We start from the raw sequence: 57,671 nt of genomic DNA on the forward strand, positions 1-57,671 counted from the left end.
TGTGGCGGTGCTCTTCGGCGATGTCGGCGAGCTCGGCGACGGCGGACTCGGGCACATAGACCATTGCGTTGGTCAGGACGCGGTTCGGGACGAGCTGCTTGGCGTCCTTGGGGTCCTTGGCGAGCTCGAATTTGATGCTGGACGCGGCGGCGACGTGGCCGCCGGCGCGCTCGGCGAGGTCGGTGGGCCAGCCCCGGTCCGCCAGGGAGCGCGTGACCCGCTCGCCGATCCGCCGCGTACGCAGGGCGGCATCACCGATGTGCTCCTCGAAGGCCGCGCGTACCGCTCGCTTCCAGGACTGGCTGCTTACGCGGGTGCGCAGCATGTTGCCGTACTGGACGGTTTTGACGGCGTTGGTGTCGTCGCGGTTGAGATTGGCGAATGGCACGGACTGCAGGACGTGGATGTCGATGAACCGAGCGGCTGCTGCAAGCATGGGTGATCTCTTTTCTCTGAGGGCGTGGTGGAACGGTGCGGCCTGCATGGGCTGCTCGCGGTGCTAGTTGGTGGTGGGTTCGAGGGTTTCTTCCTCGTCGAGCCGGTCGGCGTTGTCCCGGTCTGCCTGGGCCCGCTTGCGGTAGTAGTCCTGCAGCCACCGGCGTGCGATGCGTCCTGAGTGGCGGCGCCAGTGGGCGAGGTCGGACAGCATCTGCGCGAAGTCGACCGGCACGTCAAGCGCCTGCAGGTACGCGATCGACGCGGGCAGGTGGCGGTGCAAGCCGGGCAGACTCTGCCGGGTCAGCAGGTTCAGGCGGGCCTCAGCCGTGCCCTCCCGCATCTGGCTGTCCCGGCCACTGCCGACGGCGATGGCGAACGCCGCACCCAGGCTCGTGCCGGACAGCCGCGCCACAGTGTCCGGCTCCCCCTCCTTCGCGGGCGCGCTGAGGGCGTACTGGTCCGGCGCCTCTGCTGGGACGTGTCCCTCGCCGTCGGGTTCGGCTCGCGCGGGCGCGATGGAAGCCCGCGGCTGGGCAGCGATCATCGCGGCGACCGCGTAGTACGCCCGCTGTACATCCTCCGAGGTGCGGTCCTGTGGCAGCCAGGGAGCCACGAACCGGTGCATCCGCTGCACGGCGTCCAGGTCCTTGCGCAGACCACTGCGTAGTGCCGTCCGCGCGCCCGCGTCCTTGGCACACAGGGCCTCCACCCAGACGACGAACGCCTGCTCGCGCCGTACGGGCTGCGCCGACCGCTGCCGGCGCACCGTCGGCTCCGGCTGGCCTGGGCTGCTGCCGGTCTCCTGTGGTGTCGTGGTCGTCATCCCATCTCTCCCCACATCCTGGTTGTGCCGCGCTGTGTCATGCCGCGTCGGCGCAAGTGCTCAGTCGGTCTACTTCTTCTTTCGGGCGCCGCCGTACAGTTCGATCCGGGCGTCGGAAACCGCCTTGGCGCCCCGCTGTGTGCGGATCACGGTCGCGGTGACCGCCTCGTACGCTTCCTCCGCCACCCGTAGGAAAGCCTTGCGCGCAGCGGCCGCGTCGAGGCCGCCGTCGGGTACGGCGTCGGCCCGGCTCAGCTCGCGGAACCTTCGCCAGAACTCCGCCTCGGCCCGCGGCCAGTACCGTGCTGCCGCTTCGGCGACCCAGGTATCCGGTTTCGCCTTGGCGTCGGTGACGTACGTAGTCCACGCACGCTTGACCGCTCGCTCCAGGCGCCAGCCGAACATCTCCCCGAGCTGCCGGAGCCGGCCGACCGCAGGGGCCGTGTGTGGTGCGTGCTCTTCGACCAGGTGGAACACCGTCGGGGTCGAGGCGTCCACGAACTGGGTGTCCTTCGCCTGGCCCTCCTGATCGAACCCCAGCGCCCGAACACGCAGATGGTCGGACACATCGTGAGCCGTGTGGAACACCTTGGGCCGCTGTGGCTGCGCCGTACCGGAGGGCCGGAGGAGCAGCAGAGCGTCCAGGTCGCGCCACAGTGCCCTGTTCGCATCGGCAGGGCGCGGGTAACGGTTGTTCTGCTGACTGGTCTGCCAGATCAGGAAGTCGTCATCACGGGGAATGCGGCCGCTGCGGTATGCCCAGGTGATGTACGCATCCCGCACCAGTGCACCGTCGCCTTCCGGGACGAGGAGCAACGCGTGCTGGGAACAGGCCGTCAGCCGTGAACACGGACCGGACGGCACCGGCGGCGCGTCATCCGGGTCAGGCAGCCCCTCCCACTCCCAGGGACACTGGTCGGTCTCGCGCCGCACCGTACGCGGCGGGGGTACGAGCCCCGCCAGCAACGTTTCGAACAGGCTCTCCCCCTCCGGGTGGTACGACAGAGCGGTCCGCAGCGGCCCCGCCGTGGCGCTCGCGCTCTTCACCTCACGCACCTCACGGGACGAACATCTTCCCGACGGCCCGAAGTAGTGCCACACCAGCAGATTCAGCACCGCCTCCGGGGCAGTCGGCAGGTCCGGTGCCGCGTCCGTGCCGTGCCGGAACCAGGCGTGGTTGTTGCCCGCCGGCCTGGTCACGATCAGCTTGTTCACCCCGGCGGTGTTGCCCGCATCGCACTGCTCGGCCAGACGCGCATCCTGCATCCACGGGCGGCCGCCCATCGGGTCGTACAGGAAGAACCGCTCCCTGTACTCGTCGAAGTACGCCTTGATCCCCTTCGCAGGAAGCTGTTCCTCCTCCAGGACGTCGATGCGCCGTTCCGCCCAGTCGCCCATCCCGGCCTCGTCCAGGCTGGTCACGCGCGCCGTCAGTGCGTACAGGATCCGCAGCAGCGCCGTGTGCGCCGGCGGGTCGGCGACCGCAAGACCCGCGATGTCCTCGGCCCGCAGCAGAACGTCGCGTAGCCCAAGCCGCTCCGGCAGAGCTTCAGATGCGGCCTGTGCGTCTGGGCGCCAGCGCACCGGGATCCACGGCTCGTCGATGAGACTGTAGGTGCCATCGGGCATGGGAACGTCCGATTCAGTAGGCAACAATGAAGATGAGGGGCCCCGCCGGAGCGGGGGTGAGCCGTTTGGTGCTTGCGGGCTATCGACGGCCGGACCCCCGTGCCCGCGCAAGCGGGTGAGCATGGCCATGGGCATCGCAGTCATGACCAACTCTGCTGCTTTTGGCCCTAGTTGAACGGTAGCGAAGTTTGGTGCTTGAGAAAGTGAGAACGCCCGAGAAGGGGTTCACTTCGCTTCCAACCCCACCTCGGACACGGTGATCGTGTGGTCACCGTGACGGCAGCTCCAGACACCATCGCCTCCAGGCGTCATAGGCAGCAGCACCAAGTCCCGCAGCACGGAGTGCTTGTCCCACCCCTTCGGCGGAGGATGGCCCTCCGCGCCATCACGTAGCCACCGGCCCGGCACGGGCGCCACATGCTCCATGACTTCCTGCAGAGCCTCACGCGACAACACGCCCTCCGGCAACGGCACCCCTCCGGCCTCGTCCAGGGCCACCGTGCCGTCACCCTGCTTGTACACGCACAGCACCCGTCCCGAGTCCGCACCTAGCCGCGTCGTCAGCAGCTCCTCCGTAACTCCGCTCTCCCGGCGGCTCAACCGGTGCAGGTCCCCTTCGACGTCCCCCGGTGCGCAGATCCCGACCAGATCCGCCATATACGCCTCCGCCGACTCCTCGGCCTGCCGCTCGGCGTCCAGACGCTCCAGCTCCCGGCGCGTCGACTCGTGCAGACCGTCAACGAAGTCCTCCGCGTACACCTCGTCAACCAGCCGCTGCACGTCAGCCGGTACGGCGACGCCGCCGCCTTCCCGGGACAGCAGCAGCGACGTACGCTTCAGCAGCCCCGCGTCGTATACCCGACCCCAGGTCACCGGCACCCGGCCACCGGGTCCGGCCAGGGGGTCCAGCACGACCAGCCGCGGTTTGTCCTCGGCCGCCGCCCACGCCGGCCGCCCCGAGGTTCCCCGCTCGTGCCGGCGGCACCGTCCCGCGCGCTGCAGCAACTGAGCCAGTGGCGCAAGGTCACTGATCACCACGTCGAAGTCAAGATCGAGTGACTGCTCCACCACTTGGGTCGCCACCAGGACCGACGTGGGCCGCGGCCATACCGCTTCCCCCTGACCACGAGGTTTTCCGTATGCCGCCTCGCACGCTGCGGTGATCCGCTGCCGCATCCGGGCCTCATACCGCGAGTGCAACAGTCGCAGACCGCCCTCCTGCCCTGCCAGCTCCGGAAAGGCGCGGACCAGGTCACGGAACGTCTGCTGCGCCTCCGCCACCGTCGTACAGCACACCAACGCCGTACCACCTTCCTCCACGACCGACCGAAGCTCCTCACGCAGCGCCTTCCGCCGGCCTCCGCCCCGCACCGGTGCTCCCACACCATCGGCGACGTCCCACGCCACGGGCCGCATCACTACGTCCAGCGTCCGCGCTCGCTCGCTGGCCACCTCACGGGGCACCGACACTTCACCCGTCTCCGCGCTCACGAACAACCAGCCCGGATAACGGGGCTCCACGCCCGCCAAACCGTCAAAACCGGCTCCGCGGCGGTAGGCGTCCACCAGCGAGCCAGCCGTTCGCCCAGTCAACGTGGCCGACAGAAGGACCACTGGAACACCCAGCGCCCCCAGCCACTCCAGCAGCCTCACCAGCAGCTGATGCATCCACGGCCCATACGCGTGCGCCTCGTCGACGACGAAAACCTTCTCCATCAGCCCAAACAGCCGCAACGCGCTGTATCTCAGCGGCAGCACACCCGCCAGCACCTGGTCAATCGTCCCCACACCCAGCGGCGCCAGCAGTCCCCGGTGCCGTCCCCGCAACCAAGCCTCCGCCTCAACCCCCGTCAGCGACCCAGCACTCACCACCCCCTCCCCCACCGCATCAGGTACCGCCACAGCAGGACGCAGCCACGCCATCGAGTGCAGCAGCGTCAACGCCCGATCTCCTTCAAGGGAATGCCCCGCAAAACGCTGAACCCGCGGGAACATCGCATCCGCCGTCGCCATGGTCGGCAGCGCCACATACAGCCCCCGGCACCCTGCGGCCTTCCCCAGCACGGACGCCGCGAATAGCGCTGCCTCGGTCTTCCCGTCCCCCGTCGGCGCCGTCACGAGCAGTAACCCCGGACCGCCGCGCTCGACCAGGCCAGGCAACCGCTCCACCAGGTCAGCCTGCAGCGAATTGGCAGCGAAGGGGAACATCTCCTCGAAAGCGTCCACAGCAAAGCGCGCACGCCCTACTCCCGCTGCAGCCACCACGCCTCTAGCCGCCGTACATGCCCGCCGCCAGTGCGCGTCGACCTCCCCGACCGTCCCCCGCCATCGCGGCGGCGGCATCAACGACTCCACTACCTTCGACTGACTCACCAGCCAGTCCGCCACCACAACCAGCCCCGCCACCACAACCGCCAGCTCCGCCGGCAGTCCCCGCTCAGGCACAGCAGCCGCACCCGTCACCCGCCGCACCTCAGCAAGATGCACACGCCGCTGCTCCGCCCACCCGGCACCACCCAACCCCGGCTGATACGCCTCGGCCTGCACCAACTCCCGCTCGCGCAGTACCTCACCGAAGCACCCGTGATGCCCACCAAGCATTTGCGCCACCTGGTGACCAACAGCCCCTCGTAGCAACTGGCGCCCGTCCTTCAGCCGACGCCCCTCCGGATAACCCGCCTTTGCCAGCAGGTTCGCCAACGACCAATGCGTCGCCATCTCATGACGCAACCCGCTCTCCCGCTCCGCACCCGGCCCCGACTGATAACCAGGCTCGCCCCGCACCACGGCGAACGCTTCCGTGACCTGCGCCTGGAACACTGGCGTGATTTTGCCCAGATCGTGCAGCCCCGCCCAGAACGACACCACCGCCCGCGCCTCCGCCCCCGACAGGCCCAGGGCGTCTGCAACACGAGCCCGCAGCCTCTCGCCCAGCACGCAGTCCCACAACGCCTGGCACACGGCAGCGGTGTCCAGCAAATGACACATCACCGGGTAACGCCGAGACAGTCCCTTGTCCTTGCCCCACAGCCGAGCATCCGGACGGACATCGCTCAGTACGATGTGCTCATGCTTCATCACACCGACAGGCTTAGCACCCGCCACTGACAATGAGGCCCGGACGAGCATGAACCCTTCACCAGACTGCCGCACGGCGAATAGCAAAGAAACGGCAAAGCTCCTCTAGACTCGCAGGTCAGGAAGAGGGTTCTCCGCGCGAGCGGAGGTGGTCCGGAACTTCACCAGGTCGGTCATGGGGTCATCCTGGGTTCTCCGCGCGAGCGGAGGTGGTCCGGTCACGGATGCGGAGGTCGTGGACGCGGCTCAGGGTTCTCCGCGCGAGCGGAGGTGGTCCGGCGAGCGTGAAAATACCCGTGGCCTGAGTGAAGGGTTCTCCGCGCGAGCGGAGGTGGTCCGGTCACAGCAGGTTGGCCCAGTTGCTCTACCTGGGGTTCTCCGCGCGAGCGGAGGTGGTCCGAAGATCGCCTGGCCGCATCCGCGTAGCGCCAGGGGTTCTCCGCGCGAGCGGTGGTGGTCCGCCGCCGACCAAGCCGCAGCCCGCGGCATCTAAGGGTTCTCCGCGCGAGCGGAGGTGGTCCGCGGCCCTCGAGGACGGTGTCCGTCGGCGTGCTGGGTTCTCCGCGCGAGCGGAGGTGGTCCGCGCTACGGCTGCCCGGACTGCGGCGAGCGCTAGGGTTCTCCGCGCGAGCGGAGGTGGTCCGCCCTACTTGCTGCTGCCTCCTGGCCCCATACGGGGTTCTCCGCGCGAGCGGAGGTGGTCCGCCGCCGACACCACCGCAGCCCGCGGCATCTAAGGGTTCTCCGCGCGAGCGGAGGTGGTCCGGTCACGCTCGACGAGGCCGCGGCCGCGCTGATGGGTTCTCCGCGCGAGCGGAGGTGGTCCGAGGCCAAGCTGACGGACACGTCGTCGCGGCGCGGGTTCTCCGGGCGAGCGGAGGTGGTCCGACGGCGGCGACGGGCGACCCGCACCGTGAGTCGGGTTCTCCGCGCGAGCGGAGGTGGTCCGCTGATGACGATCTCGTCGTCGCGAGTGTGGAAGGGTTCTCCGCGCGAGCGGAGGTGGTCCGATCTATGGCTCGTCGCTGGTGACCAGCAGCGGGGGTTCTCCGCGCGAGCGGAGGTGGTCCGGCGGGCGACCGACAGCCACCTATCCCAACGAAGGGTTCTCCGCGCGAGCGGAGGTGGTCCGGCTTCGGGGTCGAACCGTTCGCGGTGCTTGTCGGGTTCTCCGCGCGAGCGGAGGTGGTCCGATCTATGGCTCGTCGCTGGTGACCAGCAGCGGGGGTTCTCCGCGCGAGCGGAGGTGGTCCGGCGGGCGACCGACAGCCACCTATCCCAACGAAGGGTTCTCCGCGCGAGCGGAGGTGGTCCGTTCCGGTTGGCGCCTTCGAGGATCCGGTCGAGGGTTCTCCGCGCGAGCGGAGGTGGTCCGCGGGCGTGTTCCTTCGGGCTCTCTTCTGAGTGGGGTTCTCCGCGCGAGCGGAGGTGGTCCGCTCATCGCGGTCGCCCAGCAGATGGGGCTGAAGGGTTCTCCGCGCGAGCGGAGGTGGTCCGCCCGCCGTCTAACCGGCGGCCGGGACGAGACAGGGTTTTCCGCGCGAGCGGAGGTGGTCCGATCGGCGCCCCGTGGATTCCGGTCGAGACGTAGGGTTCTCCGCGCGAGCGGAGGTGGTCCGGTGTACCCGGCCTTGTACTCTCCTTGACCTTGGGTTCTCCGCGCGAGCGCAGGTGGTCCGTACGGCAGTGAGGTCGGCTTCCCGCACACCACGGGTTCTCCGCGCGAGCGGAGGTGGTCCGCCGGGATGCACCGCAACACGGTCAAGCAGATCGGGTTCTCCGCGCGAGCGGAGGTGGTCCGACCTAGCTGCGCTTGCCTAGGCCGGGCAGCCCGGGTTCTCCGCGCGAGCGGAGTGGTCCGTCAGCGGGTAGCGAGACGCCGTCCGTGCGTGGGGGTTCTCCGCGCGAGCGGAGGTGGTCCGTCGGTGGAACGGTCCGCAGTCATGTCCCTCGCGGGTTCTCCGCGCGAGCGGAGGTGGTCCGTTCGACGGCTACCGGTGCTTGCTGTTCACCCCGGGTTCTCCGCGCGAGCGGAGGTGGTCTCTATGTTCGATTCGCATTGCTCCGTTGGCGGCATCCCTCCAGGCCATCTGTGGGGAGCCAGCGGCGGGCCATCGCACGTGCCGGACCAGTGGGCCGGCACGTCACACGGGGCTGGTGTGCGGGTGGGCTGATGGCGCGGGGGCTTGGGAGGTGTGGCAGCGGGACTTGTCCACACCGTCACGGGAGATGCATCATGCACCACCGTCACCAAGCCCACCGACCCGCTGCCACCCGTTCGCACGGCGCTCTTCGTTCCCCGCTCGGGGAGCTGGAGCAGGCATTCCTCTCTCTCGCCAACAGCGCGAAGCCGCTCACGTTCCCCGCTCACCTGGTGTGTGACGAGCCGGACCGGGCGGCCTGGCCGGTCGACCGGGTTCGCACCCACCTCGCGCACCCGTCCACTCGCGCCGAACTGCGCACAGACATGGCCTGAGATCGTGCATCGCGCCCAGACGCTAGGGGGACCGTGGGCCATGGTCGCCGTGGCCATGACGTTCCTGTGCTGCGACGGATGCTCGCCCGGCTGGTCCGCCCCGCCCACATGGAGCGTGCCGAGGTCGAGCACGAGGCCTTGGCGGCTGTCGCCGCGGCCGGATGGGTTCGGCCCATTCCCCTGCCGCCCGGCGCCCCGACGCCCGGCCCTGGGCGCCCGAGCAGGAAGCCGGACGTACTCGACGTGGCGGGCATGCTTCGCAGCGCTGACGAAGGACGAGAAGGAGCGCCTCTGGCGCGCGCTCGGGCTGCGGCATGACGTGCCGGCCCGCACAACGCGAAATGCTGGCCGAGATCGCTCCCGACCAGCATTTCAGTGGTGTCCGAGGGGGGACTTGAACCCCCACGCCCGATAAAGGGCACTAGCACCTCAAGCTAGCGCGTCTGCCATTCCGCCACCCGGACAAGGTGTCTGCCGTTCGCGGGGTGTTCCCCGCGGCGACATGGATAACTCTACCAGGGGTTCGAGGTGCCCTTCACCCGCATATCCCGTGGTCAGGCGGCCGGGGCGGGCCGTCGGCGGGTCCGCGCCCGCGACACACACGCAGCGTCTCCATGCCCGAACGCAGCGTGAGGATAGCGTGCGGGCGTGAGTTTTGTGCCGGAACACCGCAGGCCCCGGGTGCTGTCCCCGCTGCGGGAGCACCTGCGGGACACCTTCTGGTTCGCGCCGACCGCCGGGCTGGTGTGCGTGATCGTGCTGTGGGGGGCGGCCGCGAGTATCGATGCCGCGATCGTCGACCACCTGAGGGAGCGGCGGGCGTACGACGAGATCGGCGATCTCACCGCGATCGCCGAGGACGCCAAGACCATCGTGACGACGGTCAGCCAGGCGATGATGACGTTCATCGGTGTCGTCTTCAGCATCTCGCTGGTGGCGGTGCAGATGGCCAGCGGGCAGCTCACCCCGCGGGTGGTGCGGATCTTCGTGCGGAGCCGGATCAGCAAGCTGACGTTGACGGTGTTCCTGTCGACGTTCCTGTTCTCGCTGCTGGTGATGACGTCGTACGAGAGCGAGACGGACCCGGAGCGGATCACGGCCGTACCCCTGGTGCAGTCGGTGGTCACGCTGGTGCTGGTGGGGCTGAGCCTGCTGCTGTTCATCGCGTACGTGACGACCACGCTGCGGCTGATGCAGGTCGGGCCGGTCGTGGACCGGATCACCCGGGAGGCGTTGACGGTGCTGCTGCGGCAGTCGGCCGGTGAGCCCGAGGCGGCGGCGCTGCCGCCCGAGACGGGGCGGGTGGTGCACCGGGGCCGGGCCGGGGTGCTGCGCGATGTGGACGTGGCGCGGCTGGTTCGGCTGGCGCGGCGGCAGGACGTGGTGCTCCGGCTGATGCCGCGCATCGGGGACTACGTGGTGCCGGGTACGCCGGTGCTGGCCGTGCACGGCGGTCGGGCGCCGGGATCGGGCGGGGTGTGGTCGGCGATGTCGGCTTCGGTTTCGGTGGGGGTGGACCGGACGTTCCACCAGGACGTGGCGCTCGGGCTGCGGCAGTTGGTGGACATCGCGCTGCGCGCCATGTCGACGGCGGTGAACGATCCGACGACGGCGGTGCAGTGCCTCGACCGGATCGTGCAGTTCCTGGCGGCCGTGGCGCCGCGGCCCCTGGGTACCGTGCTCCACCGCGACCGGCGGGGCGCGGTGCGGCTGGTCCAGGACGTGCCGGGCTGGGACGACCTGGTCGATCTGGGGTTCGCCGAACTGAGGGCGTACGCGGTGGGCAGCGCCCAGGTCACGCGGCGGATGCTGGCCGGCATCGACGACCTGCTGCTGCTCGCGCCCGAGGGGCGGCGCGAGTCGCTGCTGCGCCACCGCGCGCTTCTCGAACAGGCCGTGGAGCGTGCGGTGGCGCAGCCCGCCGACCGGGTGTTCGCGCTGGAGCCCGACCGGCAGGGCATCGGCCGGTCGGGGACTCAGGGCATCAGGCGGTAGTCGGGGAAGTTGCCGGGCAGGCGTTCACCGGGCGGGCCCTGGGTGACGGCCTTGACGAGGAGTTCACCGCCGACGAAGGCACCGCGCCAGGAGGCGCCGAAGCCGCCGAACAGTTCATCGCGGTCGCCACGGGAGCGGGGGACGCCGTGGCCGGTCTTGAAGGCGCGGATCTGGGGGGCCAGCCGGGCGTAGGTGGCGTCGTCGTCGGTGGAGAGGGTGGCGACGAGGGCGCCGTTGGAGGCGTTCATCGCGGCGAGCAGTTCGGCCTCCGTGTCGACGAGGACGATCGTGTCGACCGGGCCGAAGGGCTCGGCGTGGTGGAGCGGGGAGGGCGGGGGCGGGTTCAGGAGGGTGACCGGGGGGAGGTACGCGGAGGTGTCCTGGCCCGGGAGGAAGCGGCCGTCCGCGAGGGAGCCCCGGTGGAGCGGGACGGCGCCCCGGTCGATGGCCTCGGCCACCTGGTCGGCGAGCTCCTTGGCCTTGGCCACGTTGATGAGCGGGCCGAAGTCCAGGGCGGGGAGCGGGTCGTCGGGGTGCTCGACGGCGAGGGGGTGGCCGATGCGGAGGGAGCGGACGGCGGGCAGGTAGACGGCGAGGAAGTCGGCGAACAGGTCCCGCTGGACGACGAAGCGCGGGTAGGCGGTGCAGCGTTGCTTGCCGTAGTCGAAGAGCTTGGGAATGACGGCGGCGAGCGCCGGCCAGTCCGTGTGGTTCCAGACGCCCCAAGTGTTGAGGCCCTCCTGTTCGAGGATGTGCCGTTTGCCGAGATCGGCCATGGCGGTGGCGATCCGGGCTCCGGTGTCGCGGCCGCCGACGAAGGAGACGCAGCCGATCTCGGGGGCACGGACGAGCGGGTCGGAGAGCTCGCCGCCGCTGCCGCTGAGGAGGGTGATCGGGATGCCTTCGCGGGCGGCGAGCGCCGAGGCGAGGGTCAGGCAGGCGAGTCCGCCGTCGGTGGGGGTCTTGGCGATCACCGCGTTGCCGGCCAGTGCCTGGACGAGCATGGCGTGGACCAGGACGGACATCGGGTAGTTCCAGCTCGCGATGTTGGAGACGGGGCCGTCCAGCGGGGCGCGGCCCTCCAGCATGGGTTCGATGCCGTCCACGTACCACCTGATGCCGTCGATGGCCCGGTCGACGTCGGCCCGGGCGAGCCGCCAGGGCTTGCCGATCTCCCAGACGAGGAGGAGGGCGAGCAGGTCCCGGTGCTCGGTGAGGGCGTCGAGCGTGGCGCTGACCCGGGCCCGGCGCTCGGGCAGCGGAATGTGCCGCCAGGCCCGGTGCTCGTCGAGGGCCGCCCGGACGGCCCGGTGCGCGGTGGCCGCGTCGAGGCGCGGCGGGCCGGCGATGGGGCTGCCGTCGACCGGACTGGTGGCGGGAAGGGCGCGGCCGTCGGGCCGCCAGGCCCCGTTCCAGTGGTTGAGGACGCGGTCGTCGTCCCGGAAGGCCTCGGGGGCGGTGGTGAGGCAGCGCCGCCACGCGTCGGACCAGGCGGTGCCGGGTTTGAGCGTGAGGGTGGTGGGGTGAGTGGGGTTGGTGGGGGCGTCGGTGGGGTTGGTGACGTCGTTGGTGGGGTCGGTGAGGTGGGTGGGGTCGTTGGGGGTAGCGGGAGTGGCTGGGGTGGTGGGTGCCATGGAGAGTCTCCGCTCTGGGGGATCGCTGCGCGGGGAGGGGGCGCCGGCACGCGCGCGTAGGACAGGAGGCGCGTAGGACCGGAGGCGCTACGCGGCGGGAGGCGCCCGCACGCGCGCGTGGGCCCTGGCCGGGGGGGTGCAGCGGGGGGGTGTGGCGGGGCGCTTCGGCGGCGGGCGGCCGGGTCAGCCGGGCAGGTGCTTGAGGACCAGGCGGGCCGTTTCGGTCGGAGTGGCACCGACGTGGACGCCGGCGGCTTCGAGGGCCTGCTTCTTCGCCTGGGCGGTGCCGGTGGAGCCGGAGACGATGGCGCCCGCGTGGCCCATGGTCTTGCCTTCCGGGGCGGTGAAGCCGGCGATGTAGGCGATGACGGGTTTGGTGATGTGCGCGGCGATGTGGGCCGCGGCGCGCTCCTCGGCGTCGCCACCGATCTCACCGATGAGGACGATGAGTTCGGTGTCGGGGTCCGCCTCGTACGCGGTGAGGCAGTCGATGTGGGTCGTGCCGATCACCGGGTCGCCGCCGATGCCGACGGCCGAGGAGAAGCCGGTGTCCCGCAGCTCGTGCATGAGCTGGTAGGTGAGCGTGCCGGACTTGGAGACCAGGCCGATGGGTCCGGGTTTGGGGGCGATGTCGGCCGGGATGATGCCGGCGTTGGACTGGCCGGGGCTGATGAGGCCGGGGCAGTTGGGGCCGATGACGCGGGTGCCGCGCCGGTTCGCGTATGCCTGGAAGACGACCGCGTCGTGGACGGGGATGCCCTCGGTGATGACGACCGCGAGGCCGATCCCGGCGTCGGCGGCTTCGGTGACGGCCGCCTTGGCGAACGGGGGCGGTACGAAGACGACGGTGACGTCGGCGCCGGTGGTGGCCATGGCCTCGCGTACGGAGCCGAAGACGGGGACCGTACGGGCGCCGAGGTCGACGGACCGGCCCGCTTTGCGTGGGTTGACGCCGCCGACGATGTCGGTGCCGGCGGCGAGCATGCGGCGGGTGTGCTTCATGCCCTCGGCGCCGGTCATGCCCTGGACGAGGACCTTGCTCTCCTTGGTGAGGAAGACGGCCATGTCGGGTCCCTTCAGGTGGTGGCCAGTTCGGCGGCCCGGCGGGCGGCGGCGTCCATGGTGGTGGCCTGTTCGACGAGGGGGTGGGCCCGGGCGTCGAGGATGGCGCGGCCTCGGGTGGCGTTGTTGCCGTCGAGGCGGACGACGAGCGGTCTGGTGAGGCGGACGCTTTCGAGGGCCTGGACGATGCCGTCGGCGACGGCGTCGCATGCGGTGATGCCGCCGAAGACGTTGACGAGGACGCTGCGTACGTCCGTGTCGGCCAGGATGAGGTTCAGGCCGTCGGCCATGACCTGGGCGGACGCTCCGCCGCCGATGTCGAGGAAGTTGGCGGGGCGGGCGCCGCAGCCGGCGACGACGTCGAGGGTCGACATGACGAGGCCGGCGCCGTTGCCGATGACGCCCACCTGCCCGTCGAGCTTGACGTAGTTGAGGCCCTTGGCGGCCGCGGCCTCCTCCAGGGGGTCGGTGGCCGGGTCGGCCGGGGCGTCGCCCCAGCGGCTCCGGCGGAACCGGGCGTTGTCGTCGAGGGTGACCTTGCCGTCGAGGGCGAGGAGCCGGCCGTCGGTGGTGCGGACGAGCGGGTTGACTTCGACGAGCAGGGCGTCCTCGCCGACGAGGACCTGCCAGAGTCCCTGGAGGATGCCGGCGGCCTCGGCGGGGAGGCGGGCCGAGGCGGCGATCTCGGCGGCCTTGGTGTGGGTGACGCCTTCGGCCGGGTCGACGGGGATGCGGACGACGGCCTCGGGGCGGGTGGCGGCGACCTCCTCGATGTCCATGCCCCCTTCGGCGGAGGCGATGGCGAGGAAGCGGCCGGCGGCGCGGTCGAGGACGTAGCCGATGTAGAACTCGGCGGCGATGTCCACGGGCCGGGCGAGCATGACGCTGCGTACGGTGTGGCCCTTGATGTCCATGCCGAGGATCTGGCGTGTGGTCAGTTCCGCTGCCGCGGGGTCCGCGGCGGGCTTGACCCCGCCCGCCTTGCCGCGGCCGCCGGTCTTCACCTGGGCCTTCACGACCACGCGCCCGCCGAGGAGTTCGGCGGCGCGGCGGGCCTCGCGCGGGTGGTCGACGACGGCCGCGTCGGGCACGGGGATGCCGTGGTCCTTGAAGAGTTCCCTTGCCTGGTGCTCGTACAGGTCCATTGCGGACTCCTGTCGATCGCGTCGATGAAAGTGCCGTACGCCCCCTGGACACCTCCCACCGGATGCGGGATAACAAGGTTCATACAGTATTCGTCGACTGTATGCAATCTGCCTCCCCAGCCCTCAATCCCCTACGAAGGGACAGGACTTCGCCATGCCCGACGACAGCCAGGACCGCAGCCAGGACCGCATCTCCGGTGGACATCTGGTCGCCAAGGCCCTCAAGGCGGAGGGGGTCGACGTCATCTACACGCTCTGCGGCGGCCACATCATCGACATCTACGACGGTTGCGTCGACGAGGGCATCGAGGTCGTCGACGTACGCCACGAGCAGGTGGCCGCCCACGCCGCCGACGGGTACGCCCGCATCACGGGGAAGCCGGGGTGCGCCGTGGTCACCGCCGGGCCCGGCACGACCGACGCGGTGACCGGGGTCGCCAACGCCTTCCGCGCCGAGTCGCCCATGCTGCTGATCGGCGGCCAGGGCGCGCACACCCAGCACAAGATGGGCTCGCTGCAGGACCTGCCGCACGTCGACATGATGACGCCCATCACCAAGTTCGCCGCGACCGTACCGGACACGGCGCGGGCCGCCGACATGGTGTCGATGGCCTTCCGCGAGTGCTACCACGGGGCGCCCGGGCCGTCGTTCCTGGAGATCCCGCGCGATGTGCTGGACGCGACCGTCCCGGTGGACAAGGCGCGCGTGCCCAAGCCCGGCCACTACCGGGCCTCCACGCGAAGCGCCGGCGACCCGGAGGCGGTCGAGAAACTGGCCGACCTGCTGGTGCACGCCGAGAAGCCGGCGATCCTGCTGGGCAGCCAGGTGTGGACGACCCGCGCGACGGACGCGGCCATCGAACTCGTCCGCGCCCTGAACATCCCCGCGTACATGAACGGCGCCGGGCGCGGCACGCTGCCGCCCGGCGACCCGCACCACTTCCAGCTCTCGCGGCGTTACGCCTTCTCCAACGCCGACGTCATCGTCATCGTGGGAACGCCGTTCGACTTCCGGATGGGATACGGCAAGCGGCTTTCGCCGGACGCGACGGTGGTGCAGATCGACCTGGACTACCGGACGGTGGGCAAGAACCGGGACATCGACCTGGGGATCGTCGGCGACCCCGGGCTGATCCTCGCCGCCGCCGGCCAGGCGGCGTCCGGCCGGCTCAACGGCGGCGCCGTGCGGCGCAAGGCCTGGCTGGAGGAGCTGCGGGCCGCCGAGCAGACCGCCCTGGAGAAGCGGCTGCCGCAGCTCAGGTCCGACGCCTCCCCCATCCACCCGTACCGGCTGGTCAGCGAGATCAACGACTTCCTCACCGAGGACTCCGTATACATCGGTGACGGCGGCGACATCGTCACCTTCTCCGGACAGGTGGTGCAGCCCAAGTCCCCCGGGCACTGGATGGACCCGGGACCGCTGGGCACGCTCGGCGTCGGCATCCCCTTCGTCCTGGCCGCCAAGCAGGCACGGCCCGACAAGGAGGTCGTGGCGCTCTTCGGCGACGGCGCGTTCTCGCTCACCGGATGGGACTTCGAAACGCTCGTCCGCTACAACCTCCCCTTCGTCGGCATCGTCGGCAACAACTCCTCCATGAACCAGATCCGCTACGGCCAGGCCCAGAAGTACGGCCAGGAGCGCGAGCGGGTCGGCAACACCCTCGGCGACGTCCACTACGACAAGTTCGCCCGGATGCTGGGCGGTTACGGCGAGGAGGTGCGCGACCCCGCCGACATCGCCCCGGCGCTGCGGCGCGCCCGCGAGTCCGGGAAGCCCTCGCTCATCAACGTCTGGGTCGACCCGGACGCGTACGCCCCCGGAACCATGAACCAGACCATGTACAAGTGAGGAGCGAGCCGGTCATGACCAAGGCTCTTGAGGGCATCCGCGTCCTCGACATGACGCATGTGCAGTCCGGCCCGTCCGCCACACAGTTGCTGGCGTGGCTGGGTGCGGACGTGGTGAAGCTGGAGGCACCGAGCGGTGACATCACGCGCAAGCAACTGCGTGACATCCCGGACGTCGACTCGCTCTACTTCACCATGCTCAACTGCAACAAGCGGAGCATCACCCTCAACACCAAGACCGAGCGCGGCAAGGAGCTGCTCACCGAGCTGATCCGCCGGTCCGATGTGATGGTGGAGAACTTCGGCCCGGGCGCGGTGGACCGCATGGGCTTCACCTGGGACCGCATCCAGGAGATCAATCCGCGTATCGTCTATGCCTCCATCAAGGGGTTCGGCGAGGGCCCGTACACCAACTTCAAGGCGTACGAGGTCGTCGCACAGGCCATGGGTGGCTCGATGTCCACCACCGGTTTCGAGGACGGCCCGCCGCTGGCGACGGGCGCCCAGATCGGGGACTCGGGAACGGGTGTCCACGCGGTGGCGGGCATCCTCGCCGCGTTGTTCCAGCGCGAGAACACGGGGCGCGGGCAGCGTGTGCAGGTGGCGATGCAGCACGCCGTGCTGAATCTGTGCCGGGTGAAGCTGCGGGACCAGCAGCGCCTGGCGCACGGCCCGCTGGCTGAATATCCCAACGAGGACTTCGGCGAGGAAGTTCCCCGGTCGGGAAACGCTTCCGGTGGCGGCCAGCCCGGCTGGGCGGTCAAGTGCGCGCCCGGCGGGCCCAACGACTACGTGTACGTCATCGTCCAGCCGGTCGGGTGGGCCCCGATCTGCGGGCTGATCGGCCGGCCGGAGCTGGCCGAGGACCCCGAGTGGGCGACGCCCGAGGCCCGGCTGCCGAAGCTGGGCAAGATGTTCCAGTTGATCGAGGAGTGGTCCGCCTCGCTGCCCAAGTGGGAGGTGCTGGAGAAGCTCAACGCCCACAACATCCCGTGCGGGCCCATCCTTTCCACCAGGGAGATCATCGAGGACGCCTCGCTGGTCGCCAACGAGATGGTCGTCGAGGTCCCGCACCCGCAGCGCGGCACGTTCACCACGGTCGGCTCGCCGCTCAAGCTCTCCGACTCCCCGGTCGAGGTGGTCACCTCGCCGCTGCTCGGTGAGCACAACGAAGAGGTGTACGTCGGTGAGCTCGGTCTCGGCGACGAGGAGCTGCGGCTGCTGAAGACGACCGGGGTGATCTGAGTGACTGATGTCTTCGACAAGGATGCCGTACGGGCGGTGCTGGACACCGTGCGGGCCGAGGGGCGCACCGCGCTGACCGCGCCCGAGGGCAAGGCGGTGGCCGACGCGTACGGGATCGCCGTGCCCGGTGAGGTGCTGGCGCGGGATGTGGAGGCGGCGGTGGCCGCCGCCGGCCGGCTCGGCGGCAAGGTCGTCCTCAAGATTGTTTCCCCCGACATCCTCCACAAAACCGATGCGGGCGGGGTGATCGTCGGGGTCGAGGGCGCTGCGGAGGTCCGGTCGGCGTTCCGCCGGATCGTCGGGAACGCGAAGGCGTACGCGCCGGACGCCCGCGTCGACGGCGTCCAGGTGCAGCAGATGCTGCCGCCGGGCCAGGAGGTCATCGTCGGGGCGGTGACGGACCCGACGTTCGGGAAGGTCGTCGCCTTCGGGCTGGGCGGGGTGTTGGTCGAGGTGCTCAAGGACGTGACCTTCCGGCTGGCGCCGGTGGACGCGGACGAGGCGGCCTCGATGCTCGACTCGATCCGCGCGGCGGAGGTGCTGCGGGGGGTGCGGGGCGCCGCGCCGGTGGACCGGTGGGCGGTCGCCGAGCAGATCCGCCGGGTGTCCCGCCTGGTGACGGACTTCCCCGAGGTCGCCGAGGTGGACCTGAACCCGGTGATCGTCACACCGGAGGGGGCGGTGGCGGCGGACATCCGGGTCATCCTCGCCGAGGGCGGCGCGCCGGAGCCGCGGCGCCGGTACGGCCGGGAGGAGATCCTCCGTTCGATGCGGCGGCTGATGCAGCCGCGTGCGGTGGCCGTGATCGGTGCGTCCAACGAGCAGGGGAAGATCGGCAATTCGGTGATGCGCAACCTCATCGACGGCGGCTTCCCGGGCGAGATCCATCCGGTGAACCCCAAGGCCGATGACATTCTGGGCCGCAAGGCGTACAAGAGTGTCACGGACGTTCCCGGTGAGGTGGATGTGGCGGTCTTCGCGATCCCCGCACGTTTTGTCGCCGCGGCGCTGGAGGAGGTGGGGCGCAAGGGCGTGCCCAACGCCGTACTGATCCCCTCGGGGTTCGCCGAGACCGGTGAACACGCGTTGCAGGCCGAGATCGTGGCGATCGCGCAGCGCCACGGCATCCGGCTGCTGGGGCCGAACATCTACGGCTACTACTCGACCTGGCAGGACCTGTGCGCCACGTTCTGCACGCCGTACGACGTGAAGGGCGGCGTGGCGCTGACCTCCCAGTCCGGTGGCATCGGGATGGCGATCCTCGGGTTCGCCCGCACCACGCGCACGGGCGTGTCGGCGATCGTCGGGCTGGGCAACAAGTCGGACATCGACGAGGACGACCTGCTCACCTGGTTCGGCGAGGACCCCAACACCGAGTGCATCGCCATGCATTTGGAGGACCTCAAGGACGGCCGCGCCTTTGTGGAGGCCGCCCGGGAAACCGTGCCCAGGAAGCCGGTGGTGGTGCTGAAGGCGGGCCGTACGAGCGCGGGCGCCAAGGCGGCCGGCTCGCACACCGGCGCCCTGGCGGGCGACGACGCGGTGTACGACGACATCCTGCGGCAGGCGGGTGTCATCCGGGCGCCGGGGCTGAACGAGATGCTGGAGTACGCCCGGGCGCTGCCCGTCCTGCCGGCGCCCAAGGGCGACAACGTCGTCGTCATCACCGGGGCGGGCGGTTCAGGGGTGCTGCTGTCCGACGCCATCGTCGACAACGGGCTGTCCCTGATGGAGATCCCGGACGACCTCGACGCCGCCTTCAAGGCGTTCATCCCGCCCTTCGGGGCGGCCGGCAACCCGATCGACATCACGGGAGGCGAGCCCCCTTCGACGTACGAGGCGACGATCCGGCTGGGCCTGGAGGACCCGCGCATCCACGCGCTGGTTCTGGGTTACTGGCACACCATCGTCACTCCCCCCATGGTGTTCGCGGAGCTCACCGCGCGCGTGGTGGCGGATTTCCGGGCGAAGGGCGTCGAGAAACCGGTCGTGGCGTCGCTCGCGGGCGATGTCGAGGTCGAGGAGGCGTGCCAGTACCTCTTCGAGCGGGGTGTCGTGGCGTACCCCTACACCACGGAGAAGCCCGTCGCGGTCCTGGGTGCCAAGTACCGCTGGGCCCGTGCCGCGGGGCTGCTGTGACGGCCGGGATCGCGGGCCGGGCCGCCCGTGCGGGCACCGTGCGGCGGGCGGGGCGGTGGTCGATGGGCTGAGTGACGGCTCGACCCGACGGGGCCCGCGGACACCGCTCGTTGCGGGCCCCCGCACGAGAAGTACGGACAGGGGGCGCTGGCCTGGCTTCTTCGACGCAAGGGGTTCGATCGACATGGCGACAACACACATCTCCACGCCCGTCCCCTACAGGGAGGTGACGGACGCCAACGGCCGCGTGTACCGCATCGGCGAGTCCGATGTCGACATCATGGGCCGCAAGCGCAAATGGATGGTCATCCTGCCGTGGGTCGGCATGATGGGCATCAGCTCGGCGGAGTACGCGTTCGCGTCCGCCGAGGAGACCCTGCACACGGCGCACAGTTGGAGCAGTCAGCACATCTTCTGGATGCTCGGGGTGTGGGTCTTCTTCCAGGCCGCGGTGGCGTTCCCGGCGGGCAAGCTGCGCGAGAGCGGGAGGCTGCCGGCGCGGTGGGCGATGATGCTGGGCGCGCTGGGCACCCTGCTCGGCTACCTCTCGCTCGCGTTCGCGCCGCACGTCATCGTGGCGTACGTCGGTTTCGGCATGTTCAGCGGCATGGGCGCGGGCATGGTCTACGCGACCTGTGTGAACATGGTCGGCAAGTGGTATCCGGAGCGCAAGGGCGGCAAGACGGGCTTCGTCAACGGTGGCTTCGCCTATGGTTCGGTGCCCTTCGTCTTCATCTTCACCGGGTACATGGACCTGACCAACTTCCGTTGGGTCCTGGTGTCGGTCGGGCTGTTCCTGGCGGCGACGGTGGCGGTCGCCGGGCACTTCTTCCAGGACCCGCCGAAGAACTGGTGGCCGGCCGAGGTCGACCCGCTGAAGAAGCCCGACGACCCACGGGCGCGGCGCGCGCTGGAGAAGAACCCGCCGGCCGTGAAGCAGTACACGCCCAAGGAGGCCTGGCAGACGGGCCGGGTGGCCCTGATGTGGTTCTGCCTGTTGTGTACGTCCGGGGTGAACATCTTCGGTATCGCCTTCCAGGTGCCGTTCGGTGACGAGGCCGGGTTCGCCGGGGGCATCGTGGCGACGGCGATGTCCCTGAAGGCGATCGTGAACGGCACGGGGCGCGGGGTCATCGGCTGGTTGTCGGACCGGTACGGGCGCAAGCAGTGCCTGATCTTCGTCTGCGTCGTGCTGGGTCTGTCGCAGTACGGGATCCTGCTCGCCGGCAACATCGGCAACCTGCCGCTGTTCCTGCTGTTCTCCAGCATCTCCGGGTTCGGCGGCGGTGCGATATTCCCGATGTTCGCGGCGATGACGGCGGACTACTTCGGGGAGAACAACAACGCCTCCAACTACGGGCTGGTCTACAGCTCGAAGCTGGTGTCGGGACTCCTCGGCTCCGGCATGGGCGCCGTGGTGGTGGGCGCCTGGGGCTACGGCGGCGCCTTCGTCCTGGCGGGTTCGATCTCGCTGTTCGCCGGCTGCGTGGCGCTGTTCCTGCACCCGCCGGGGCGGCCGCGGGCCCGCCACATCAAGGCGAACCCGCGACCGATCAGCCGGGATGGCTAGGTCCTAGCAGTCCTTGTCGCGCAGCGAGTGCAGGTGTGCGCTGGACTTGCGCGCGAAGGTGAAGGACTCGGCCGGGTTGTCGTGTTCGGCCTGCCAGTGGTGGTCGCGCCGACCGCCGTGGGTCCGGGTGACCGCCGAGATGAAACGCTGGTAGTCGATGTCTCCGTCCCCGACGTCCACCATCCGGTAGCCGTCGCGGGCGGAGTCGTCGCGTTCGCCGTCCTTGACGTGGAAGAGCGGGTAGCGGTCGGGCTGCTTCAGTACGTAGGCCAGGGGGTCGAAGGGCGCGGGCGTACCGTCGGCGCGCTTGCCGAACCGGAACTGCCCGGCGTACGCCCAGTAGATGTCCATCTCCAGGTAGACGAGGTCGGGGTCGGTCTCGGCGAGGAGCACGTCGTAGAGGCGGACGTCGGGCCGGTCGGTGGCGAAGGAGAACTCCTCGGCGTGGTTGTGCTGGTAGAACTTCATGCCGCGCTTCTTCGCCTCGGCGCCGTAGTGGTTGAACTCCTCGGCGCAGCGCTTCCAGCCGTCGACGGTGGCGCCGTAGCGCCAGGGGCCGGAGGCGGTGCCGATGTGCTTCAGGCCGAGGGCCTGGGCGTCGTCGAGGACTTTCGTCAGGTTCTGGGCGAAGGTGTACGCCTTGGGGTCGGAGGAGTAGTAGCCGACGTGGCTGCCGATGGCGCGCAGGCCGTGGTCGCGGGTGAGCCGCCGGAGCTGGGCGAGGGTGATGGGGCCGGCGGAGCCCTGGGAGTATCCGGCGTACTCGACCTCGTCGTAGCCGAAGCGCCGCAGTTCCTCGAAGACCTTGGCGAAGCCGAGGGTGGAGACCTTGTCGCGCAGCGAGTAGAGCTGGATGCCCAGGCGTCCGGGGGGCAGGACGGGGCGGCCGTGGCCGCTGCTCGGGGCGGTGGCCTCGGCGGCCGAGGCGGCTGTCGTGGTGCCGCCGAGGAGGGCGGCGGCGGTGGCACCGGCGGCGACACCGAGCATGTCGCGTCTGCTGAGCTTGTGCGCGAGCTCGGGGTCGGTGGTCCTGGTCGTGCGCGGCATGTGGATAACTCCTCGTTGTCGGTGCGTCTGCTTCACTGAAGTCAGGTCAGTGGAGACCGGCGAGTTGAAGCAGCAGGGACTTCACATCGGTGGCCGCGACGCGGCCCGGTAGCGCGCGGGGGGTGGAGCACAGGATGAGTGGCCCGGTGTCACTGTCGTCGCTCGTGGGGAGGCGGCCATGGCTGCCCCGAATAGGTGAGGGGTCGAGGGGCACGACCCGCATGCGGTAGCGCATGCCCAGCTTCTTGCGGGCGATCGCCGTGGCCGCCTTGAGCCGTACGTAGGGGTCGAGGGGATCCATGAACAGCTCGACGGGGTCGTAGCCGGGTTTGCGGTGGATTTCGACGAGCTGGGCGAAGTCGGGCGCGCGTGCGTCGTCGAGCCAGTAGTAGTACGTGAACCAGGCGTCGGGCCCGGCGATGGCGACGAGCTCGCCCGAGCGGGGGTGGTCCAGTCCGTGGGCCTTCTTGCCCTCGTCGTCGAGGAGCGTCTCGATGCCGGGTACTCCGGCGAGGGCCTCGCGGGCGGCGGCCAGATTCTCGGGGTTCTCGGGGTGTCGTACGTAGACGTGGGCGATCTGGTGGTCGGCGACGGCGAACGCCCGGGAGGCCATGGGGTCGAGGTACTCCATGCCGTCCTGGGTGTGGACTTCGAGCAGGCCGGCGCGGCGCAGGGCGCGGTTGATGTCGACGTGCCGGTTCACCCGGGTGATGCCGTATTCGGAGAGGGCGACGACGGTGCGGCCCTCGGCCCTCGCGTCGTCGAGGAGGGGGGCCATCACCGCGTCGAGGTCGGCGGCGGCGCGGTGGGAGCGCGGGTCGTCGGGGCCGTAGCGCTGGAGGTCGTAGTCGAGATGCGGGAGGTAGCACAGGGCGAGGTCGGGGGTGCGGGTGCGAAGGATGTGGCGGGTGGCGTCGGTGATCCACTGGCTGGAGACGATGTCGGCGCCGGGGCCCCAGAAGTGGAAGAGGGGGAAGGTGCCGAGTCTGTCGGTGAGTTCGTCGTGCAGGGCCGGGGGCCGGGTGTAGCAGTCGGGTTCCTTGCGGCCGTCGGCGTAGTACACGGGACGGGGGGTGACGGTGATGTCGGTGTCGGCGCCCATGGCGTACCACCAGCAGATGTTGGCGACGGTGTAGCCGGGGTGGGCGCGGCGTGCGGCGTCCCAGAGTTTGTCGCCCGAGACGAGTCCGTTGTGCTGCCGCCACAGCAGGACGTCGCCGAGTTCGCGGAAATACCAGCCGTTGCCGACGATGCCGTGTTCGGAGGGGAGGGTGCCGGTGAGGAACGTGGACTGGGCGGCGCAGGTGACGGCGGGCAGGACGGTGCCGAGCGGGGCGTGGGAGCCGGACTGGGCGAGCCGCTTGAGGTGGGGCATGTGGTCGAGGAGCTGCGGGGTGAGGCCGACGACGTCCAGGACCAGGAGGGGGGTGGGCCGGTTCATGGCAGTTCCTTGAGGCCGAGGTCGGTGAGGAGGTCGCGGGCGAGACTGAGTTCGGCGGCGATGCCGTCGGCGAGCCGGCCTCGGGTGCGGGGGCGGAGGTCGGGCGGGAGGGCTTGCCAGGTGTAGGTCTCGACTTCGAGGTGGCGGGTGTGCGGGACGGGACCGCCGACGAGCCGGGCCAGGGTGTCCTGGAGCACGGGAAGGGTGGAGGTGAGGGGCACGGCCGGGGGGCTGTGCAGGGGGACGTGGAAGTGGGCGCGCCATGGGGCGCCGTCGGGGAGGGTTTCGCCGCCGAGGGCCTCGGCGAGGTCATCGGTGCCGCGCAGGCCGGCGGCGGATGGGGTCTCCCCTGCTCGAAGAGCTCGGGGAAGGGTGCGGGTCTGGTGGAGGAAGCGGGGTTCGTCGAAGGCGGCGAGGGCTTCGCGTACGTCGGGGCGGTGAGGGTGTTCGGCGTGGAGGGCCGCGGAGAGCTGGGTCTTGGGGATGGGGACGCGGGCCGCGAGGAGGGCGTCCAGGGCGGTGTGGGGATTTTCGAAGGAGGTGGCGAGATGACAGGTGTCGATACAGATGCCGATGCGCGGGCTTGATACGTCGGTGAGCGGGCCGATCGCGTCGGCGGTGGTCTCGATCACGCAACCGGGCTCGGGTTCGAGGCCGATGCGGATGGACCTGCCGGTGAGGTCTTCCAGGGCGTCCAGGCGCTCGGCGAGGGTGATCAGCGCGGTGCGGGCGGTGTCGGCGGCGGCGGTGCCGAAGGAGGTGCGCCAGGCGAGGGGCAGGGTGGAGATGGAGCCTTCGGTGACGTCGTCGGGCAGGAGCGCGGCGAGGAGGCGGGCCAGGTCGGTGGTGTGGGCCAGGCGCTCGGGGCGGGTCCAGTCGGGTTGGTAGACGCGGTACTTGACCTGGTCGGAGCCGAAGCCTTCGTAGGGGAAGCCGTTGAGGGTGACGACTTCCAGGCCGCGGCGGTCGAGTTCGGCGCGGAGGCCGCGCAGGGCGGCCGGGTCGGTGGTGAGGGCGTGGGCGGCGTTCTTGGCGAGCCAGAGGCCGATGCCGAGGCGGTCGCGTCCGAGGCGCTTGCGGACCGGTTCGCAGTGGTCGCGCAGTTGCGCGAGGACCCCGTCGAGGGTCTCGGCGGGGTGGACGTTGGTGCAGTAGGCGAGGTGGATGGTGGAGCCGTCCGGGTGGCGGAAGCGCATGGCCGGCTCCTCTCATTCCCCGCCGCGGAGGATGGAGTTGCCCTCGTGGAGGGCGCCCGGTGAGGGGAGGTCGAGGTGGAGGCGGCCGCTGAGGCCGTAGAAGGCGACGGGGTTGCGCCACAGGACCTGGTCGACGTCGTCGTCGGTGAAACCGGAGGCGAGCATGGCGTCGCCGACCTTGCGGGTCTTGAGCGGGTCGCTCCTGCCCCAGTCGGCGGCCGAGTTCACCAGTACGCGCTCTGTGCCGTACTCCTTGAGGACGGCGACCATGCGCTCCTCGTCCATCTTGGTGTCGGGGTAGATGGAGAAGCCGAGCCAGGCGCCGCTGTCAGAGGCCTCCTTTACGGTTGTCTCATTGAGGTGGTCGAGCAGGACCCGCTCCGGGGGGAGGTGGGATTCGCGGACGACGTCCAGGGTGCGGCGCAGCCCGGCGAGCTTGTCGCGGTGCGGGGTGTGGACGAGGGCGGGCAGGCCGTGGTCGGCGGCGAGCTGGAGCTGGGCGGCCAGCGCGGTGTCCTCGGCGGGGGTCATGGAGTCGTAGCCGATCTCGCCGACGGCGACGACGGAGTCCTTGACGAGATAGCGGGGCAGGGCGTCGAGGACGGGGGTGCAGCGGGGGTCGTTGGCCTCCTTGGGGTTGAGGGCGAGGGTGCAGTGGTGGGCGATGCCGTACTGGGCGGCGCGGAAGGGTTCCCAGCCGAGGAGGGAGTCGAAGTAGTCGAAGAAGCTGGCGGGCGAGGTGCGGGGCTGGCCGAGCCAGAAGGAGGGCTCGACGAGAGCGCGGACCCCGGCGTCGTACATCGCCTGGTAGTCGTCCGTGGTGCGGGAGGTCATGTGAATGTGCGGGTCGAAGATGCGCATCAGGACTCCTCCGGGGGGACGGTCAGGGCGAGGACGCGGTGGAGGCCGGCGGGGACGGGGCGGCCGGCGGCGGTGCGTTCGGCGGCGTAGTCGGCGAGCATCCGGGCCAGTTCGGCGTCGCCGCGGGCTCGCCGGGGCAGGTCGGCGACGGCGTCGACCGGGACGCCGGTGAACAGGCACTTGAGGACGGCGTGCCGCCAGGAGTGCGGGTCGAGGTGGGCGGCGGCGTAGGGGCCGACGGCGGCGGCGATCAGCCGGGTGTCGTTGGTGCGCAGGGCGTCCTCGACCAGAGGCAGGGCCTCGGGGCCCGGTACGAGGGAGGGCAGGGCGAGCAGGACGGCGCGGCGCTCGGCGGCGGTGCCGTGGTGGTAGAGGCGGGTGAGGGTGTCGGTGTCGGCGCGGGCCTCGTGGAGGAGGAGGGTGCGTACGGAGTCGGCGTGTTCCTGGCCGCAGTGGCGGCCCGCGGAGGCGAACCGCAGCTCCCAGGAGGCGGACACATAGGGGCTCGGTGGTCCGGGTGGGGCGCAGGCGGCATGGGCGGCCTCGGCGAGGGCCTCGTCCAGCCAGGCGCGGGCGGCGCCGCCGAGCCGGTCGTCCAGTTCCGTGCGCAGGTCCGTGGGCTGGTCCGTGCGCTGGTCCGTGCGCGGTTGCTCGCGCGGTTCTTCGCGGGACGTCGTCACGGTGCCGGTTCTCCCTTCGTGCCGGTCCGGCCGCGGAGGAACTCGATGGAGGAGCGGGCGAGTTCGGGGCCCGCGTGGGAGTGGCGGGGCAGCTCGACGACCGTCAGGCCCTGGTAGCCGGTGGCGGCCAGGGCTTCCAGGACGGGTGGGAAGTCGATCTCTCCGTCGCCGAACGGGAGGTGTTCGTGGACGCCGCGCCGCATGTCCTCGATCTGGACGTGGCACAGCCAGGGCGCGGCGTCGCGTACGCAGTCGGCCGGGGGTGCCGGCTCCAGGCACTGGCAGTGGCCGATGTCGAGGGTGAGGCCGAGGAGGTGGGGGTCGGGGTCGCCGAGGAGGCGGCGGAGGTGGTGGAAGTCGGCGAGGGTGGCGAGGAGGTGGCCTGGTTCGGGTTCGATGGCGAGTGGGACGCGGGCCGTGGCCGCGGCGTCCAGGACGGGGGTGAGTGACTCTTCGAGCCGCTTCCAGGCGGTGGTGGTGTCGGTGGTGGGCAGGTCGCCGGGGGTGGTGCCGCTGAAGCAGTGCACGGCGTGCGCGCCCAGGTCGGCGGCGACCTGGACGGCGCGGATGAGGAGCCGGGTGCGGGCGGCGCGGCCGTCGGGGTCCGGGTCGAGGAGGGAGGGGCCGTGTTTGCGGCGGGGGTCGAGCACGTAGCGGGCGCCGGTCTCGACGGTGACGTCCAGACCCAAGTCGCCCAGGCGGCGGGCGACGCGGGCCGTGCGGGCGGCCAGGTCGGGGGCGAGGGGGTCGAGGTGCATGTGGTCCAGCGTCAGGCCGACGCCGTCGTACCCGAGGTCGGCGAGGAGGGCGAGGGCGTCGTCGAGGCGGAGGTCGGTGAGGCCGTTGGTGCCGTAGCCGAAGCGGAGGGAGGTGGTGGGGCCCGTGGTGCGGGCCTGGTCGCGGGCAGAGGGGCGATTGGGGGCGCTCATGTGGGGCTCACCTTCCGTGCGAGTGCGCGGGCGAGGGGGACGAGCCCCATGAGGGCGAGCCCGGTGCCGGTGGCTCCGCCTCGGGCGGCGAGTGCGGCCTGGAGCGGGATCATGGCGCGGATGCCGCCGCCGACGGCGCGTTGGGTGAGGGGTGGTGAGGGGTTGAGCGCGGCGTGCAGGAAGGGCACGGCGGCGGTGCGGAGGTAGGCCGCCGCGGTGAGGGCGGTGACGGGCTGCCGACCCGGCAGGGTGAGGGGCGTGGGCCGCGGGCCGGCGGCGGCGTTCCGGGCGGGGGCTGCGAGGTTCTTCCCGGCGCTTCTCTCCGCGCCCAGGGGCATCGGGCGACCTCCGCGTCCCGAAGCCGGGGGCGCGCCCCTGGAGGCCCGAGGGGTGGGCCGCGCGGCTGCCCGGCCGTGGCGCTCGCCCGGCGGCGCGTGGCCGCCGCGGCCCAGCAGGGCGGCCAGGGTCGCGGCGGCCGCGAGGGCCGCGAGCGGGGCGGCCGTCGAGCCGCCGTGGGCTTCGTGACGGGAGATCGCGGTCACCGCGTAGGTGTGTGCCCCGAGCGCGGCGGCGGACGGCAGGGCGGCCACCACCGCTCGCGCGGCCGACCGGACGGCCCCGCCCGGCGCCACGGCGCCCAGTACGGCGGCGCCCGGTGCCACGGCGCCCGGTGCCACGGCGCCCGGGGTCGCGGCGCCCGGCACGGCGGCGCCCAGCACGGCCGCGCCCGGTGCCGCATGGCCTGCCGCGCGGCGCGTGCCGTGGCCGACGCGCTCACGCCGCGCGCGCCGCGCCCGCGAGGGCGGCGCGCCCGGGGTCGCCCCGGTCGCCGTGGCCGTGGCCGTCGCCGTGGCTGTGGCCGTGGCTGTGGCGCCGAGGAGGAGGTCCAGGGCGCGGGCGGTGGCCATGGCGGCGGGGGCCGCGCGGGTGTGCTTCAGGCGGAGGTCGTACGCCCAGACCGTCGCCGCCAGGGCGGTCGCCACCGTCAAGGGCGCACGGCCCGCGCGGGCGGCGAGCGCGAGGCCGGTGGCCGTCAGTGCGGCGGAGGCGGCCAGGGCGGCGGGCGGTGCGACGCGGCCCGACGGAATGGGGCGGTGCGGGCGGTCGACGGCGTCCTCGGCGCGGTCCGACCAGTCGTTGAGCGCCATGCCCGCCTCGTACAGGCAGAGGGAGGAACCGATGGCCAGCACGGTGCGCCGGTTGGGGCGCGCCCCCACAGCCGCCGCGCCTGCGAGGGCGTCGCCCGGCACGGAGAACAGCGCGGAGACGCGGAGGAGTTCCGCCCATGCGCCAAGGCGCGCCGTCATGCGGCGTCCCGCAGGCGGGCGGCGAAGGAGAGGAGCGTGGCGTACTGGTCGGAGAGCGCCGCCGGGCCGCCGGGGTCGGGGTCCTTGAAGTAGAAGGCCAGCTCGGGCAGGGGCCCCGACAGGCCGGCCTGGTGGGCGCGGGAGACGAGGCGGGCGAGGTCCAGCACCAAGGGGGCGGCGAGCGCCGAGTCGCAGCCCTGCCAGATGGTCTGGAGGATCATCCGGGAGCCGAGGAAGCCGTCGAAGGCGATGTGGTCCCAGGCGGTCTTCCAGTCGCCGAGGGCCGGTACGTCGTCGATGTGGACCTCGCCCTCCGGGGCGCCACCGAGCACATCGGCGAGGACGCGTTCCTTGCCGGCGTTCTTCGCGGCCGCCGCGGCGGGGTCGGCCAGCGCCGCCCCGTCCCCGCCGCCCAGGAGATTGGTGCCGGACCACGCCCGTACGGACAGGGCGCGTTGCACGAACATCGGGGCGAGCACGGAGCGGAGCAGCGTCTGGCCGGTCTTGCCGTCGCGGCCCGCGTGGGGAAGTCCGGAGGCGGCGACGGCGTCGGCGAGGGCCGCGGTGCGCAGCCCGGTGGAGGGGGTGAAGTTGACGTAGGGGCAGCCGGCCCGGAGTGCGGCGGCCGCGTAGAGGGAGCTGGGAGCGAGGCGCGGGTCGTCCGGGCCCGGCGCGGGTTCAGTGGAGGCGACGTTGATCACGACCGTACGGGCCAGGTGGTGGCGGCGGGTGAAGTCGGTGATGTCGGAGGTGAAGGACATGATGAGTTCGTCGTCGGTGCGGGTGTCACCGGGGACGGGGCCGCCGGGGCGGATCTCGGCGTCGGCCGCGGCGAGTTCACCGCGTACGGCGGCGGCCAGACCGTGCGGCAGGACGTCCGCCGCCGTCAGTTCCTCCGCCCGTTTGGGCAGCGGGCACGCCGCCGTGTCGTGCCCGCCGAAGACGAGCGAGGAGAGGGAGGGGAGGCCGGACGCGGCGAACGGCGGGGTCTCGGTGACCATGCCGGTCGGCGGGTGCAGCCCGGCGGCGACGGCAGCGCACCCCGCCACGGCGGTCGTGGCGACGGAGCCGCGCGCCCCGATGAACCAGACGCCGACGGCGCCGGCGCCGACGGCCTCGGAGACCTCGGAGGCCTGGGGGTCCCCGCCCGCCTCGGGGGCTCCGGCGGGCCCGGGGTCCCCGGTGCCCCCTGCGCTCCCGGCGTCTGCGACTCGGCGTTCATCGAACATGGCCAGCCTCCCTGGGTGCGGTGCGTTGGAGACGGCGGGCGGGGGGTACGGCGCCTCCCCGCCCGCCGCCGGCTTGTACGGGAGCGGCCCCCTACGGGGACGAGGGCAGCTCCTTGAGCTGGATGTTCCGGAAGGACACCTGGTCGTCGGCGCCGTGGTTCTGGATGCCGATGTAGCCGTCCTTCAGGCTGCGGACAGGGTCGGTGTTGGTGAAGTCGTTGATCTTCACGCCGTTGAGGAAGACCTGGAGGCGCTCCCCCTGGACCTTGATCTCGTAGCTGTTCCACTGGCCGGGCGGCCGGAGGACCTGGTCACGGACCTTGAGGTTCGCCGACTTGAAGCCGTACACGGCACCGGTGGTGCGCTCGGGGGCGTCGGTCGCGTCGATCTGGACCTCGTAGCCGTTGTTCACGGCCGACCAGGGGTCGTCGGAGGCCGGGAAGCCGACGAAGACACCGGAGTTGTCGTCGCCCGCCATCTTCCAGTCCAGCTTCAGCGAGTACGACGAGAACTCCTTCGCCTGGTACCAGAGCATCCCCATGCCGCCCTCGGTGCGCAGCTCACCGTCCACGACGGTGAACTTCCCCGGTCCGGCCTGCTTCCAGCCCTCCAGGGTCCGGCCGTTGAACAGGGAGCGGTAGCCGGTGCGTGGCTTGCAGTCGGCCTTCACCTGGCCGGTGGCGTAGCGGAGGCCGCCCAGCAGGTGCTGCCGGAACGCGGGCTCGGCGTAGGAGGCGACCGTGTGGCCGCCGCCGGTGTAGAAGGCCCGCCCGCCCTCGTAGGTCTGGCACCAGGCGATCGGGTGATCGCCCTTCATGGTGCCGCCCTGATAAGTGGTTTCGTCGAGGGTGGCGAGGATACGGGCCTGGCCGCGCGGGTTGGTGCGGTAGTTGTACCACTCGTCCGTGCGCTCCCAGCCCGCCGCCGGCAGGTGGGACGTGGCCGGGTGCTGGTGGTCCTCCACCCGGACCGTGGCGGGCTGGATGTGCGGGTGGGAGGCGAAGTGGGCGCCGACGAGTCCGCCGTAGAACTCCCAGTCGTACTCGGTGTCGGCGGCCGCGTGGACGCCGACGTAGCCGCCGCCCGTGGCGACGTAGTTCTCGAACGCCTTCTGCTGCTCGGCGTTCAGCACGTCCCCGGTGGTCGACAGGAAGACGACCGCGTCGTAGCGGGCGAGGTTGTTCGTGGTGAACTGCGCGGCGGTCTCCGTCGCGTCGACCGTGATGTTGCCGGCGGCGCCCAGTTCCTTCAGAGCGGCGATGCCGGCCGGGATGGAGTCGTGCCGGAAGCCGGCGGTCTTGGAGAAGACCAGCACCCGCTTGGCGGTCCGGTCGACCGGTGTGTTCGACAGTTCGAAGTCGTCCACGTCGTACAGGGCGCCCGCCCCGCCCTTGAACACCAGGAACAGTTGCGTGGTCCGCTTCGGTACGGATCGCAGCGGGACGTCGACGTCCTGGAAGGTCTCCCAGCCACCGGTCACCGGCACCGGGGTCGAGCCGAGCAGTGTGCCGGTCGCCGATCCGGTGCGTACCTCCAGGAAGCCGCCCGCGCCACCGGACGAGATCCGGGCCGTGAGCCTGGTGGCCCCGGTGAGGTTGTAGGGCGTGAAGGAGATCCAGTCACCGTCGTCGATGTCGCCGACGGTCTTGCCGCCGTGCGCGGTGGCCTTGTCGTACGTACGGATGCCGGACTGCGCCGAGAAGTGCTCGGCCTGCCGGTGGCGCGGCTGGAGCTGCGCCTGGTCGTGGCTGGTCAGCGCGGCCTGCCCGCCGCCCCCGCCGTCGGTGTACTCGGCGTCGAAGACCCCGAAGATGTTGGCGTTCGGGTCGTGGCCGCCGTCGGCCGACGTCTTGATGGTGCCGGTGCAGCCGTTCGCGGAGGTCACCGGGTGGCCGTGGCTGTCATGGCCGAGGATGTAGGTGACCTTGACCTTGGCGCAGTCGATCGTGCCGTCCTCCGGGTCGGTGACGGTCACCTTGAAGGGGATCTCGTCTCCGAAGCTGAACAGCGCGCCGTCCTTCGGCAGGTCGAGCGTCACCTTGGGCGCCGTGTTGCCGACCACGACGTGGACACTGGCCGAGCCGGTGCGGCCCGAGGGGTCGCGCGCGGTGACGGTCGCGGTGTAGGTGCCGTTCTTCCGGTAGGTGTACGTCGGGTTCGCGGCCGTCGACGTACCCGTGCCGTCACCGAAGTCCCAGTGGTACGTCAGGGCGTCGCCGTCGGCGTCCGTCGTGCCCGCCGACGAGAAGGCGACCCGCAGCGGCGCCTGGCCGGAGGTCTTGTTCGCCGACGCCTCGGCGACCGGCGAGAAGCCTCCGGTGGCGTTCTCGATCCGGTAGAGGCCGGAGTTCTCGTCGCCGCCGAACCAGGCGGTGCCGTAGTCGAGCACGTACAGCGCGCCGTCCGGGCCGAAGGCCATGTCCATCACCTGCGTGCCGGTCCATGGCACGGGGGTGATGGACTGCACCGCCCCGTCGGAGCCGTGTTCGACGCGCTTGATCCAGCGCCGCCCGAACTCGCCGGCGAAGAAGTCGCCGTCGTAGGCCTCGGGGAACTTGACGGGAGAGGGGTTGGCGGCGTCGTACCGGTACACCGGCCCGCCCATCGGCGACTCCGACCCGGAGCCGAACTCGGGAAGGGACCCGCCGTCGTACGGTATCCACGCGGGCTCGGCCGGCGGCAGGTCGACCAGGCCCGTGTTGTGCGGCGAGTCGTTCTTCGGCGCCGCGCAGTCGAAGGTGGCGCCGGAGGTCTTGGTGGCGAAGTCGTAGTCGACGTACGGGTCGTTGTCGCCGGTGCAGAACGGCCAGCCGAAGTTGCCCGGCTTGGTCACGCGGGCGAACTCGACCTGTCCGGCCGGGCCGCGCTTGGGGTCGGCCGCGCCCGCGTCGGGGCCGTAGTCGCCGACGTACAGCACGCCCGTCTTCTTGTCGACGCTGAAGCGGAACGGGTTGCGGAAGCCCATGGCGTAGATCTCGGGCCGGGTCTTGGCGGTGCCGGGCGCGAAGAGGTTGCCGTCGGGGACGGTGTACGAGCCGTCGTCGGCGACCTTGATGCGGAGGATCTTGCCGCGCAGGTCGTTGGTGTTGCCCGAGGTGCGGCGGGCGTCGTACGCGGGGTTGCGGGTGGGCCGCTCGTCGATGGGGGTGAAGCCGTCGGAGGCGAAGGGGTTGGAGTCGTCGCCCGTCGACAGGTACAGGTTGCCTTGCGCGTCGAAGTCGATGTCACCGCCGACGTGGCAGCAGATGCCGCGCGTCGCCGGGATGTCGATGACCTTCTTCTCGCTGGCGTTGTCGAGTGTGCCGTCGGCCTTCAGTACGAACCGGGAAAGGCGGTTGACGCCTTCGTACTTGGCGAAGTCGGCTGCCGTGCCGTCGTTGGGCGCGTCCCCGGCCGGGGTGTCGAACGGGGGCGCGTAGTAGAGGAATATCGCCCGGTTGCGTGCGAAGTCGGGGTCGAGGGCGACGCCCTGGAGGCCCTCCTCGTCGTGGGAGTAGACCGGGACGGAGCCGATGACCTTGGTGTTGCCGGCGGCGTCGGTACGCCGCAGTTCGCCGTTACGGGACGTGTGCAGCACGCTGCGGTCGGGCAGTACGGCCAGCGACATCGGTTCGCCGACCTCCTCGCCGCCCTTGGCGAGGGTGACCTGCTGGAACTGCTCCTCGGCCGCCGACGGCGCCGGGGCGTCGGCCGCGACGACCGGCGGGGCGCCGAGGGCGAACGACGTCACGGCGAGCAGGCCGCCGGTGAGGAGTGCGAGCGCGTTGCGCGCTCCGAGCCGTTTTCTGTGCACGAATGTCCTCCGGAGAAGGCCGGATACACGGGTACGGGCGTGTTGCCTCGATCGGGCGGCTCCCGGGTGGTGCTTCGAGCTGGTGCTGCCCCGGGGTGCCGCGCCGGGTTGTCCGGGGACCGGCGTGCGCCGTCACGCTGGTCGGGTTCAGGCCTGGGTGGTGTGCAAGGGGACGTTAGCCGGGTTGTTCCTGAGCCGAAAGCCCTTGTGCGGAACGTGAGTTGCACTTTTTCCCGGCGCTGGACAAAGCGGGGTGCGGGCAGGCCGGGGCGCCCGGTGGCGGTGACCACCACCGGGCCGGTGACCTGCCGGTCTGCCCTAGTCCGCGCCGCCGAACGCGGCGTCGAAGGAGGCGGCCGGCGGGTCGAAGTCGTACCGCTTCAGCGTGGCAAGCGCTTCCGGCGCGCCGGTCAGCCGGTCCATCCCGGCGTCCTCCCACTCCACCGACACCGGGCCGTCGTAACCGATCGAGCGCAGCATCCGGAAGACGTCCTCCCACGGCACGTCCCCGTGCCCGGCCGACACGAAGTCCCAGCCGCGCCGGGGGTCGCCCCACGGCAGGTGCGAGCCGAGCCGGCCGTTGCGGCCGTCCAGCCGGCGCCGCGCCTCCTTGCAGTCCACGTGGTAGATCCGGTCCCGGAAGTCGTAGAGGAACCCGACCGGGTCCAGGTCCTGCCACACGAAGTGGCTGGGGTCGAAGTTCAGCCCGAAGGCCGGGCGCCGGTCCACCGCCTCCAGGGCCCGCTGCGTGGTCCAGTAGTCGTAGGCGATCTCACTGGGGTGGACCTCGTGGGCGAACCGCACGCCCTCGGCGTCGAAGACGTCCAGGATCGGGTTCCAGCGCTCGGCGAAGTCCTCGTACCCGCGCTCGATCATCCGCTCCGGCACCGGCGGGAACATCGCCACCAGGTGCCAGATGGACGACCCCGTGAACCCGATGACGGTGCGCACGCCGAACGCGGCGGCCGCCCGCGCGGTGTCGGCCAGCTCCCGCGCGGCCCGCTGCCGCACGCCCTCGGGGTCGCCGTCGCCCCAGATCCGCCCCGGCACGATCGCCTGGTGGCGCTCGTCTATGGGGTGGTCGCAGACGGCCTGGCCGACCAGGTGGTTGGAGATGGCCCAGCACTTCAGCCCGTACTTGTCGAGCAGCGCCCGCCGCCCGTCCAGGTACGAGGGATCGGCCAGCGCCTTGTCGACCTCGAAGTGATCGCCCCAGCAGGCGAGTTCGAGGCCGTCGTAGCCGAAGTCACGGGCGAGGCGGCAGACCTCCTCCAGCGGCAGGTCGGCCCACTGGCCGGTGAAGAGGGTGAAGGGACGGGGCACGGCGGACCTCCTACAGCGGTACGGGGGTGTAGACGGCGTTCTTCTCCGCGCTCTCCTCCACGGCGGCCAGCACGCGCTGCACCCGCAGCCCGTCCGCGAAGGACGGCGCCGGGTCGGTGCCGGAGGCGATGGCGTGGACGAGATCGCGCGCCTGGTGGGCGAAGGTGTGCTCGTAGCCGAGGGCGTGGCCGGGCGGCCACCACGCCTCCAGGTAGGGGTGGCCCGGTTCGGTGACGAGGATGCGCCGGAAGCCGGCCGACTGCGCCGGGTCGCTCCCGTCGTAGAACGACAGCTCGTTCAGCCTCTCCAGGTCGAAGGCGAGTGATCCGCGCTCCCCGTTGATCTCCAGCCGCAGCGCGTTCTTGCGGCCCGCCGCCATCCGGGTCGCCTCGAACGACACCAGGGCCCCCGACGCCAGCCGCCCGGTGAACACCGCCGCGTCGTCCACCGTGACGGCCCCGCGCTCGGCGCCCCCCGACGCCGAGAGCCCGGCCGACGCGCCGGCGAGCAGCGGCCGCTCGCGGACGAAGGTCTCCGTGAGCGCCGACACCCCGACGAGCGGCTCCCCCGCCAGGTACTGCGCGAGGTCCACGATGTGGGCACCCAGGTCGCCGAGCGCCCCGGACCCGGCGTGTTTGCGCTCCAGCCGCCAGGTGAGCGGGAAGTCGGGGTCGACCAGCCAGTCCTGGAGGTAGGTCACCCGTACGTGGCGCAGCGCACCCAGCCGCCCGTCGGCCACGAGCTGCCGCGCGTACGCCATGGCGGGCACGCGGCGGTAGTTGAAGCCGACCATGGCGACCTGGCCGCGCGTCCGGGCCCGGTCGGCGGCGGCGGCCATGGCCTCGGCCTCGGCGACGGTGTTGGCCAGCGGCTTCTCGCACAGCACGTGCTTGCCCGCCTCCAGGGCGGCGACGGCGATCTCGGCGTGGCTGTCGCCCGGGGTGCAGATGTCCACGACGTCCACGTCGTCGCGTGCGACGAGGTCGCGCCAGTCGGTCTCGGCGGCGGCCCAGCCGTGCTTGTCCGCGGCAGCCCGCACGGCCGCGGCGTCACGGCCGCAGACGGCGGCGAGCACCGGCCGCAGGGGCAGGTCGAAGACGCGGCCCACGGTGCGCCAGCCCTGTGAGTGGGCGGCACCCATGAACGCGTACCCGACCATGCCGATGCCGATTGTCCGTTCCTGCTGCGCCGAACGTTCCTGCTGCGCCGAACGGTCCTGCCGCGCCGAACGGTCCTGCTGCGCCATACGGGTTCCTCCTCGTCGGTTGCTCGGTGGGGGCGGGCAGAGCCGGATCAACTGAAGCCCGTCGGCAGGTACTCGTCGACGTTGCCCTTGGTCACCACGGCCGAGTAGAGGGTGATCGAGGCCGGGATCTCCAGTTCCGACATGCCTCCGACGCCCTTCTTCTGGCCCAGCGCGCGGGCCAGGTCGATGGCGGAGGCGGCCATGGTCGGCGGATAGAGGACGGTCGCCTTCAGCACACTGTTGTCGGCCTTGATGGCGTCCATCGCCGACTTGGCGCCCGCCCCGCCGACCATCAGGAAGTCGTCCCGGCCGGCCTGCTGGATGGCGCGCAACGCGCCCACGCCCTGGTCGTCGTCGTGGTTCCACAGTGCGTCGAACTGCTGCTGAGCCTGGAGCAGTTGGGCCATCTTGGCCTGGCCGGACTCGACGGTGAACTCGGCGGCCTGCCGCGCCACCTTCTTGATGTTGGGGTAGTTCTTCAGGGCGTCGTCGAAGCCCTGGGTGCGCTGCTTGGTCAGTTCCAGGTTGTCGAGTCCGGCGAGCTCGACGACCTTGGCGTTCGGCTTGTCCTTGAGCTGTTCGCCGATGTAGCGACCGGCGTTGAGGCCCATGCCGTAGTTGTCGCCGCCGATCCAGCAGCGGTACGCCTGCGGGGAGGCGAAGATCCGGTCGAGGTTGATCACCGGGATGCCGGCCTTCATGGCCTGGAGGCCGACCTGGGTGAGGGCCTTGCCGTCGGCCGGCAGGATGACCAGGACGTCGACCTTCTTGTTGATGAGCGTCTGGATCTGGCCGATCTGGGTGGCGGTGTCGTTGGACCCCTCGGTGATCTCCAGGGTCACCTCGGAGTACTTCTCCGCCCGCTGCTTGGCGTTGACGTTGATGGCGTTGAGCCAGCCGTGGTCGGCCTGCGGGCCGGCGAAGCCGATGGTGACGGGCGTGCCGGGCTTGTCGTCGGCGGCCGGGACGTTGTTGGTGGCGGGGGCGGAGTTCTTGGGCTCGTTGCTGGTGCAGGCGGACAGCAGGGCACCGGCGGAGACGGCGGCGGTGCCGAACAGCAGTCCTCTGCGGCTGGTTTGTGGCATGGCGGGGGAACCCTTCCGGTCGGGACACACAGGCGGGGAACGCAAAGGGGGATCAGGCCTCGCCGGAGCCGCGTGCGGTGCGGCGCTGGACCAGGACGGCGGCGACGATGATCGCGCCCTTGGCGATCTGCTGGACGTCGCTCTGGAGGTTGTTGAGGGCGAAGATGTTGGTGATGGTGGTGAAGACGAGGACGCCGAGCACGGAGCCGGCGATGGTGCCGCGGCCGCCGCTGAGCAGGGTGCCGCCGATGATCGCGGCGGCGATGGCGTCGAGCTCGTACAGGTTGCCGTTGGTGTTCTGGCCGGAGCCCGCCAGGACGATCAGCAGGAAGGCCGCGATGCCGCAGCACAGCCCGGACAGCAGGTAGAGGTAGAGGCGCTGGCGGCGTACGTCGATGCCGGCGAGCCTGGCCGCCTCCGCGTTGCCGCCGACGGCGACGGTGCGCCGGCCGAAGGTGGTGCGGTTCAGCACCAGCCAGCCGATGACGGTGACGGCGGCGAAGACCAGGACCAGCGGCGGTATGCCGAGGATGTACGCGTCCGGGACGCCGAGGTCGAGGACCGACTGGACGGTGACGATCTGGGTCTTGCCGTCGGTGATCTGGAGGGCGAGTCCGCGCGCCGAGGCCAGCATGGCGAGTGTCGCGATGAAGGGGACCATCCCTCCGTACGCGATGAGCACGCCGTTCACCAGGCCGCAGCCGAGCCCGACCACCACCGCTGTGAAGAGGATGCCCGCGAAGCCGTACTCCTGGGTGGCGACGGTGGTCGCCCAGACGGACGCGAGGGCGACGATCGCGCCGACCGACAGGTCGATGCCGCCACTGGTGATGACGAACGTCATGCCGACGGTGACGACGCCGATGACGGACGCCTGGGTGAGCACGAGCTGGAGGTTGTTGGTGTCGAGGAACTGGTCGGGCTTGGTGATGCCGCCGACCGCGATCAGTACGGCGAGGACACCGAGCAGGGAGAGGTTGCGGACGTCGGCCCGCAGCCCCAGGGTCGGCCTGTCACCGGATTTGCCGACGGGTGGTTCGGCGGTCGTGACCGGCGCGGGCTGCGTCATGGCGTCGGGCTCCCTTCCATCACAGGGGCTTCCATCACAAGGTCGAGTACGCGGTGTTCGTCGAGCTCCCGGGCGGGTGCCGTGTGTACGACGTGGCCCTCCCGGAGCACCAGCACCCGGTCGGCGAGGCCCAGCACTTCGGGGACCTCGCTGGACACGAGCAGGACGGCGAGCCCGTCGTCGGCGAGGCGGCGGATCACGGCGTACAGCTCGGCGCGGGCGCCGACGTCGACGCCGCGGGTCGGCTCGTCGAGGAGGAGGACGCGGCAGCCGCGCAGCAGCCAGCGGGCGAGGACGGCCTTCTGCTGGTTGCCGCCGGACAGGGTGCGGACGCGGGCGTCGGGGTTGTCGGGGCGCAGCGACAGGTCGCGGGTGGCGGCGCGGGCGGCGGCTCGTTCGGCCGCGCGGTCGATCCAGCCACCGCGCGCGAAGCGGGGCAGGGACGACACGGAGACGTTGCGGGTGACGGATTCGAGCATGAGCAAGCCCTGCGCCTTGCGTTCCTCGGGGGCGAGGCCGAGTCCGGCACGGACGGCGGCGCGGACGCTGCCGGGGCGCAGGGGGCGGCCGTCGACGAGGACGCGTCCGGCGGTGGGGCGGCGGGCGCCGTAGACGGTCTCCAGGATCTCGGAGCGCCCGGAACCGACCAGCCCGGCGAGGCCGACGATCTCGCCGGGCCGCAGTTCCAGGTCAATCGGTGCGAACTCCCCCTCACGGGCGAGCCCTTCGACCTTCAGGACGGGCTCCCCGGTGAGCGGTGCGGCCGCGGGGCGTTCGGGGAAGACGTACTCGACATTCCGGCCGGTCATCATGGCAACGATGTCGCGCGTCGGCGTGTCCTTGGCCGCCAGTCCCCCGGCGACGGCCCGGCCGTCCTTGAGGACGGTCACGCGGTCGCCGATGCGACGGATCTCCTCCAGCCGGTGGGAGATGTAGACGACGGCGACCCCGTCGGCGGTGAGGCCGGCGACGATCCGGAAGAGGTTGGCGGTCTCGTCGGGGTCGAGGGCGGCGGACGGCTCGTCCATCACGATGAGGCGTACGTCGTGGGAGAGTGCGCGCGCCATGGAGACGATCTGCCGCTGGGCGGCGGACAGGTCGCCCACCGCCCGGGCGGGGTCGATCTCCGGGTGGCCGAGGCGGCGCAGCAGGGCGGCGGTGGTGGCCCGTGCGCTGCGGCCGCGCACGACGAACCCCGCGGTGGTGGGCTCGTGGCCCAGGAAGACGTTCTCGGCGACGGACAGGCCCTCCACCAGGTCGAGTTCCTGGTAGATGGTGGCGATGCCGAGGCGCATGGCGGCGATCGGCGACTTGAGCGTGACGTGCTCGCCGCGCCAGGTGATCGTGCCGTCGTCGGGCTGGTGGGCGCCGGCGAGGACCTTGATGAGGGTGGACTTGCCGGCGCCGTTCTGGCCGAGCAGGCAGTGGACTTCGCCTGCCCTGACCTCCAGGTCGACGCCGTCGAGGGCGCGTACGCCGGGGAACGACTTGGTGATGCCGGACATGGTGAGCAGGGGTGGTTCTGGTGTTGCCATGACAATCCCCTCGGCGGGCGCGGTGCGTGAGTGCGGTGCGGTGCAGTGCCGGTGAGCGGGCAGGGCGGGGTACCAGGTGTGCGTCGTGTGCGTACGAGGTGGTGCGGTGTTCCGGCCGGTGTTGGTTCAGGCCGGTGTTGGTTCAAGCCGGTGTGGTTCAGGCCGGTGTTGGTTCAGGCCGGTGTGGTTCAGGCCGATGTTGGTTCAGGCCGGTGAGAACAGGTGGTCGCTGATGAGGCGGGCGGCGCCGATGACCCCGGCGGTGGCGCCCAACTCCCCCAGCACGATCGGCAGGTTGCCGGTGGCCAGGGGCAGGGAGGTGCGGTAGACCTGGGTGCGGACTGCGGCGAGAAGGTTGTGGCCGAGGCCGGTCACCCCGCCGCCGATCACCACCAGGCCCGGGTTGAAGAAGCTGACGAGCCCCGCGATGACCTGGCCGACGCGGTTGCCGCCCTCCCGGATCAGGGCGAGCGAGGTGGCGTCACCGGCGGCCGCGCCCGCGGCGACGTCCACGGCGGTGAGCCGCCCCGCCGCCTCCAGGCGCCGGGCGAGCTCGTCGGACCGGCCGGCCCGCGCCGCGTCCTCGGCGTCCCGGGCGAGCGCGGCACCGCTGAAGTGGGCCTCCAGGCAGCCCCGGTTGCCGCACGCGCAGGCGCGGCCTTCCGGGACGACCTGAATGTGGCCGATGTCGCCGGCGCTGCCGGTCGTACCGCGGTAGACCTCGCCGCCGACGACGATGCCGCAGCCGATGCCCGTACCGATCTTGACGCAGAGAAAGTCGCCCACGGAGCGGGCGACGCCCGCGTGCTGCTCCCCCATCGCCATCAGGTTCACGTCGTTGTCCACCATGACCGGGCAGCCCAGCTCCTGGCTGAGCGCCTCCCGGACGGGGAACCCGTCCCAGCCGGGCATGATCGGCGGCGCGACCGGGACGCCCTCGGGGAAACGGACCGGGCCGGGTACGCCGATCCCGGCACCGTCGAAGCCCTCGGCGAGGCCGGACGCCTTGAGCTTGGCCGCCATGGCGAGCACCTGCTCGAACACGGCGACCGGTCCGTCGCGTACGTCCATGGGGTGGTTGAGGTGGCCCAGCACCTCCAACTCGGCGTTGGTGACGGCGACATCGATGGAGGTGGCGCCGATGTCGACGCCGAGGAAGCGCAGTTCGGGCGCCAGGCGGATGTTGTGCGAACGCCGTCCGCCGCGCGACGCGGCGAGCCCGTCCGCCACCACGAGCCCGGTCTCCAGGAGCCGGTCGACCTCGACGGCCAGCTTGGAGCGGGACAGGTCGACCTGGTCGCCCAACTGGGCACGGGAGTTGGGGCCGCCGTCGCGCAGCAGCCGCAGCAGTCGTGCCTGGTGCGCGTTGGCGGGTCGAGCCGTCATACGTCTCACGCGCCCCTCCCCGCCGTCGTGTCCGGCCTTGGTGTGCTGCTTTCGAGGGGGAACGTAGCAGCGCTTTCCCGTAGGGGGAAGAAGTTGCGCGGCAATCCGTACCAACTTTCTCCACAGCCAGGACAAAGCCCCGGGCACACCCAACCGCCGTACGGCGGGCGGGTCTCGGCGCGGTCAGGCCGTGTCGCGGTGGTGGTACGTGGTGCGGGTGTGCTCGGTGTGGGCGCGCATGACTTCCGTGGCGCGCTGCTCGTCACGGGCGGCGATCGCGGCGATCAGTTCGCGGTGCTCGATCCAGGACTGCTTGCCCCGCTGCCGGGCGACCGGCGTGTAGTACCAGCGCACCCGGCGGTCCACCTGGGCGGCCAGTTCGGCGAGGACGACATTGCCCGCGAGCTCCATCACCTTGGCGTGGAACGCGGCGTTCGTGGCCACCGCCTGATCCACGTCGTCGTCCGCCACCGCCCGCTCGCCCTGTGCGCACAGCTCCTCCAGGGCGGCGATGCCGGCCGTGCCGGAGTTGGCGGCGGCCAGCCGCGCGGCCTCCGCTTCCAGGAGGGTGCGCACCGAGAGGAGCTGGTCCGCCTCCTCCTCCGTCGGTTCGTGGACGAACGCGCCCTGGGCGGGGCGCAGATCGACCCACCCCTCGGTGTTGAGCCGCTGGAGCGCCTCGCGCACCGGCTGGCGGGAGACCCCGAGGTGGCCGGCGAGCTCGCTCTCGACGAGGTGCTGGCCGGGCCGCAGGGCGCGGGTGGTGATCAGTTCGAGCAGCGCCTCGTAGACGCGCTCGCGCAGCGGGCCGGGCCTCTCCAGCCTCGGTACGGCACCTTGCGGCAGTCCTGCGGACAACATCCGGCCCCCTCGTCTGCAACGGCTGTCTATTGTCTACAGTCTACCGATCGCCACCGCCCCGTCACGGAACGCGGACGACCTGGCCCGCGTACGACAGGTTGCCGCCGAAGCCGAAGAGCAGGGCGGGCGCGCCGGAGGCGACCTCGCCACGCTCGACCAGCTTGCTGAGCGCCATCGGGACGGAGGCGGCCGAGGTGTTGCCGGACTCGGTGACATCGCGGGCGATCACGGCGTTGACCGCGCCGATCTTCTGCGCGACCGGCTCGATGATGCGCAGGTTCGCCTGGTGCAGCACGACCGCCGCCAGCTCCTCGGGCGCGACGCCCGCCCGCTCGCACACCTTCCGCGCGATGGGCGGCAGTTGGGTGGTGGCCCAGCGGTAGACGGCCTGGCCCTCCTGGGCGAAGCGCGGCGGGGTGCCCTCGATGCGGACGGCGTGGCCCATCTCCGGGACGGAACCCCACAGCACCGGGCCGATGCCGGCCTCGCCGGGCGCCGCCTCGACGACCGCGGCGCCCGCGCCGTCGCCGACCAGGACGCAGGTGGTCCGGTCGGTCCAGTCGGTGACCTCGGTCATCTTGTCGGCGCCGATCACCAGGGCGCGGGTCGCCGAGCCCGCCCGTACGGCGTGGTCGGCGGTCGCCAGCGCGTGGGTGAAGCCGGCGCACACCACGTTGAGGTCCAGCGTCGCGGGCGAGCCCATGCCGAGCCGGGCCGCGACCCGGGCCGCGGTGTTCGGGGAGCGGTCGATCGCCGTGGAGGTGGCGACCAGGACCAGGTCGACGTCGGCGGGGGTGAGCCCGGCGGCGGCCAGCGCCTTGGCGCCCGCGTGGGCCGCCATCTCGTCGACCGGCTCGTCGGGGCCCGCGACATGGCGGGTCCTGATGCCGACCCGGCTGGTGATCCACTCGTCGCTGGTGTCGACCAGCGCCGTCAGGTCGGCGTTGGTCAGGACCTTGGCGGGCTGGTAGTGCCCGAGCGCGGCGATACGAGTGCCCGTCATGCCCGGGACCCCCTTGGTGTGCGGTGTGCGCGAACGTGGTGTGCGGCGTGTGGCGTGTGCGTGCGGTGTGTCGTGTGCGTGCGGTGTGTGGCGTGCGGTGCGCGCGAACGCGCGCGGTGTGCTCCGTGCGGGTGCAGGAGCCACCCAGTTTCGTCAGCGACTGATGAGTAACCGGTCGGGTGAACCAACAGGATTCACGCCCGCCTGTTGGAGAGTCCGCAACATCGCCGGTCCTGGCGGGCGTCCCGTGGAAGTCGGGACCCTTGTCGACCGTCCTTCCATACTGTAGACAATATTTCGTCGACAACACACCTTTCCGGTCCCTTGCCTCGGTCCCTCAACCGAACGGAGACCCCCACGTGAAAGTCGCAGTCCTCGGCGCCGGAGCGATCGGCGCCTACGTCGGAGCCGCGCTGGACCGCGCGGGCGCCGACGTCCACCTGATCGCCCGTGGACCGCACCTGGCGGCCATGAGGCAGCACGGCGTGCGGGTCCACAGCCCGCGCGGTGACTTCACCGCCCACGTCCACGCCACCGACGACCCGGCGGACGTCGGCCCGGCCGACTATGTGTTCCTGGGGCTCAAGGCCAACTCGTACGCGGCGTGCGGGCCGCTGATCCGGCCACTGCTCCACGACACCACCGCGGTGATCGCCGCCCAGAACGGCATCCCCTGGTGGTACTTCCACCGGCACGGCGGCCCCCATGACGGGCGGCGCGTCGAGAGCGTCGACCCGGGCGGGTCGGTCAGCGCGGTGCTCGCTCCGGAACGAGCCGTCGGATGCGTCGTCTACGCCGCGACCGAGCTGGCCGGCCCCGGCGTCGTACGGCACCTGGAGGGCACCCGCTTCTCGATCGGCGAGCCGGACCGGTCGGTGTCCCAGCGGTGCGTGCGGTTCAGCGAGGCCATGCGGGCCGGTGGCCTGAAGTGCCCGGTGGAGCCGGAGCTGCGCGAGGACATCTGGATCAAGCTGCTCGGCAACATCTCCTTCAACCCGATCAGCGCCCTCGCCCGGGCCACCATGCGCCAGATGTGCCTGCACGGCGGTACGCGGCGGGTCATCGAGCTGATGATGACCGAGACCCTGGCCGTCGCCGCCGGCCTCGGCTGCCGCCCCGGCATCTCCGTGGAACGCCGCATCGCCGGCGCCGAACGGGTCGGCGACCACCGCACCTCCACGCTCCAGGACCTGGAGAAGGGCAAGCCGCTGGAGCTCGACGTGCTGCTCGCGGCGGTCGTCGAGCTGGCGGAGGTGGGGGACGTCCCGGTACCGACGCTGCGCACGGTGCACGCGCTGTCGGACCTGCTGGCCACGCGGATACGGACGACGAGGAACGCGGCATGAAGAAGAACTACACCCGCCTGACCCATCCGCTCGTACGCGACGTCAAGGGCGGGCCGCTGCGGCGGGCCACGTGGGACGAGGCGCTGGACCGGGCGGCGGCCGGGTTCCGGGCCGCCCGGGGCGCCTTCGGGATGTTCTCCTGTGCCCGCGCCACCAACGAGATGAACTACGTGGCGCAGAAGTTCGCCCGCGTGGTCATGGGCACCAACGACGTCGACTCCTGCAACCGCACCTGTCACGCGCCGAGCGTCGCGGGCCTGTCGGCCGTCTTCGGTTCCGGCGGCGGGACGTCGTCGTACGAGGAGGTCGAGCACACCGACGTCATCGTGATGTGGGGCTCCAACGCCCGCTTCGCGCACCCGATCTTCTTCCAGCACGTCCTGAAGGGGATACGGAACGGGGCCCGGATGTACGCCGTCGATCCGCGCCGCACCTCCACGGCCGAGTGGGCGGAGGGCTGGCTGGGCCTCAACGTGGGCACCGACATCCCGCTCGCCCACGCCGTCGGGCGCGAGATCATCCACGCGGGCCTGCACAACCGCGCGTTCATCGAGCGGGCGACGACCGGCTTCGAGGAGTACGCCGAGCTGGTCGAGCCGTGGACCCCGGTCCTGGCCGAGAAGGTCACCGGCGTGCCGGCCGCCGCGATACGGGAGCTGGCCCACGCGTACGCCCGGGCCGAACGGGCGCAACTGTGCTGGACCCTGGGCATCACCGAGCACCACAACGGCACCGACAACGTCCGGGCGCTGATCAACCTGGCGCTGCTGACCGGTCATGTCGGGCGGTACGGCTGCGGCGTGCAGCCGCTGCGCGGGCAGAACAACGTGCAGGGCGGCGGCGACATGGGGGCCATCCCCAACCGGCTGCCCGGCTTCCAGGACATCCTCGACGACGGCGTACGGCGGAAGTTCGAGTCCTTCTGGGGCACGGAGATCCGGCCGTCCTACGGGCGCACGCTCACCGAGATGTTCGAGGCGATGGAGACCGGCGAGCTGCGGGCGGTGTACTGCATCGGGGAGAACCCGGCGCAGTCCGAGGCCGACAGCGAGCAGGCGATGCGGCGGCTCGCCCGGCTCGACTGCCTGGTGGTGCAGGACATCTTCCTGACGAGGACCGCCGAGTTCGCGGACGTGGTGCTGCCCGCGACGGCCGCCTGGTGCGAGACGGAGGGCACCACGACCAACAGCGAGCGGCGTGTGCAGCGCGTACGCAAGGCGCTCGACCCGCCCGGTGAGGCGCGCGAGGACATCGACGTCATCTGCGACCTCGCCCGGCGGCTGGGCCACGACTGGAAGTACCAGGACGCCGAAACCGTCTGGAACGAGCTGCGGGCGCTGTCGCCGGACCACTGGGGCATGACGTACGAGCGCCTCGAAGCCCACCAGGGCATCCAGTGGCCGTGCCCGGACACCGAACGCCTGGAGCCGTCCTTCCTGCACGGCCGCCTGTGGGAGGCGGACCCGGCCCGGCGAGGCCGGCCGGCGCCCTTCGGAATCGTGCGGCACGACCCGCCCGTCGACCTGACGGACGACCACTACCCGATCCGGCTGACGACGGGACGGCGGCTCGACTCGTACAACACGGGCGTGCAGAGCGGGAGTTTCGCCTCGCCGCTGCGGCGCGGGGAGTACGTCGAGCTGTGCCCCGAGGACGCGGAGCGGTACGGGGTCGTGGTCGGCGAGCAGGTGCGGGTGACGTCCCGGCGGGGGTCGGTGACGGCGCCGGTGTGGGTGGACCCGGCGCTGCGGCCGGGGCTGGCGTTCATGACCATGCACTTTCCGGACGAGGTGGACACCAACCAGTTGACGATCGAGGCGAACTGCCCGATCGCGGGGACGGCGGAGTTCAAGGCGTCGGCCATCCGCATCGAACGCATCGATCACACCGACATCACTGATCACACCGATCACACCGATCACACCGATCACACCGATCGCATCGGGAAGGGCGTGTGAGATGGACCTGCGCTTCGGCGACAGCAAGCCGACCGACGAGGAGCGGGAGGCGGTCGACGCGCTGCTGGGCCCGCCCACCTCGGCCTGGGAGGGTGCCGACGACCGCACGGACGCGGACCTGCGCTGGGCGCGCGGCGGCCGCGGGGCCCGGGAGCGGCGGGACCAACTGTTGCCGGGACTGCACGCCCTGAACGACCGGGTGGGCTGGATCAGCGAGGGCGGCCTCGACTACCTGTGCCGGCGGCTGACGGTGCCGCCGGCGGAGGCGTACGGGGTGGCCACGTTCTACTCGCTGTTCTCGGTGCGGCCGCGCCCGGCGACGGTGCTCCACGTCTGCACGGACCTGGCGTGCGCGGCGCGCGGCTCGGGTGCCCTGACGGCGGGCGTCCAGGACCGGCTGGGCCCGCCGGGCACGCCCGCGGACGGCGCGGTATGGCAGCCGAGCCCGTGCCTGGGCCTGTGCGAACGGGCCCCGGCGGCCCTGCTGTCGCGGGCGGGTGCCCGGCCCGTGGCGGCGGTGGTCGCGCCCGCCTCGGCGGACGCGCTCCGGGAGGCCGTACGGGCGCCGGAGGGCGCTCCCGGCGAGCCGAGCGCGCTCATGGCCGTGCCGCAGGCGGGGCAGGAGGGCCTGTCGCTGCTGCGGCGCGTCGGGGTCGTCGACCCGTACAGCCTGGACGACTACCGGGCGCACGGCGGGTACGCCGCGCTGCGCCGGGCGTTCGCGCTGGGGCCCGCCGGGGTCATCCGGGAGGTGACGGAGGCGGGGCTCCTCGGGCGCGGTGGGGCGGCCTTCCCGACGGGCCGCAAGTGGCAGGCGACGGCCGCCCAGCCCGACCGGCCGCACTACCTGGTGTGCAACGCCGACGAGTCGGAGCCCGGCACCTTCAAGGACCGGGTGATCATGGAGGGCGACCCGTACGCGCTGATCGAGGCGATGACCATCGCCGGGTACGCGGTGGGCGCCCACCGGGGCTACCTGTACGTCCGCGGGGAGTACCCGAGGGCCACGGAGCGGCTGGAGAACGCCATCGCACGGGCCCGGGAGCGGGGGCTGCTCGGCGATGACGTGCTCGGACACGGCCACGCCTTCGACATCGAGGTCCGGCGGGGCGCCGGCGCGTACATCTGCGGCGAGGAGACCGCCCTGTTCAACTCCATCGAGGGCCACCGGGGCGAACCGCGCTCCAAGCCGCCGTTCCCCGTGGAGAAGGGCCTGTTCGGCAAGCCGACCGCCGCCAACAACGTCGAGACGCTCGTCAACGTCCTGCCGATCCTCACCGGCGGCCCGGAGTTCGCCGAGACCAAGCTGTTCTGCGTGTCGGGGAACGTGGCCCGGCCTGGCGTGTACGAGCTGCCGTTCGGGGCGACGCTCGGCGAGCTGCTGGACCTCGCGGGCAGGCCGGAGCGGATGCGGGCGATCCTGCTGGGCGGGGCGGCGGGCGGCTTCGTACGCCCCGACGAGCTGGACATCCCGCTCACCTTCGAGGGCACCCGCGCCGCCGGCGCCACCCTCGGCTCGGGCGTCGTCCTCGTCCTGGACGACACCGTGGACCTGCCGCGCGTCCTGCTCCGCATCGCGGAGTTCTTCCGCGACGAGTCGTGCGGCCAGTGCGTGCCCTGCCGGGTCGGCACCGTGCGGCAGGAGGAGGCGCTGCACCGGATCAAGGACCGTACCGGCGCCGCGGCCGCCGACGACATCGCCCTGCTGCGCGAGGTCGGCCAGGCCATGCGCGACGCCTCGATCTGCGGTCTCGGGCAGACCGCCTGGAACGCCGTCGAGTCCGCCATCGACCGCCTGGGGGCCTTCGAATGACCGCCGTACCGCTCCAGTTCCCGCGCCGCCTCGTCGAGTTCACCCTCGACGGCGAACCCGTCCGCGTCCCCGAGGGGGCGACGGTCCTGGACGCCTGCCGGGCCGCCGGGAAGGACGTCCCGACCCTCTGCCACGGTGACACGCTCACGCCCAAGAACGCCTGCCGCGTCTGCGTCGTCGAGGTCGAGGGCGCCCGCACGCTCGCCCCCGCCTGCTCGCGCCGCGCCGAGCCCGGCATGACCGTCCGCACGGACACCGAGCGGGCCCGGCACAGCCGGAAGGTCGTGCTGGAGCTGCTGGCCTCCTCCGTCGACCTGTCGACGACCCCGGCGGTGCCGGAGTGGCTCAAGGAGTACGAGGCGAAGCCGGACCGCTTCGGCCCGGACGCGGCCCGCGTCAACGAGGAGCCGAGGATCGACAACGACCTGTACGTCCGCGACTACGACAAGTGCGTCCTGTGCTACAAGTGCGTCGACGCGTGCGGCGAGCAGTGGCAGAACAGCTTCGCCATCTCCGTGGTGGGCCGTGGCTTCGACGCCCGGATCGCCGTCGAGTACGACGCGCCGCTCACCGACTCCGCGTGCGTGTACTGCGGCAACTGCGTCGAGGTGTGCCCGACCGGCGCGCTCAGTTTCCGCAGCGAGTTCGACATGCGGGCGGCCGGTACGTGGGACGAGTCGCGGCAGACCGAGACGACGACGGTCTGCGCGTACTGCGGAGTCGGCTGCAACCTCACCCTGCACGTGCAGGACAATGAGATCGTCAAGGTCACCTCGCCGCACGACAACCCGGTGACCCACGGCAACCTCTGCATCAAGGGCCGTTTCGGCTACCAACACGTTCAGAACCGGGACTGATCAGCATGGGACGGGTCACCGAGCGCCGCCGCGTCATCCGCATCCGGGACGGAGCCGTCTCGGCCCGTCCCGACACCCTGGTCGCCGAGGAGCCGATGGAGATCCGGCTGAACGGCAAGCCGCTCGCCATCACCATGCGCACGCCGGGCGACGACTTCGCGCTGGCGGCCGGCTTCCTCGTCAGCGAGGGCGTCCTCGGATCGGCGGCGGAGGTCCGGAACATCGTGTACTGCGCCGGCGCCAAGGACGACGGGACCAACACGTACAACGTGGTGGACGTCCAGCTCGCCCCCGGCGTGGCCGTCCCGGACATCACGCTGGAGCGGAACGTCTACACCACGTCCTCGTGCGGCCTGTGCGGCAAGGCCGGCCTGGATGCCGTCCGCACCACCGCCCGCTTCCCGATCGCCGACACTCCCCCGCTCCGCCTGGAGCCCGACCTGCTCGCCGCGCTCCCCGACCGGCTGCGGGAGGCGCAGCGGGTCTTCGACCGGACCGGCGGCCTGCACGCGGCGGCGCTGTTCTCGGAGGGCGGCGAGCTGCTCGACGTACGGGAGGACGTCGGCAGGCACAACGCGGTGGACAAGCTGGTCGGCCGCGCGCTGCGGGAGGACCTGCTGCCGCTGGACCGGGCGGTCCTGCTGGTGTCGGGGCGGGCGTCGTTCGAGCTGGCGCAGAAGGCGGTGATGGCGGGCATCCCGGTGATGGCGGCGGTGTCGGCGCCGTCGTCGCTCGCCGTGGACCTGGCCGCCGAGACGGGCCTGACCCTGGTCGGCTTCCTGCGCGGCCGGAACATGAACGTGTACGCGGGTGAGGACCGGATCGCCCTGGCGGAGACGGCCTCCCGGGGCTGACCCTCCCGGGGCCGGCGGTCCGCCCGCTGCACGGGCCGGCGCCGGCCGGCGGGGTGCGCCCCCTGCGCCGGCCGGTTCCGCGTCCCTACTTCCTCGGCGGGTCGATCATCTGGAGCGTGAGCGTGTCGGGGGGCTCCGCGATGCCCGGCCCGCCCGCCTCGACCCAGGTGAGGATGTCGTCCAGGCAGTCGTCGTCGAGGGCCCAGCCGATCCAGGCGGCGCGGGCGCCCCGCCGCCGGCCCTCGGTGGAGGGCTGGACGACCACCACGTTGGCCTGGCCGCACGGGCCGAGGCAGTCACTGGTGCGGACGGCGAGCCTGCCGCCGGAGGCCGCGGCGGCCGCGCGCAGCCTGGCGAGCTGGCCGGCGTGGTCGGTGCCGGGGCGTTTACGGGCGTCGCCGCAGCAGCAGCCGCGGCAGACGACCAGGGAGCAGGGGCGGGTGGCGCCGGGCCGTATCCAGGTGCGGTTCACCGGGCCGTTCCCCGGGCGTCGAATGAGGGCATGACCTCACGTTATCGATATACGTGATCATGACCGGGCGGCGGGGTGCGCGATCCGCTCCGCGAGCGGCTCCGGCGCGGTGGACGCCGGGTCGTTGGCGCGGCGCTTGGCGATGACCGCGCAGACCATCAACTGCATCTGGTGGAAGAGCATCAGCGGAAGGACGGCGAGTGAGGCGTGCGCACCGAACAGGACGCTCGCCATCGGCAGGCCCGCGGCCAGGCTCTTCTTCGACCCGGCGAACTGGATCGCGATCCGGTCCCCCCGGCCGAACCCGAGCCGCCCGGCCCCGTACCAGGTGAGCGCCAGCATCACGGCGAGCAGCACCGCCTCGACACCGAGCAGCGCCGCGAGCCGTACCGGGGTGACCTGGTGCCAGACGCCCTGGACCATGCCCTCGCTGAAGGCGGTGTAGACGACGAGCAGGATCGAGCCGCGGTCGACGTACCCCAGCACCTTCTTGTGCCGGGTCAGGAAGCCCGACACCCAGCGGCGCAGCGCCTGCCCCACCAGGAACGGCACCAGGAGCTGCGCGACGATCCGCAGCAGCGAGTCCGCCGAGAAGCCACCGCCGCTGCCGCCCAGCAGCAGGGCCGCCAGCAGGGGCGTGAGGACGATCCCGGCCAGTGACGAGAAGGAGCCCGCGCAGATCGCGGCGGGCACGTTGCCGCGCGCCATCGACGTGAAGGCGATCGACGACTGGATCGTGGACGGCACCAGGCACAGGAAGAGCAGCCCGCCGTACAGGGCGGGCGTCAGCACCGCCGGGACCAGGCCCCTGGCGGCCAGCCCCAGCAGCGGGAAGACCACGAAGGTCGCCGCCAGCACGGTCACGTGGAGGCGCCAGTGCCGCAGTCCGTCCAGCGCCTCGCGGGTGGACAGCCGGGCCCCGTACAGGAAGAACAGCAGCGCTATCGCGCCGGTCGAGACCCCGCCGACGGCGTCGGCCGCCGCGCCGGAGGCGGGGAGCAGCGCCGCGAGGGCCACCGTCGCGACCAGCGCCAGGATGTACGGGTCGATCGGCAGGCGGAGGCGCGGGGCCAGCGGTCGGCGGCGGGTCATGTGCTCCACGTGCTCTCGGTTCAGGTCGTGCCCTCTCCATCGTCCATGCGACCGGGCCGATCGGGAATCCCGTACACCGCTCTGACTGTCATCACGTTCCGCGATGACCCCGCTAGCCTGGAGGCGTGTACGAGCCCACGCAACTGCGCACCTTCCTGGCCGTGGCGCAGACCCTGGGCTTCACCCAGGCAGCCCGCCGCCTCGGGCTGCGCCAGTCGACGGTCAGCCAGCACGTGCGGAAGCTGGAGGAGGCGGCGGGGCGTGCGCTGTTCACCCGGGACACCCACAGCGTGGAGCTCACGGAGGACGGCGAGGCGATGCTCGGCTTCGCCCGGACGATCCTGGCGGCCCATGAGCGGGCGGCGGCGTTCTTCACCGGTACGCGGCTGCGCGGGCGGCTGCGTTTCGGGGTGTCGGAGGACTTCGTGCTGACCCGGCTGCCCGAGATCCTGGAGTCGTTCCGCCGCGAGCACCCCGAGGTGGACCTGGAGCTGACGGTGGGGCTGTCCGGCACGCTGCACGAGAAGCTGGCCGCCGGCCGGCTGGACCTGGTCCTCGCCAAGCGGCGCGGCGGCGACACGCACGGCCGGCTGGTCTGGCACTCCACGCTGACGTGGATCGGCGCGCCCCACCTGCGCCTGGACCCGGACCGCCCGGTTCCGCTGATCGTCTTCCCGCCGCCGGGCATCACCCGGGCGCGGGCCCTGGAGGCACTGGAGGCGCACGGCCGCCCGTGGCGGATCGTCTGCACGAGCACGAGCCTGAGCGGCCTGATCGCGGCCGCCCGCGCGGGCCTGGGCGTGATGGCCCACACCCGTGGCCTGATCCCGCCGGGCCTGGCCCCGCTCCCGGCCCGGGCGGGCCTGCCGGAACTGGGCGACGTGGACTTCGTGCTCCGGCACGGCCGCCCCAGGGGCACGGCCCAGGAGGCGGCGGACGCCCTGGCGGCGGCGATCCTCGCGGGCGGCGACCGGCTGCACCGGTAGCCGCCGTACGCGAGGGCGCGTGAGCGTGACGTGCCGCGTGAGCGTGACGTGCGTCGTGAGCGTGACGTACAGATTCCGTGGAGATTCCGGCACCCACTACTTACCCGGCGGTCAGTAGCGTGCGCATACCCACCCCCGTGGCCGGGCACTTAGCTCCTGACCTGTGGCGATGTCGTACGGACAGGGTTCACGAAGGACCTCCCGCGCGGGTCCGGCGTGGGGTACCGTCACCCTCCGCCGTGCGGAGCACCCCCCAAGGAGCAGGCCATTGCGCGAGTTCACTGTCCCACCCGTGGCGACGGCTCCCCTGGTCGGCGGACTGGCTGATTCCGTATTCGAGCACGCCATGGACGACCCGGACCGTGTCGCGCTGGGCCGCAAGACGGCGGACGGCCGCTGGGTCGACGTCACGTCCGCGCGGTTCCGGGACGAGGTGCTGGCGCTCGCCAAAGGGCTGCTCGCGGACGGCGTACGGTTCGGCGACCGGGTCGCCATCATGGCGCGGACGCGCTACGAGTGGACGCTGTTCGACTTCGCCTTGTGGACGGTCGGTGCGCAGTCTGTGCCCGTCTACCCGACCTCCTCCGCCGATCAGGTCCACTGGATGCTCCACGACGCCGAGGTGACCGCGTGCGTGGTGGAGCACGAGGACCACGCCATGACCGTCGGCTCGGTGATCGACCGGCTGCCCCGGCTGAAGCGACTGTGGCAGCTCGACGCCGGGGCGGTCGCCGAACTGGTGGAGGCGGGCGCACGCATCGACGAGGAAGTGGTGCAGCGCCACCGGCGGGCGGTGACGCCCGAGTCGATCGCCACGATCATCTACACGTCCGGGACCACCGGCCGCCCCAAGGGGTGCGTGCTGACGCACGCCAACTTCATGTTCGAGGCGGACACCCTGGTCAGCCGGTGGGAGCAGGTGTTCCACTCCAAGCCCGGCGACGAGGCGTCGACGCTGCTGTTCCTGCCCCTCGCGCACGTCTTCGGGCGGATGGTGGAGGTGGCGGCGGTCCGCAAGCGGGTGAAGTTCGGCCACCAGCCGCAGCTCGCGGCCGGGCCCCTGCTGGCGGATCTGGCGGCGTTCCGGCCCACGTTCGTGCTGGCCGTCCCGTACATCTTCGAGAAGGTCTACCAGGCGGCGCGGCGCCGGGCGGAGGCGGACGGGCGGCTGGGTCCCTTCGACAAGGCCGTCGAGGTGGCGGTGCGGTACGCGGAGGCCCTGGAGAACAAGGCGTTCGGGCTGGGGCCCGGGCCGTCGGCGGCGCTGCGGGTGCAGCACCAGTTCTTCGACAAGCTGGTGTACGGCAAGGTCCGTGACGCGCTGGGCGGCCGGGTGCGGCACGCGATGTCGGGCGGGTCGGGGATGGCCCGGCGGCTCGGGCTGTTCTTCGAGGGCGCGGGCGTGACCGTGTACGAGGGGTACGGGCTGACGGAGTCGGCGTCGGCGGCCACCGCGAACCCGCCCGAGCGCACCAAGTACGGCACGGTCGGCCCGCCCATCCCGGGGACGACGGTGCACATCGCGGAGGACGGCGAGGTGTGGCTGCGCGGCCCGCACGTCTTCTCGGGCTACCTGGGCGACCCGGCCGCGACCGCCGCCGTCCTCCGGGACGGCTGGCTGGCGACCGGTGACCTGGGGTCGCTCGACGAGGACGGCTATCTGACCATCACCGGGCGGAAGAAGGAGATCCTGGTGACGTCGGGCGGCAAGAGCGTGTCGCCGGCCGCACTGGAGGAGCGGGTGCGGTCCCATCCGCTGGTGGCGCAGTGCATCGTGGTCGGCAACGACCGCCCGTACATCGCCGCCCTGGTCACCATCGACCAGGAGGCCGTGGAGCACTGGCTCGCCATGCAGAACCGGGCGCCCCTGCCGCCCGCCGAACTGGTGCGGGACCCCGCCCTGGAGACGGAGATCCGGCGGGCGGTCGTGGCGGCGAACACGCTGGTGTCGCAGGCGGAGTCGATCCGCACCTTCCGCATCCTGGCGCATCCGTTCTCCGAGGAGCACGGCCTGCTGACGCCGTCGCTGAAGCTGAAGCGGAGGGCGATCGAGGCGGCGTACGCGGCGGAGGTCGACGCCCTGTACCGGTGAGGGGCCGGACGAGGGGCTAACCGATCGTCACCTTGAGGATCCGGTCCGAGCCCGCCGGCTGACCGCCGTTGCCGTCCGCGTTGGACGTGGACAGCCACAGGTCCCTGCCTCCGGGCACCGTGGTGACAGTGCGCAGCCTGCCGTAGGTGCCGACGTAGTACGCCGTCGCCGTGCCGACGTTCTCGTCACCGGCGTTGATGGGGATGCGCCAGAGCCGCTTGCCGCGCAGGGACGCCATGTAGACGGCGCCGTCGGCGACGGCGATGCCGCTGGGGGACGCCTCGGCGACGCCCCAGGTCTTCTTGGGGTTGGTCATGCCGGCCACATCGCAGGTGCCTTCGCAGGTGGACCAGCCGTAGTTGGCGCCGGGCTTGATGAGGTTGAGCTCGTCGCGGGAGCTCTGGCCGAGTTCGGCCTCCCACAGCCGCCCCCGCTCGTCGAAGGCGAGGCCCTGCGGGTTGCGGTGGCCCATGCTGTACACGAGGGTGCCGAAGGGGTTGCCGGGCGCGGGCTTGCCGTCCTTGGTCATGCGGAGGATCTTGCCGTTGAGGGAGCCGCGGTCCTGGGCGAGCGAGGTGACCTGGGCGTCGCCGGTGGAGGCGTACAGGTACCCGTCGGGGCCGAAGGCGAGCCGTCCGCCGTTGTGGTAGCGGGCCTTGCGGATGCCCTGCACGAGCGTGGTGTAGCCGGTGAGCGCGGTCCCGTCGTAGGTCATGCGGGCGATCCGGTTGCCCTCCGACGAGGTGTGCATGAAGTAGACGTGCCGGGTGGTGGCCCAGTCGGGGTCGACGGCCACGCCCATGAGGCCGCCCTCGCCGCCGGTGGTCTGGGAGTGGGGGACGGTGCCGATCCGGGTGCGGGTGCCGGAGGGGGTGACCTTCCAGACCGTGAAGGTGTCGCGTTCGGTGACGAGGGCGGCGGAGCCGTCCGGCAGCCAGTGGGTGCCCCAGGGGATGGTCCAGCCGGTGGACAGGGTGGTGACGCCGGTGGGTTGGCTCGCGGGGACGGTCGCGGCGGAGGACGGTGCTACGAGGCCGGCGAGCAGCGCGGCGGCGCCGAGGGCGGCCGCGAGCAGGGTGGGGCGCGTGGGGGTCATCGGGGTCCTTCCGTGCGGTAGGAGTATCCGGAGTCGGTGCTCACGCCGGCCGCGTCGACGAGGGCGGTGACCAGCCCGTGGTCGGGGGACTTGCGGCAGACGGGGTCGGTGCGGGTGGCGTCGCCGGTCAGGGCGTACGCCTGGCAGCGGCAGCCGCCGAAGTCGGTGGTGCGCAGCTCGCAGCTCCGGCACGGTTCGGTCATCCACTCCTCGCCCCGGTACGCGGTGAACGCCGGGGACTCGCGCCAGATCCAGTCCAGGGCGTGGTCCTTGACGTTCGGCGCGCCGAGCCCGGGGAGGGCCGCGGCGGCCGGGCAGGGCAGGACCGTGCCGTCGGGGTGGACGGTCAGGGACAGGGCGCCCCAGCCGCCCATGCAGGGCTTGGCGGTGCCGTCCACGTAGTCGGGCACGACCCACACCAGGTCCAGGCGCCCGGCCAGCCGCTCGCGCCACCGGGCGACGGCGTCCCGCGCCCGGGCCACCTGCGCCCGGTCGGGCAGCAGTGCCGCGCGGTTGCGCAGCGCCCAGCCGTAGAACTGGGTGTTGGCCAGCTCGACGCGCTCGGCGCCCCAGGCGAGGGCCAGCTCCACGAGGCCGTCCAGCGCGTCGAGGTTGGCCCGGTGCAGAACGACGTTGAGGCCCAGCGGGAGCCGTGCCTCGCGTACGAGCCGGGCGGCGCGCTCCTTGGCGGTGAACGCCCTGGCTCCGGCGATGCGTTCGGCGGCGCCCGCGTCCGTGTGCTGCACGGACAGTTGGACGCTGCGCAGCCCCGCCGCCACCAGGCCGCGCAGTCGTGTCGCGGTGAGCCCGACGCCGCTGGTGACGAGCTGGGTGTGGATGCCGGTGCCGTCGGCGCCGGCCACGATGGCGTCCAGGTCGCGGCGCAGCAGCGGCTCCCCACCCGACAGGTGGGTCTGGACGACGCCGAGCGCGGCGGCCTGCCGGAAGACGTCCGCCCACTGCTCCGCCGTCAACTCCGCCGAGCGGGCGACCAGTTCGAGCGGGTTGGAGCAGTACGCGCAGCGCAGCGGGCAGGCGTGGGTGAGCTCGGCGAGCAGGGCCCAGGGCGGCCCGGGCGGCCGTGTCATGTGAGCCAGCCCTCCGCCCGGAGCCGATCAAGGAAGGCGGGCACCTCCTCGGCGACGGGCGCGTCCGGGTGGCGGACCCGGAGTGCGGCGACGATGCCGTCGACGTCCCGTTCGCCGTCGCAGAGCCGTACGACGGACCCGGCGTTGCCGTGCAGGACGACCACCCGTTCGGGAAGCACCAGCAGATCGGTGCCGCGCACGTGGTCGTGCCGGAGCGTCACCGACCGGCGCAGTGCCGGTCGCCACGTACCGCTGTCGCTCCCGCTCATGCCTGCCCCGTTCATGCCCGCCCCCCGGCCTCGACGGCGTCGAGCAGCGACCACAGCACGTCGCATTTGAAGGCGAGCGCGGCCTCGGCCCGTTCCTGTTCCTCACGGGTGCGGGCCCAGTCGAGGACCAGGGCGAGCGCTTCGGCGCTGTCGCGGCCGCCCTGTCCGATCCGGTTCCGGAAATAGGCCAGCCCGTCCGCCTCGATCCACGGGTAGTGGGTCTCGAACGCCTGGATGCGGGTGCGCATGATGGTGGGCGCGGACAGTTCGGTGAGGGAGGCGGCGACGGCTTCGAGCCGGGGGCGCAGCCGGCAGAAGTTGACGTAGCCGTCGACGGCGAGCCGTACGCCGGGCAGGACCTCGTCGCCCGATTCGAGGCGGTCGCGGTCGATGCCGGCGGCCTCGCCGAGCCTCAGCCAGCGTTCGATGCCGCCCTGCCCGTCCTTCTCGCCGTCGTGGTCCTGGATGCGCCGCAGCCAGGCGCGGCGCAGGGCGGGTGTGTCGAGCTTGGCGAGGATGAGCGCGTCCTTGACGGGGATGTGGCGCTGGTAGTGGAAGCGGTTGACGATCCAGCGGCGCACCTCGGCGGGGGTGAGGGTGCCGTCGTGCATGCGGACGTTGAAGGGGTGGCGGTCGTGGTAGCGGTCGGCGGCGACGGCGCGCAGCCGGGCCGTG

At 71.7% G+C, this 57,671-nt stretch carries 42 protein-coding genes, 1 tRNA gene and 1 CRISPR repeat array (2 of these 44 cut by a window edge); of the genes, 12 read left to right on the top strand and 31 right to left on the bottom strand.

Going from position 1 to position 57,671, the window contains the following annotated elements; genetic code table 11:
- The 5 genes from cas7e to ACZ46W_RS02870 form a co-directional block, all read right to left on the bottom strand.
- A protein-coding gene (gene cas7e / locus ACZ46W_RS02850) for a type I-E CRISPR-associated protein Cas7/Cse4/CasC (RefSeq protein WP_468330261.1) crosses the window boundary here: on the bottom strand, window positions 1-436 show its 5' end (the start). It extends 746 nt beyond the left edge of the window; 436 of the gene's 1,182 nt are visible here — the first part of the coding sequence; it begins with the start codon at window positions 434-436; its stop codon lies off the left edge, out of view.
- A gap of 63 nt (window positions 437-499) precedes the next feature.
- On the bottom strand, window positions 500-1,261 hold the full coding sequence (gene casB, locus ACZ46W_RS02855; RefSeq protein WP_468330264.1) for a type I-E CRISPR-associated protein Cse2/CasB: 762 nt from the start codon (window positions 1,259-1,261) through the stop codon (window positions 500-502).
- Between the two features lie 69 nt (window positions 1,262-1,330).
- The gene (gene casA, locus ACZ46W_RS02860) at window positions 1,331-2,890 is read right to left on the bottom strand and encodes a type I-E CRISPR-associated protein Cse1/CasA (RefSeq protein ID WP_468330267.1); all 1,560 of its coding nucleotides are present in this window, start codon (window positions 2,888-2,890) and stop codon (window positions 1,331-1,333) included.
- A 225-nt stretch (window positions 2,891-3,115) separates the two neighbouring features.
- On the bottom strand, window positions 3,116-5,968 hold the full coding sequence (locus ACZ46W_RS02865; RefSeq protein ID WP_468332410.1) for a CRISPR-associated endonuclease Cas3'': 2,853 nt from the start codon (window positions 5,966-5,968) through the stop codon (window positions 3,116-3,118).
- Between the two features lie 127 nt (window positions 5,969-6,095).
- A CRISPR array of direct repeats spans window positions 6,096-7,770; the repeat unit is 29 nt; unit sequence GGGTTCTCCGCGCGAGCGGAGGTGGTCCG.
- A 1,050-nt stretch (window positions 7,771-8,820) separates the two neighbouring features.
- Window positions 8,821-8,908: transfer RNA gene (locus tag ACZ46W_RS02870), tRNA-Leu, on the bottom strand.
- 193 nt (window positions 8,909-9,101) lie between these two features.
- Here ACZ46W_RS02870 and ACZ46W_RS02875 point away from each other — a divergent pair.
- Window positions 9,102-10,439 carry a DUF2254 domain-containing protein gene (locus ACZ46W_RS02875; protein WP_468332413.1) on the top strand — a complete coding sequence of 446 codons (1,338 nt, stop codon included), beginning with the start codon at window positions 9,102-9,104 and terminating at the stop codon, window positions 10,437-10,439.
- Here ACZ46W_RS02875 and ACZ46W_RS02880 read toward each other — a convergent pair.
- From ACZ46W_RS02880 to sucC, 3 genes are all read right to left on the bottom strand, one after another.
- Window positions 10,421-12,073, bottom strand: a complete 1,653-nt coding sequence (locus ACZ46W_RS02880; RefSeq protein ID WP_468330270.1) for an aldehyde dehydrogenase family protein — start codon at window positions 12,071-12,073, stop codon at window positions 10,421-10,423. The genes ACZ46W_RS02875 and ACZ46W_RS02880 overlap by 19 nt on opposite strands.
- Window positions 12,074-12,256: 183 nt before the next feature.
- A complete protein-coding gene (gene sucD / locus ACZ46W_RS02885; RefSeq protein WP_468330273.1) occupies window positions 12,257-13,138 on the bottom strand; it encodes a succinate--CoA ligase subunit alpha in 882 nt (293 codons plus the stop codon).
- 11 nt (window positions 13,139-13,149) lie between these two features.
- On the bottom strand, window positions 13,150-14,280 hold the full coding sequence (gene sucC, locus ACZ46W_RS02890) for an ADP-forming succinate--CoA ligase subunit beta (protein ID WP_468330276.1): 1,131 nt from the start codon (window positions 14,278-14,280) through the stop codon (window positions 13,150-13,152).
- A gap of 154 nt (window positions 14,281-14,434) precedes the next feature.
- Here sucC and ACZ46W_RS02895 point away from each other — a divergent pair, with 154 nt between their 5' ends.
- From ACZ46W_RS02895 to ACZ46W_RS02910, 4 genes are all read left to right on the top strand, one after another.
- Window positions 14,435-16,129, top strand: a complete 1,695-nt coding sequence (locus ACZ46W_RS02895; RefSeq protein WP_468330279.1) for a thiamine pyrophosphate-binding protein — start codon at window positions 14,435-14,437, stop codon at window positions 16,127-16,129.
- Window positions 16,130-16,143: 14 nt separating this feature from the next.
- Window positions 16,144-17,373: a formyl-CoA transferase gene (gene frc, locus ACZ46W_RS02900; protein WP_468330282.1), complete on the top strand. Its 1,230-nt coding sequence runs from the start codon at window positions 16,144-16,146 to the stop codon at window positions 17,371-17,373.
- A complete protein-coding gene (locus ACZ46W_RS02905) occupies window positions 17,374-19,512 on the top strand; it encodes an acetate--CoA ligase family protein (protein ID WP_468330285.1) in 2,139 nt (712 codons plus the stop codon). It abuts the gene before it with no gap.
- 184 nt (window positions 19,513-19,696) lie between these two features.
- Window positions 19,697-21,082 (top strand): OFA family MFS transporter, encoded by a 1,386-nt coding sequence (locus ACZ46W_RS02910; RefSeq protein ID WP_468330288.1) that lies wholly within the window; start codon window positions 19,697-19,699, stop codon window positions 21,080-21,082.
- 3 nt (window positions 21,083-21,085) lie between these two features.
- On the opposite strand, the gene ACZ46W_RS02915 is transcribed toward ACZ46W_RS02910, so the two are convergent.
- From ACZ46W_RS02915 to ACZ46W_RS02995, 17 genes are all read right to left on the bottom strand, one after another.
- On the bottom strand, window positions 21,086-22,129 hold the full coding sequence (locus tag ACZ46W_RS02915) for a sugar phosphate isomerase/epimerase family protein (protein WP_468330291.1): 1,044 nt from the start codon (window positions 22,127-22,129) through the stop codon (window positions 21,086-21,088).
- 46 nt (window positions 22,130-22,175) lie between these two features.
- Entirely contained in the window at window positions 22,176-23,570 is a 1,395-nt protein-coding gene (locus tag ACZ46W_RS02920; protein WP_468330294.1) for a nucleotide pyrophosphatase/phosphodiesterase family protein, read from the bottom strand.
- The gene (eboE, locus tag ACZ46W_RS02925) at window positions 23,567-24,766 is read right to left on the bottom strand and encodes a metabolite traffic protein EboE (RefSeq protein ID WP_468330297.1); all 1,200 of its coding nucleotides are present in this window, start codon (window positions 24,764-24,766) and stop codon (window positions 23,567-23,569) included. The genes ACZ46W_RS02920 and eboE overlap by 4 nt, the downstream gene beginning before the upstream one ends.
- A 12-nt stretch (window positions 24,767-24,778) precedes the next feature.
- Window positions 24,779-25,627 (bottom strand): TatD family hydrolase, encoded by an 849-nt coding sequence (locus tag ACZ46W_RS02930; protein WP_468330300.1) that lies wholly within the window; start codon window positions 25,625-25,627, stop codon window positions 24,779-24,781.
- Entirely contained in the window at window positions 25,627-26,238 is a 612-nt protein-coding gene (locus ACZ46W_RS02935) for an EboA domain-containing protein (protein WP_468332416.1), read from the bottom strand. Before ACZ46W_RS02935 ends, ACZ46W_RS02930 begins: the two co-directional genes overlap by 1 nt.
- A 65-nt stretch (window positions 26,239-26,303) precedes the next feature.
- The gene (locus tag ACZ46W_RS02940) at window positions 26,304-27,236 is read right to left on the bottom strand and encodes a sugar phosphate isomerase/epimerase family protein (protein WP_468330303.1); all 933 of its coding nucleotides are present in this window, start codon (window positions 27,234-27,236) and stop codon (window positions 26,304-26,306) included.
- Window positions 27,233-28,543, bottom strand: coding sequence for a UbiA family prenyltransferase (locus ACZ46W_RS02945; RefSeq protein WP_468330306.1), 1,311 nt, complete (start codon window positions 28,541-28,543; stop codon window positions 27,233-27,235). Before ACZ46W_RS02945 ends, ACZ46W_RS02940 begins: the two co-directional genes overlap by 4 nt.
- Window positions 28,540-29,772: an inositol-3-phosphate synthase gene (locus ACZ46W_RS02950; protein WP_468330309.1), complete on the bottom strand. Its 1,233-nt coding sequence runs from the start codon at window positions 29,770-29,772 to the stop codon at window positions 28,540-28,542. The genes ACZ46W_RS02945 and ACZ46W_RS02950 overlap by 4 nt, the downstream gene beginning before the upstream one ends.
- Before the next feature lie 91 nt (window positions 29,773-29,863).
- A complete protein-coding gene (locus ACZ46W_RS02955) occupies window positions 29,864-33,565 on the bottom strand; it encodes a ThuA domain-containing protein (protein ID WP_468330312.1) in 3,702 nt (1,233 codons plus the stop codon).
- A 318-nt stretch (window positions 33,566-33,883) separates the two neighbouring features.
- On the bottom strand, window positions 33,884-34,888 hold the full coding sequence (locus tag ACZ46W_RS02960; protein ID WP_468330315.1) for a sugar phosphate isomerase/epimerase family protein: 1,005 nt from the start codon (window positions 34,886-34,888) through the stop codon (window positions 33,884-33,886).
- 10 nt (window positions 34,889-34,898) lie between these two features.
- Window positions 34,899-36,047 (bottom strand): Gfo/Idh/MocA family protein, encoded by a 1,149-nt coding sequence (locus tag ACZ46W_RS02965; RefSeq protein ID WP_468332419.1) that lies wholly within the window; start codon window positions 36,045-36,047, stop codon window positions 34,899-34,901.
- 134 nt (window positions 36,048-36,181) lie between these two features.
- Window positions 36,182-37,219, bottom strand: coding sequence for a substrate-binding domain-containing protein (locus ACZ46W_RS02970; protein ID WP_468330318.1), 1,038 nt, complete (start codon window positions 37,217-37,219; stop codon window positions 36,182-36,184).
- Window positions 37,220-37,271: 52 nt separating this feature from the next.
- On the bottom strand, window positions 37,272-38,288 hold the full coding sequence (locus tag ACZ46W_RS02975) for an ABC transporter permease (RefSeq protein ID WP_468330321.1): 1,017 nt from the start codon (window positions 38,286-38,288) through the stop codon (window positions 37,272-37,274).
- On the bottom strand, window positions 38,285-39,823 hold the full coding sequence (locus ACZ46W_RS02980; protein ID WP_468330324.1) for a sugar ABC transporter ATP-binding protein: 1,539 nt from the start codon (window positions 39,821-39,823) through the stop codon (window positions 38,285-38,287). Before ACZ46W_RS02980 ends, ACZ46W_RS02975 begins: the two co-directional genes overlap by 4 nt.
- A 204-nt stretch (window positions 39,824-40,027) precedes the next feature.
- The gene (locus tag ACZ46W_RS02985) at window positions 40,028-41,209 is read right to left on the bottom strand and encodes an ROK family transcriptional regulator (protein WP_468330327.1); all 1,182 of its coding nucleotides are present in this window, start codon (window positions 41,207-41,209) and stop codon (window positions 40,028-40,030) included.
- 183 nt (window positions 41,210-41,392) lie between these two features.
- Entirely contained in the window at window positions 41,393-42,070 is a 678-nt protein-coding gene (locus tag ACZ46W_RS02990; RefSeq protein ID WP_468330330.1) for a GntR family transcriptional regulator, read from the bottom strand.
- A gap of 61 nt (window positions 42,071-42,131) precedes the next feature.
- The gene (locus ACZ46W_RS02995) at window positions 42,132-43,073 is read right to left on the bottom strand and encodes a beta-ketoacyl-ACP synthase III (RefSeq protein WP_468330333.1); all 942 of its coding nucleotides are present in this window, start codon (window positions 43,071-43,073) and stop codon (window positions 42,132-42,134) included.
- Between the two features lie 359 nt (window positions 43,074-43,432).
- On the opposite strand from ACZ46W_RS02995, the gene ACZ46W_RS03000 reads away from it, so the two are divergent.
- From ACZ46W_RS03000 to fdhD, 5 genes are read left to right on the top strand one after another with little or no spacing between them, the layout of a single operon-like run.
- Entirely contained in the window at window positions 43,433-44,419 is a 987-nt protein-coding gene (locus ACZ46W_RS03000; RefSeq protein ID WP_468330336.1) for a 2-dehydropantoate 2-reductase, read from the top strand.
- Window positions 44,416-46,377, top strand: coding sequence for a molybdopterin oxidoreductase family protein (locus tag ACZ46W_RS03005; protein WP_468330339.1), 1,962 nt, complete (start codon window positions 44,416-44,418; stop codon window positions 46,375-46,377). The genes ACZ46W_RS03000 and ACZ46W_RS03005 overlap by 4 nt, the downstream gene beginning before the upstream one ends.
- A gap of 1 nt (window position 46,378) precedes the next feature.
- Window positions 46,379-48,190, top strand: a complete 1,812-nt coding sequence (locus tag ACZ46W_RS03010) for an NAD(P)H-dependent oxidoreductase subunit E (RefSeq protein WP_468330342.1) — start codon at window positions 46,379-46,381, stop codon at window positions 48,188-48,190.
- Window positions 48,187-49,047: a 2Fe-2S iron-sulfur cluster-binding protein gene (locus ACZ46W_RS03015; RefSeq protein WP_468330345.1), complete on the top strand. Its 861-nt coding sequence runs from the start codon at window positions 48,187-48,189 to the stop codon at window positions 49,045-49,047. Before ACZ46W_RS03010 ends, ACZ46W_RS03015 begins: the two co-directional genes overlap by 4 nt.
- Window positions 49,048-49,052: 5 nt before the next feature.
- Window positions 49,053-49,901, top strand: a complete 849-nt coding sequence (gene fdhD, locus ACZ46W_RS03020) for a formate dehydrogenase accessory sulfurtransferase FdhD (protein ID WP_468330348.1) — start codon at window positions 49,053-49,055, stop codon at window positions 49,899-49,901.
- 85 nt (window positions 49,902-49,986) lie between these two features.
- On the opposite strand, the gene ACZ46W_RS03025 is transcribed toward fdhD, so the two are convergent.
- Together ACZ46W_RS03025 and ACZ46W_RS03030 are read right to left on the bottom strand one after the other, a co-directional pair.
- Complete coding sequence (locus ACZ46W_RS03025) at window positions 49,987-50,373, bottom strand: (2Fe-2S) ferredoxin domain-containing protein (protein ID WP_366126331.1); 387 nt, start codon at window positions 50,371-50,373, stop codon at window positions 49,987-49,989.
- A 57-nt stretch (window positions 50,374-50,430) separates the two neighbouring features.
- On the bottom strand, window positions 50,431-51,465 hold the full coding sequence (locus ACZ46W_RS03030; RefSeq protein ID WP_468330352.1) for a bile acid:sodium symporter family protein: 1,035 nt from the start codon (window positions 51,463-51,465) through the stop codon (window positions 50,431-50,433).
- A 125-nt stretch (window positions 51,466-51,590) separates the two neighbouring features.
- Here ACZ46W_RS03030 and ACZ46W_RS03035 point away from each other — a divergent pair, with 125 nt between their 5' ends.
- Together ACZ46W_RS03035 and ACZ46W_RS03040 are read left to right on the top strand one after the other, a co-directional pair.
- Window positions 51,591-52,451, top strand: a complete 861-nt coding sequence (locus tag ACZ46W_RS03035) for a LysR substrate-binding domain-containing protein (RefSeq protein ID WP_468330355.1) — start codon at window positions 51,591-51,593, stop codon at window positions 52,449-52,451.
- Between the two features lie 292 nt (window positions 52,452-52,743).
- A complete protein-coding gene (locus ACZ46W_RS03040) occupies window positions 52,744-54,543 on the top strand; it encodes an AMP-dependent synthetase/ligase (protein WP_468330358.1) in 1,800 nt (599 codons plus the stop codon).
- Between the two features lie 16 nt (window positions 54,544-54,559).
- Here the strand turns inward: ACZ46W_RS03040 and ACZ46W_RS03045 are convergent, their stop codons facing one another.
- The 4 genes in view from ACZ46W_RS03045 to pqqC are tightly spaced (at most 11 nt apart) and all read right to left on the bottom strand, a layout consistent with a single transcriptional unit that may run on beyond the window.
- Entirely contained in the window at window positions 54,560-55,639 is a 1,080-nt protein-coding gene (locus tag ACZ46W_RS03045; RefSeq protein WP_468330361.1) for a PQQ-dependent sugar dehydrogenase, read from the bottom strand.
- Window positions 55,636-56,727, bottom strand: a complete 1,092-nt coding sequence (pqqE, locus tag ACZ46W_RS03050) for a pyrroloquinoline quinone biosynthesis protein PqqE (RefSeq protein ID WP_468330364.1) — start codon at window positions 56,725-56,727, stop codon at window positions 55,636-55,638. The genes ACZ46W_RS03045 and pqqE overlap by 4 nt, the downstream gene beginning before the upstream one ends.
- Window positions 56,724-56,996: a pyrroloquinoline quinone biosynthesis peptide chaperone PqqD gene (pqqD, locus tag ACZ46W_RS03055; RefSeq protein WP_468330367.1), complete on the bottom strand. Its 273-nt coding sequence runs from the start codon at window positions 56,994-56,996 to the stop codon at window positions 56,724-56,726. Before pqqD ends, pqqE begins: the two co-directional genes overlap by 4 nt.
- An 11-nt stretch (window positions 56,997-57,007) precedes the next feature.
- Window positions 57,008-57,671, bottom strand: the 3' portion of a protein-coding gene (gene pqqC / locus ACZ46W_RS03060) for a pyrroloquinoline-quinone synthase PqqC (RefSeq protein ID WP_468330370.1). 32 nt of this gene lie beyond the right edge of the window; 664 of the gene's 696 nt are visible here — the last part of the coding sequence; the start codon falls outside the window, past its right edge; its stop codon occupies window positions 57,008-57,010.

Source organism: Streptomyces sp. NPDC031064 (genome assembly GCF_055570965.1).

Bases quoted from the DNA above. Each gene is read 5' to 3' on its own strand.
- ACZ46W_RS02970 (WP_468330318.1), bottom strand. From the start codon at position 37,219: ATGCCACAAACCAGCCGCAGAGGACTGCTGTTCGGCACCGCCGCCGTC.
- pqqD (WP_468330367.1), bottom strand. From the start codon at position 56,996: ATGAGCGGGAGCGACAGCGGTACGTGGCGACCGGCACTGCGCCGGTCG.
- ACZ46W_RS02880 (WP_468330270.1), bottom strand. From the start codon at position 12,073: ATGGCACCCACCACCCCAGCCACTCCCGCTACCCCCAACGACCCCACC.
- sucC (WP_468330276.1), bottom strand. From the start codon at position 14,280: ATGGACCTGTACGAGCACCAGGCAAGGGAACTCTTCAAGGACCACGGC.
- ACZ46W_RS02895 (WP_468330279.1), top strand. From the start codon at position 14,435: ATGCCCGACGACAGCCAGGACCGCAGCCAGGACCGCATCTCCGGTGGA.
- ACZ46W_RS02950 (WP_468330309.1), bottom strand. From the start codon at position 29,772: ATGTTCGATGAACGCCGAGTCGCAGACGCCGGGAGCGCAGGGGGCACC.
- ACZ46W_RS02940 (WP_468330303.1), bottom strand. From the start codon at position 27,236: ATGAGCGCCCCCAATCGCCCCTCTGCCCGCGACCAGGCCCGCACCACG.
- ACZ46W_RS02930 (WP_468330300.1), bottom strand. From the start codon at position 25,627: ATGCGCATCTTCGACCCGCACATTCACATGACCTCCCGCACCACGGAC.
- ACZ46W_RS02945 (WP_468330306.1), bottom strand. From the start codon at position 28,543: ATGACGGCGCGCCTTGGCGCATGGGCGGAACTCCTCCGCGTCTCCGCG.
- ACZ46W_RS02965 (WP_468332419.1), bottom strand. From the start codon at position 36,047: ATGGTCGGGTACGCGTTCATGGGTGCCGCCCACTCACAGGGCTGGCGC.
- frc (WP_468330282.1), top strand. From the start codon at position 16,144: ATGACCAAGGCTCTTGAGGGCATCCGCGTCCTCGACATGACGCATGTG.
- ACZ46W_RS02920 (WP_468330294.1), bottom strand. From the start codon at position 23,570: ATGAACCGGCCCACCCCCCTCCTGGTCCTGGACGTCGTCGGCCTCACC.
- ACZ46W_RS02975 (WP_468330321.1), bottom strand. From the start codon at position 38,288: ATGACGCAGCCCGCGCCGGTCACGACCGCCGAACCACCCGTCGGCAAA.
- casB (WP_468330264.1), bottom strand. From the start codon at position 1,261: ATGACGACCACGACACCACAGGAGACCGGCAGCAGCCCAGGCCAGCCG.
- ACZ46W_RS02865 (WP_468332410.1), bottom strand. From the start codon at position 5,968: ATGAAGCATGAGCACATCGTACTGAGCGATGTCCGTCCGGATGCTCGG.
- pqqE (WP_468330364.1), bottom strand. From the start codon at position 56,727: ATGACACGGCCGCCCGGGCCGCCCTGGGCCCTGCTCGCCGAGCTCACC.
- sucD (WP_468330273.1), bottom strand. From the start codon at position 13,138: ATGGCCGTCTTCCTCACCAAGGAGAGCAAGGTCCTCGTCCAGGGCATG.
- ACZ46W_RS02910 (WP_468330288.1), top strand. From the start codon at position 19,697: ATGGCGACAACACACATCTCCACGCCCGTCCCCTACAGGGAGGTGACG.
- ACZ46W_RS02990 (WP_468330330.1), bottom strand. From the start codon at position 42,070: ATGTTGTCCGCAGGACTGCCGCAAGGTGCCGTACCGAGGCTGGAGAGG.
- ACZ46W_RS02985 (WP_468330327.1), bottom strand. From the start codon at position 41,209: ATGACGGCTCGACCCGCCAACGCGCACCAGGCACGACTGCTGCGGCTG.
- fdhD (WP_468330348.1), top strand. From the start codon at position 49,053: ATGGGACGGGTCACCGAGCGCCGCCGCGTCATCCGCATCCGGGACGGA.
- casA (WP_468330267.1), bottom strand. From the start codon at position 2,890: ATGCCCGATGGCACCTACAGTCTCATCGACGAGCCGTGGATCCCGGTG.
- ACZ46W_RS02915 (WP_468330291.1), bottom strand. From the start codon at position 22,129: ATGCCGCGCACGACCAGGACCACCGACCCCGAGCTCGCGCACAAGCTC.
- ACZ46W_RS03030 (WP_468330352.1), bottom strand. From the start codon at position 51,465: ATGACCCGCCGCCGACCGCTGGCCCCGCGCCTCCGCCTGCCGATCGAC.
- ACZ46W_RS02995 (WP_468330333.1), bottom strand. From the start codon at position 43,073: ATGACGGGCACTCGTATCGCCGCGCTCGGGCACTACCAGCCCGCCAAG.
- ACZ46W_RS03005 (WP_468330339.1), top strand. From the start codon at position 44,416: ATGAAGAAGAACTACACCCGCCTGACCCATCCGCTCGTACGCGACGTC.
- eboE (WP_468330297.1), bottom strand. From the start codon at position 24,766: ATGCGCTTCCGCCACCCGGACGGCTCCACCATCCACCTCGCCTACTGC.
- ACZ46W_RS02980 (WP_468330324.1), bottom strand. From the start codon at position 39,823: ATGGCAACACCAGAACCACCCCTGCTCACCATGTCCGGCATCACCAAG.
- ACZ46W_RS03015 (WP_468330345.1), top strand. From the start codon at position 48,187: ATGACCGCCGTACCGCTCCAGTTCCCGCGCCGCCTCGTCGAGTTCACC.
- ACZ46W_RS03045 (WP_468330361.1), bottom strand. From the start codon at position 55,639: ATGACCCCCACGCGCCCCACCCTGCTCGCGGCCGCCCTCGGCGCCGCC.
- ACZ46W_RS03010 (WP_468330342.1), top strand. From the start codon at position 46,379: ATGGACCTGCGCTTCGGCGACAGCAAGCCGACCGACGAGGAGCGGGAG.